Genomic DNA, 55,000 nt, shown 5'->3' with positions numbered 1-55,000 from the left:
TATAACCTTGCCATCGAGGGGAACTTTTTCTCCTGGTTTAACAATAATGATGTCACCTATGTTTACCTCTTCAGGAGATACTTTCCTGATCTCATCGCCAACTTTAAGATTTGCATAGTCAGGACGAATATCCATCAAAGCACTTATTGATTTTCTGGAGTGACCTACAGCTATATTCTGAAACAATTCACCTACCAGATAGAACAGCATAACTGCTACACCTTCTGGATACTCTCCAATGAAGAAAGCACCAATGGTAGCAATACTCATCAAAAAATGCTCACTGAATACCTGACCGCGGGCAATACCTTTTATTGCTCTTAAGACAACCTTTCCACCAACTATGATATAACTAATAATAAACAAGGTAAGCTCAAGCCAATTTTGGAAATTAAAGATGATTCCCACGGCAAATATTGCTCCACCGACCACAAGTCTTATGATTTCTTTTTTGTTGACACCTTCTTCTTCCTCTTCATTATTTTCTTTTACGTTGGCCTTAGATGTATTCTCCTCAAAAATGACCTTTACATCTGGCTCTATTTTCTTTACTATGCCTTCAATCTTCTCATTTAACTCAGAGCGGTTGACTTTCGGACTTATTTCCAGTGTTAGTTTCTTCGAAACAAAATCTACTGCAGCAAATTCAACTCCTTCTAGACCGCTTATTTCTTTTTCTATTTTAGCTGCACAATTCGCGCAGCCAAGTCCTTCAAGTATTACTATGCTTTTGTTCACCTTTTTATTGCTCTTGTTAACGGATTTTTCTTTCACTACCACATCCGGTTCGTGCTTGTGCACTATGGTTTTAACTTGCTGTAATATATTCTTATACTCTTGCTCTGATTCAATTTCTAAAGTCAATGTCTTGTTCATGAAGTTCATATAGGCTTTGACTCCATTTAATTTATTAACCTCTTCTTCAATTTTAGCTGCACAATTTGCGCAATCTAAACCTTCTAAAATTACTTCCTTCTTTAACATTACTGACCCTCCTTTACTTACTTTCTTCTGAAATATGAATTAATCCCTGGTCAAATATTTGCTTTACATGTTCATCTTCAAGAGAGTAGAATACAATCTTTCCTTCTCTTCTGCTCTTTACTAGTCCAGCCTGCTTTAAGACTCTTAGCTGATGTGAAATTGCTGATTGGGTCATATTTAATAAGAATGCAATATCGCAAACGCACATCTCTGATTCACCTAATGCCCAGAGTATCTTAATTCTTGTTGAATCTCCAAAAACTTTAAATAGTTCTGCTAGATCATATAGAGTTTCTTCTTGAGGCATTTTTTCTCGCACTTTATTTACAATTTCCTCATGTATTACATCACAGTCGCATCTTTCAATTGGTTGAATTTTTTTTGCCATATTTATATCACCTCCTTATCATTCAATTGAACACTTGAATAAGTTTTCATATATATTATAAACCTCAATTCTCCGTTTGTCAATAAAAACATATGAGTAATTGTTCAAGTGTGTTTATCTTTTAGCTTTACGGTCAAGACCGCCACCTCTAAGCGCAGCGTAGGTGGGTTTTAATCAGGTGGAGTAGACTCTCCATCTGATTCCCCGATGTTTCAGCTTGCTGAAACGAGTTCACGTCTGTCATTTCAGCTATTCGCTGCTTCTTCCTTCACGCTCTGCATTTTTAACCAGCGCATTTTGCTTCTGCTCCCGCAATCGGTAATCCAATTATGTCTCCTGTAGTTATTTATAATAGTATAAGTACTCTTCCCCTACTGGCGGCTATCTTAATACGAGCTTATAGGTTTACTTCTATTTCTAACCCTGACTTAAACTCTACCACTAGCCTGTCATTATATACAGTTGCCTTTTCAATTAGTTTTCTAACCAGTTTATCATCAAATTCCGTAATACCACCGGTTTGCATATTAAGGAAGTCCGTCATCTCAGCGATCCGATCCCGCTTATCTTGACGGAGAGCGTTTCTTGAAAGGGTTTCTTGCCTTAAGTCCCGTAAGCGGTAAATCTCATTGACAATATTATCATATGCTTCCTTTGAATTTGCCAATTGGATCAACTCGGCTTGAAGCTCTTCCAGCCTTTTATCAATATCTGCCGTACTCTCGTCCAAATCCTCGTTTAATACGGTTTCAATATTCTTTTTCAGTATGGCCAGGAAAGAGTTTTTCCCGCTGACGGCTATATTGATAGCTTCTACAATCTTCTCTTTGAGAGTATCTTCAAGTATAGTGGAAGCGGTACAAAACAAACCGGTGTTTTCCAATCTGCTGACGCATCTCCATACGATTGATTTCTTTCCTCGGTTATTCCAATGAACCCTTCGAAATATTTCATGACAGTTGCCGCAGAAAACCATCTGTGATAAAGGATGCTTGTTGCTGTAGTTTCTCTTCTTTCCGTTCTTACTTATATGCACACATCTTCTGCGGACAAGCTCTTCCTGAACCTGCATATAAATTTCACGCGGGATTATGGGCTCATGGCTGTTTTCTACATAGTATTGTGGAACTATACCGTTATTGGGTACCCTTTTCTTCGATAAAAAATCTACAGTATAGATTTTCTGCAGCAGCGCATCACCGATATATTTTTCATTCCTCAAAATCTTATTGATGGTGCTGGTATGCCATCTGTGATTACCTGCACCTGTCAGAATTCCGTCAGCCTCCAAACCCCTAGCTATCTGTAGCATACTAGAACCTTCAAGGTATTCTCTGTAAATGCGTTTAACGATCTCTGCTTCTTCAGGTACGATAACTAAATTGCCATCCTTATCCTTTGTATAGCCAAGAAACCGGTTGTGATTAATATGGATTTTTCCTTGCTGATATCGGTACTGAATACCCAGTTTTACATTCTGGCTTAACGATTGGCTTTCTTGCTGTGCCAAAGATGCCATAATTGTCAGCAGGATTTCCCCTTTGGAATCCAATGTGTTTATATTTTCCTTTTCAAAGTAAACCGGAATATTTTTTTCTTTAAGCTGCCTTATGTACTTTAGGCAGTCCAGCGTATTTCTTGCAAACCGGCTGATAGATTTCGTAATTATCATATCGATTTTGCCCTGCATGCATTCTTCTATCATCCGGTTAAATTCTTCACGCTTTTTCGTGTGTTATTGTCAATACCTTTTCCCCACTTTTGATAATATTTTTTCCCCACCTGTTTTCAAAAAAATTTAATTATCATTATCTAACTGATTTGACTCATTCTTGGAATCATCTGTTAAAGCTTTTATAGCCCCTTCCCGTTGTTTCATCCTATAACTTTCACCCTTGATAACTACAAAATGACAGTGATGTACAAATCTATCTAAAATTGCCGTTGCTAAGACTGGGTCATAAAATATCCTCGGCCACTCTTCAAATACCTTGTTTGTAGTTATTATTATTGATCCTCTCTCGTACCTCTTCGATATTATCTCATAAAAATCATCTACACTGCTTTGGTTAAATTTCCTTAAGCTTAGCTTATCTATTATCAACAGGTCCACATTAACATAGTTTTTTAACTTTTGTTGATACGAATGGGAGTTAAAATAAAATTGTGTCCACTGTATAATTAGTGTTGAAATAATCACCAAAGGGGGGCTCACGATTATGGAGAAAAATGAAATTTTTGAAACCGCTAAAAATATGGCTATCGAGCAAGTATTAAATATGTATTGCTCCAAAGATGATCCTACTCGCCCAGCTTTAAAACAGCTTTTGGAAAACTTGCTCGATTGCTTTATGTTATCAGAAAGAACTGTTTACCTTGCTAAAAACGAAAACGATAAAGGCAATGGTTTTTACGGCAGAAAACTTGCAACACCTGTTGGCAGCCTTGAAATTTCTGTTCCTCGCACACGCTCTGGTAACTTTCGACCTTCCATTCTCCCTGACCGCTACAAAAGGGTTGACAGCTCATACACTGACCTGCTCATGTCTTTAGTCGCCAATGGTTACTCAGAAAGTTCTCTTGTCCAAACTCTTAAAAGCATGAATCTGCCTTATTCTGAAGACGAAATCGAAAAAATCAAAAACGATCTTAAAAACGAGCTTCAACTTTTCAAACAAAGAGAACTTCCTGAAAGTGCTTTTGCTCTTATCATTGACGGTTACCATTGCGAAATTAAAGATAACTCAAAAGTTAAACAAGCTACTTGCTATGTCGTGCTTGGCATTGATTTAGAAGGCAAAAAAGATATCTTCGGTATCTACACTTTCTTCGGCAAAGAAAACAAAGCCGATTGGATGAGAGTCTTTGACGACTTAATTACAAGAGGTCTTAAAAAAGTCTTAATAGTTGTAAGCGATGATTTTCCAGGCATTATCGATGCTGTTAGACTCGCTTATCCCCTTGCCGACCATCAACTATGTTTTGTTCACCTTCAACGCAATGTCAGAAAACATATGGCAAAAGATGATGCTTCCGTTTTCAACAAAGAGCTTGATAAACTAAGAACTTCCTCTGCTGATTTTGACGAAGCTATTTCAAAGTTCAAACTTCTTTGTGAGCAATACTCCTCAAAATATCCTCGATTCATAAAAGGTATTTGCGAAAAAGCAGAGTTCTATCTTGCACATATGAGGTATCCTGAAGATTTAAGAAAGTACATTTATACTACTAATGCTGTAGAAAGCGTAAACAGTATGATTGAAAAGATAAGAATAAACTCCGGTGGTTATTTTCAATCTGTAGAAGTTTTAGAGATAAACATATATTTACAAAGAGAAAACTTGCGTCGGGGCAAGTGGAAAAACGGAGTACCTATTCTTAAAAAATGTAGTTACAATATATTACAGCTCTACAATATACGCTATGAAATGGAAACACAAAATTCTTGACAAGTCTCGGCAAATCGCTTATCCCTTTTTCACATATATTCTTCACAACCTTGTAGCTCAATCCTCCAAATTTTAAAGCCCTCTTACACGCATTGTCCACTGCCTCTGCTCCATATCTCTCTTTTAATGCTATTATCCCACTTATGCTTCTGTAGTCATACTTCTTAAATCCTTCTTGCTCGGTAAATTCTTCAAAAAACTTCAACGCCCACTCCCCAATTTCTGCCATTTGCTCCCTCTGTCTTGACATTATATCCTCAATTGTTATATTCTTAGACGAGGGATAGTGTTCTTTGTTGGTTACGTATTTGCCCTTCTCATTGTTTTTGACAATCTGATGAAGGGCTATTTCTTTACCCTCAAAGAACACCCTCAAAAAACTGCCAATCTCAACTACCTCTACTTCACCTCCTGCATACTCATATGGCACTGAATAATAGTTCCCTTTGTATATGAGATGACAGTTAGTAGTTACTTTATGAATTGAACTTTTTGATATGTGGTATTCCTCAATAGGAAGAGCTATTAACTTTTCTTTCTCTTCTAAGAGGAAAACTTCTTTGGGAACTTTCTTGGTTGTGCCATGTACTCTCACATTTGCTACATCATCAAGCCAGTTTTTTAAATGCTCCCTCGCCTCATCAATATCCTTAAATTCTTCCCCAGAAAAACAGTTTTGCTTAACATACTTAACTGTCGATTCTACCTTGCCTTTATCAGTCGGTGTGTATACCCTGCAAGGATGAGGTAAAAATCCATAGTGGCTTGCAAAACTTGCATAATCCTTTTGTATTTGCGCTTCATAAAAATCAACATTCAATACACCTGCTTTTAAATTGTCTATCTTCACAACTTCTACTACTCCACCAAAATACTTAAATGCGTTCTTATGACACTGTATAAATGTTTCAACTGTCTGGTCAAATACTATCTCTGCATACATATATCTTGAATAACTTAAAACCATTGTAAATACCCATGCTTTTTTGAATTTCCCATCAACTTTTATCTTACCTATATATCCAAAATCAACTTGAGCTTCTTCTGCAGGTAGCGTTGTTAAAACCATGTACACCTTTGAATTTGCTATCTTTTTTTATCTTTTGGACATATCTTCTTACATTCGAGTAGCTTCCTTCAAAACCAAATTCTGCTTGTAGAGCTTGATATATTTTCTTTGCTGAAAGTCCTTTGTTAACTTTTGCCTCAATGAATTGCCTGTAATTATCCAATACTGAATTTTTTGATTTTCTCTCAACTTCTCCTTTCTGTTCAATGTCTTGGATTACTTTTCTAACAGTTTTTCTATCCACGTTTAACAACCTTGCTATTTGACTTTTGTTGTATCCCTGTTTGAAAAGAGTGTAGATTGTTGTGTGCATTGCAACCCCCAACATTTTCTTGTTATCTTCTCCTCCTGTAGTTTTCCCATACTTTCCATTCTACACTACAGAAGGCTTCTTTTTAAGTAGCAGGTGGGGAATTTTTGATGTCATTTCTGATGATTTTATTTTATCATTAACAGATGGAATCTTTTCCGGCGTATAGCTTTTGCCTTATGTATATTGGCAGAGAACCGCTTGATATTGTATGAAGTCCAGACCATACAATATCAACCTCGTCAGCTCCAACCTACACGGCAGCACCCGCCATACGCTCAGCCTCTATTTAAGTTCGGCAGGTGTTGTCATGCCGAATTTTTCTTTTCGTTGTTCATAAAGAATGCTTCAATTTTTTCTCTTTGGGATATGCAGTGCAATGTTATTACCGCCCTTCTATTTGCCCGGTGATGTTGCATATTATAGAACTATCTATTGTAGAAGCCTTGAACCGGCTTTTGTTGATCCAAGGTGATTTGAATAAAATTAAAAGTACTATTAACTGTTCATTTTTCTCAAAATAAAAACCTCCGCCTGTGTGTCTCTATCAATTAAGACAAAACAAGGGAGGTTTTTGTGACAATTATCATCACTTAATCGTTACGATGTAATTTATGGAAACTCGAAGAAGCCATTCAATCTTTCAGATTCATTGGCTATTTAAAAGACGGTAGTCTACCTCTTTAGTAGCGCCGACATCTTTATAAACATTCACAAGTTCATTATCGGCATTGTACAGTTTCATGTCTTTAACATTCACAACGCCATTATAAATTAATATATACCCCTTATCGTTTTCTACCTTTTCTTCTATTGTATTGCCATCATCAAAATCAAAAACTATCCTGGCATAATTCGTTTCTTTCCTTGTATCGTTTTCAGGTATCCAAGTTGAGTCGTTAAGATTACAAAAGAAAATTGTGTCATTTCCAAGAACAAGCCTGTTTACTCCAAATCCCATGCTCATTGCTGCATCGCCTCCTGCTACGCCGTTTGCAATGAAATTTCTGCCTTCCTTTTCTTCAACGTAATAAATCGCAATACCCCCACTTTCACCTTGACGTAGCACTAAAACCAGGTAACCTTGCGCATATTTTTTTATTTTTAAAATCTCAGTATTTCCCTTAATTATGCTGTATGTATCAATTATTGCTTTTTTTAAGGCATCTTTAATTGTTTCATTTTCACTATCATTCACCTGTATAGGTTTGCTATTTAGTGATGAATGTTTTTTAGAATCATTTTCACTTATAGTGCTACAAGCTGAAGTACTTAAAAATACTATTATCAACAGAAAAAAAAGATATTTTTTCATTTGGGTTCTCCAATCAAAACAATTTTAATTATATAAAATCACATTAATAGTATTATTTAAAATAAAGGGGGTTGGAAATAGAACATGAGTCTTATTTCCAATGCCCTACCTTTTTAATTCCCATTATATACCATTAACGTAAGACTTAATTTAATTGTCTATTACCGAATCTTTAGTACATTTTGAAATTAGCTGCTAAATGATGCACTTGAAAACGTCATCCGTCTCATTTTACAAGAAGAGCCTCCAAAGGCATTGATAAGTTCAATAACAGGTCTATTTTTCACATCGCTTGAATGCTGACAAACTAACAAATTATCCCAAGTTACACCATTTTGACGGTTTATATGTTACATATACTGAATGGTGATAGTCACTTATATCATAGTCGTAAAATTGCAACACGTCTCCTAATAATACGCTGCTTGGACTTATATTATTATAATATGCATTATTATTTATACCTGTGGCATTTGGTCCGTAAGTCTTTGATGAATTTGTAGCAAAAGTCCATAAACTTCCAACATTTTCCCAAGGACCCGAACCTCCTCCTGTACCCCCAAACCATCCTGTAGTATACGTTCCATTAACCATTCTAACTTTATTAGAAATATTGGTTCTTGTTTGAGTATCATTTCCTGAAACATACCCTCCGTATGCGGCCCATATACATTGACTTACAAAATTTGTGCAATCCCAAGTGCCCGGACTCGTAAGTTCAGTATTATAAAAGTAACGATAGTCAATTCTATCAATTTTAAACCCCCAATCAGTAACAGAGGAATCTGTATTAAGTGTAACTTTTATGCTGGAACCCTGTTTCCAACTACTCCAAACACCACTATCGTAAGAACCTGTGAATTCATCTCCTGCATCAGTTGTCACATAATCCCAACCATCCTCTGTACTAATTCTTTAAAAAATGGACACGAATACTTACTGCACCTGTTTTACTTATTGTCCATGTATTAGTATAATTGTTGGTATATGGATGGGCGCTTTCTAAAGTGTATGAATCACCTACACTAGTTGAATCACCGCCTACAAATCTTGTAGCATATGCTACTCCATTAGAACTATTATAAGGATAGGTTGCAGTAATAATAACATCACTTGAAGGCTCTTTGCTAATTTTTTCTGTTTTGGCATCGGATATCTGAACTTTCATGGTCTGAAAATCATCTATTTTCTTTTGGTAAGCCTTGTTTACTGCTTCTTTAATCGAACTACCAGATATTAGTTGTTTAGCTTCATTTTTTATATTTTCCTTAAATTTATTAAACAGATCATAATCCGAATCAATTTTACTTATAGTCCATATTCCGTTTTTATTGTTCAAAACAAAATCAAAATTAATACCGTACATCCCCGATTCGACATCAACCCCTGTAAGCTGATAATTTACATCCAAGATTAATTTCACATCAGCTTGGTTATTTTTTATAGAAATTGATCTGTAGCAAGGATTCAATTTAAACCATTGATAGCTAATTCCGAATTCTTTATATAATTCTATTTGTTGTTTATTAAACATTTTGTATGTATATGTACTGTCATTATCTTCAGTTATATCATTGATGTTTCCTTCTTCTAGAGATACAAAGGACTGGAAAGATCTATTAAGGAATTGCTCTATCGTGCTTTTCACTGCTTTCTCTTCCTCATTTAAAGAACTGACAGGCTTTATAACTGCATTATTCTTTTCTGCTAAAGCAAAACCTGACAAGGAAAAGATTAAAGCTATTGAGACAAGAACCGAAATAATTTTTTTCATAAATTATTCTCCTCTCCGTTTTTGTTTTAATTTTTTCCAGTAAAACGATATCACTGTACTAATAAGTTACAGTTTTACTGTAAATCGTATCTGATTCATAGCCGCCATCACCAGATACATAGTAATATGTCTCAACCCTGTAAGTCCCACTGGATACCTGATATGTTTCCAGTATGGATGCTGACGAAGATGTTGAAGATTTAGACCAGCTTTTCACATCTGTCCATGATCCGTTAGAATAACGCTGCAAAGCAGATGTGAGATAAATGTTTTTTCCGGCCGGTGTTTTTTGCACATACCCATACACAGTGGCCGTTCCGCTTGCTGAAATAGTGAGCGAGGTGCTTGCCTGGTTGATGTAAACATACTGAATGGACACCACTGACTTCGGCGTTGCACTTGTTTCTCCTGCGGCCAATGCTGTCGATGTTAATACAGACAAAATAAGCAGGATACTTAATGCAAAAGATAAAAAACTCTTTTTGATCATTGAAAAACCTCCTTTGTTTTTTGTCTTCATAAAATAAGACAAATCAAAAGAGACTTTTGTGACAGAAAATAAAAAAATTTTTTAGAAAATTTTTCTGAACTTTATGGACTTAAGTCCGTGCCTGTAATTTCAACGCTTTCCGCAATCTTAAACACGATGTCTCTATCCAGTGTTGATGACACCGTATACATATACTTATCATCGTACCAGACCAGGTTTTGAACGCCCTGATTGGAATAATACTTGGCCGGTAAACCTTTGAACTCAAGTTCTTCCAGTTTTACACCTTCTGTATTTATGTTGATTGAAACGTTTTCAAGGCACTGTTGGCTGTAGGATATAAAATCATTTTCCTTTTCATATTCCAGCAGAACAAGGCCGTCGGTGTTTTTATTGACCAGTTTAAAGCCTTCCGGTATATAGGCTGGTTCATATATGGCAAATCCATCGGCCGCATCCTGAGATGACCGGCTTTCATTAAAGAATATATGAGTGAATTTTTCGTACACCTCGGTTATGAATTCAAATACCGCGGCACGCACAGCCGATACGCTCATTGCGGACGCAAACAGGATAATGATTGCAGCAACAAAAGCGACCGCACGCCTACGCAAAAAAGCCATTGCTCCAACCGGGCTTTTTGTTTTGCTTTGGCGTATAAGCTTTTTCATCTTTCGTTTAAACTCATTTGAGAACTCATACTCTATTTCATCGTCTGTAGACAGGGTTTCTATCTCATATATGTCCGCTTTAATGACGGCTTCTTTAAGCATGTCTTCCGTAAAACTAATTGACATCGGCGCTTTCCTCCCTTTCCAGAATCTCCTCGAGCCTGCGTTTTGCGCGCTCAAGCCGCTTCCTAACCGTCGCCTCAGATATATCCAGCATCTTTGCTATTTCTTCATTTGAAAACTCTTGAACATATTTCAGTGTCAGCACATCTTTATATATAACAGGCAGCTTCAATACCGCCCTTGCAAGATGATCCAAATCCTCCGCAACGCTTATTGGTTCGGTCGTTATACAGTATTCCACATCCTCAAGGGGAATTGTTGTATGCCTTTTTCTTTGGTTATATAAATTGATGGCGGTGTTTCTAACCATAGTAACAATGTAGCTCTTAGTTTTGTGACAGGAAATTTCTCCCACTTTATCGAAATTCTCAAGAATTTTCAAAAACGTCTGATGTACAGCGTCCTCGGCGAACCGTTCATCATTTAGGATGCGGTTGGCGACATAGAACATAAGCTTCCTGTATGTAACATAAAGCAATTCAAATTTATTTTTATCCTCTTCGCCGTCAAGCATCGCCAGATATATTGGAAGCATTTTGTCACCTCCCGCATTTTCATGCTCTGTTTTGTTTCCTCTCTCTTTGTGACTTAAGTCTGCCATCAATGGGTTTTTGGGCGTTTCTCGGTATTGCCCATACACGGCTGAAACGCACAGCGCCGTTTATTCTGTTTTCCGCACACAGCTTTTGTATGCGCCTGACGGAAATGCCCCACTTTTTTGAAGCTTCATTTACAGACATGTAATCAGTTACCATATATTCACCCAAACATACAATTATTAGCAATTCATATTATATAAGTCTAAACGAATAATATCAAGCCATAATGGATAAATTGGTTTACATTTTTTCTCTTTTCAAACCATTAAAATTTTTGACATGTTCCCTCGAACAATCAACCCCCGTCTTTTCCGTCTACACAACCCTGCCTACCAAAATCCGCCCCGAAAGGCTGTGGATGTGTTTCCACGAACAATCACAGAAACAAAAAAACAAGGCTTCCCGGTATCTCCGCCGCCCATAAGCACATTTTCGGCGGGTGGCAAAAGACCGGAAAACCCTGTATTCAAGCCGTTTTTCAGGCACTTATTTGTTTTTTACATTTGTCATCAATACCACGCACTCGACGTGAAATGTCTGTGGAAACATATCAACAGGCTGGACTTCTAAAATTTCATAGCCATTTGAAAAAAGAATACTGCTATCTCTTGCAAGTGTTGAAGGATTGCAGGATACATAAATTATGTTTGGAATTTTATGCTCTATAAGGCTTTCTAAGAGCTCTTTTTCACATCCACTTCGCGGTGGGTCAAGAATCACAGCCTGGGGTATAATTCCATTTTTCAACAGTTTTGGGATTTCAATCTCTGCACGGCCACATATAAATTCAATGTTCGAAATACCATTATTCTTGCTGCTTTTTTTAGCATCTTCAACTGCATCTTCAACAATTTCTATAGTGTAAACCTTTTTGCAAAACGGAGCTATGAACATGGAAATGGTACCTATTCCAGAGTATACATCAAACACAATTTCTGCATCAATATTCCTTAGATATTTTACAACCTGACTGTACAGCACCTCTGTTTGCATAGAATTTACCTGAAAAAATGATTTTGGAGAAATTTCAAATGTTAAATTCCCTATCCTGTCTTTTATTGTGCTACTACCCCAAATCAATATATCTTCATCACCCAGTATTACATTTGTCCTTTTAGGATTCAAGTTTAAATAAAGTGATTTAATTTTTGAAAAATTGTTTAAAATGTCTTTTTTTATGGTCTCTAAATTCTCAGGTACTTTTGTACAAACAAGAATGATCATCATCTCATCAAATGCAAATGAATTTCTGACAACAATGTGCCTCAAAACACCTTTATGCTTTTTTTCGTCATAAACCTCTATCTTGTGTTTTTGTATTAGATCTTTCATACCTTTTATCACATCATCGCAAAATTCATGCTGAATAAGACAGTAATCTATATCAACAATATCATGTGTCATCTTTCTATAAAATCCTATCTGGGGTTTTTTATAATCCCCTCCAACCGGTAGTGCAGTCTTGTTTCTGTATCTAAATGGGTTTTCCATTCCAATAACATCATTTATTCTGGGGCTGAGTTTCCCTATTCGCCTAAAAGCATCTTCAACAAGAAGCTTTTTTAGCTTCAGCTGATGCTGGTATTTTGCATGCATTAAATGGCAACCACCACATAAGTAGTAATAAGGACATTCTGGCTCTTTTCTATATGGGTTTTTTTCTAAAATTTCAACTAAGTTTGCTTTGGCATACTCTTTTTTGACCTCTTCGATTTTAATCTTTGCAACCTCATCAATAAGAACATTGTCAACAAACACTACAAATCCATCAATTCTTGCAATGCCCTGTGCCTGGTGATTAAGTGTGTCAATCTTGACAATATACTCTTGCGATTTTTTTACCACACCTTTTCCCCCTGATATTTCTTTGTTTGCTTTAATATTTTACACCATTTTTTAATAGCAAGAAAATAATAATTTCATAAAGTCTTAGAGAAAATATATATTGAAAATCCAAAAGCTACAGTTCATTCGACATTTAATCTAAAGGAGGTCTGAAAAAATTGTTCAACCCATTCGAAGAAAAGCCAAAGCAGATTGAAAATTTTCTCATGGACTGGAAAACAATATATCCCAAGTCATACTGCAAAAATGAAGTTGACCCTTATACAAAAACAAGAATAATCCTCATGAACGGAATTGAAGCTGAAGCCTCGATGTTTTCCCATCAGTTCCACCGTCACTGCACAGACAATGACGTAAGACGCGATTTAGCAATGATGAGAAGAATTGAGCAGATGCAACAAAAGCAAATCAACTGGTTAAAGCCAATTGATGAAACACCCCTTGAAACTACAATTGGATACGAACACGTTGCTGTAGACCTTACCGCTTGGCTTGCTCAAAACGAACCTGACCCTTATGTAAAACAAACACTTGATTTTATTCTGCTTGAGGATTTTGACCATCTTTACCGTTATGCAAATCTTCTTGACATGGATTCAAACATCCAAGCAAACAATTTGGTAAAAAACTATGTCGAAATCATCCCAGGTCGGCCGACAATTGCCCATCACAGACACCCTTATGATACTGTCAGTAGATATGTTGATTTCAAAAAAGCAGATATTAGAACAAAGCTAAACATCTTCATTATAACAGCCGGTGAGCAGCAGACAATGAATTTTTATAACAACATTGGTAACACTTATTATAACGACCTTGGCAGACAGCTCTACTTAGAAATAGCCTTGGTGGAAGAAGAACATGTAACCCAGTATGGTTCGTTGATTGACCCGAGACTCACATGGTTCGAAAGTCTTCTTTTGCACGAATACACAGAATGCTATCTGTATTACTCATTCTATGAATCTGAGGTTGACTCAAATGTAAAATCTATATGGGAGATGCACCTTGGTGCCGAAATTGCCCATCTTCACAAAGCTGCAGAACTTTTGCAAAAACATGAGAATAAATCTTGGTGCGAGGTCATCCCTGGCGGACAGTTCCCAAATCTTTTGCTGTTCCATGACACGCGTGAATATGTACGCAAAGTTCTTTCACAGATGGTTGAAATCACAGCTGACAAAGAGGATTTAAAAAATGTAAATGATCTACCAGAAAATCATACGTTTTTCTGGTTCCAGAATAAAGTGAACCATGATATAAATTCCGTTGCAAGCCATGTGGTGATTGATAAGCACAACACTTTAAAAGGCGAAGATTACAGAGTTGAATTGGCGCCACACCCAGTTGAAAGCTTGAGAAATAGAAAAGAAGATAATACTTCAATTGGCAGGTCAAAACAGAAAAAAGTTGTTAGTATATAAACAAAAAAGCTGTCTACCCTTGCGGTGGACAGCTTTTTGCAATATCCGAAATCTATCATCTACTTTGTTTGCATCTTTTCTTTCAAAAACGCTCCAAGTTTTCTATCTGTTCCAAGGATATGATTTTTGAGCCAGTCAACAACAAGTCTGTTTGTCTTTATAACTGCCGCAACTCCTGCTCCTTCTTTCTCTATCTCCTCTCGAAACTTTTTGTAGGTTTCAACAAAGTTGTCATGTTCATTTTTGTGAGCAGTATAGTGGGGGTATAAATACTCTTTCATGTACTTTTCTTCTGTGGAGAAATGAAATACTACATAATCACCTAAAAAATCTAAAACCTCTGGCAACACCTTCTTCCCTTCACCTTGAGAACAAGCATCTAAGAGCTTATTTATCCTTGCAAACAGCTCTTTGTGCTGGTTGTCTATTGACTCAACTCCTACAGAGTACTGGTCAAGCCATTCAATTTGCGGCATTTTTTCACTCCTTTCCACTTCAAATGATTTTTCAAAATAATTTATACCCTTTTGATTAGTACTCTTAACATATCTTCTTAATAATCTTTTTTTCCTTGCTTTGCTCAATATTTTGCACAATTATTATTAACTTTAAAAAAGCAAAAATAAAAACCCCTTTTCAAACCTTTTCAGGTTTAAAAAGGTGATTATCTGCGAGCACTTTTGGTGCCGAAGGCGGGAGTCGAACCCGCACGGCCTCAGCGGCCACCGGATTTTGAGTCCGGCGCGTCTGCCAGTTCCACCACTTCGGCACACTTTATATTTAAAATTTTAAGCAAGAATAGTATAACACAAATTTTTTGGGTTGTCAAATAGGTGCCTTTGTCTCATCAATTAAGTCTTTTAGCTTCTTTAAAACCTTCTTTTCAAGCCTTGAAATGTACATCTGCGATACCTTCATCTCTTCAGCAATCTCTCTTTGTGTCTTTTCCTCAAAAAAGCGCTTTTGAACAAATTCTCTTTCCAAAGGACTTAACTTGTCTATTGCTTTTTTTACTGCTTCAATATTCTCTATCTGAACAAGGTTTTCATCACTCTTTCCAAGAACATCTCCCAAGGTCATCTCTTCATCCTCGTACATTGTCTGGTCAAGTGACTGTGGAAGATAGTTGTTCGATGCTTCCATTACTTCTAAGACTTCTTCAGGTGTAATGCCTATATACTGAGCTATCTCTTCTATCTTTGGTGGCTGCTTTAGCTTTGCTGAAAGTATCTCAGTGGCAAGTTTTATTTTAGCTGATGTCTCATAAATCCTTCTCGGAAGCCTGATTAATGATGCTCTGTCTCTGAAATAGCGCTTAATTTCACCCATAATTGTAGGAGTTGCAAAACTTGTAAATTTATAACCTTTGTTGGGTTCAAACCTCTCAACTGCATTTATTAGCGCCATACATGCAACCTGATATAAATCATCATACTCTATTCCCCTGTTTATAAACTTTTTGGCAACAATTTCAGCTATATACAAATGCCTGTTGACAAGCTCATTTCTCAGGTTTATATCTTTTGTCTTTCGATACTCTTCGAAGAGTTTATCTATTTCAGCAACATCAAGATTTATAGTCTTTTTCTCATCAACCATCAAATCAGACCCCTTGACGATATTTTTTAAGTCTTACCCTATACTTGTCTTGTAATTTTTCAAACTCTACATCATCAATAAGTGTTTTTAGAATTACTTCTGCCAGTTCATTTTCGTTTATCTCATTTGTTGGCATATCTATATTAATCCCTAAGAAACTCCTGTCAACCTCAAATTTGATAGAAATTGAATCCGATATCTTTTCAATGTCAAATAGATTGAATACTTCTGAGATTGCCATTTTCAAATCCTCAATTGTTTCAAAATCAAATCCGCAGCGAGCTGCAATACCAGACAAAGTAAGCCTCACTACCATAATATATTCAGCCTTGGATGGAATTTTTAACATAATTTCGTGCATACTTTACAAAATCCTCCTCATTCGATTCTGAATACCTTATCAAGTCCTGTTATTGTAAATACCTTTTTCACATTGGGTCTCAGGTTTTTTAAAACTATGTTAGTACCCCTTTGTTTTGATTTTTTGAGTGCACCAACAAATACCCCAAGACCTGTTGAGTCAATGTAACTAACCTCGTTCATGTCAACAATAACATCTGAAGAGGATGTATCTATCAATGTGTAAAGCTTGTCCTTCAAAGTAGGTGATGAAAATATGTCAAGCTCTCCTTTAAGCTCAATCACAATGCCATTTTCAGAAACCTTCTCTTTCAAATCAAGGTTCATAACTAAAACCTCCGTAAACATTTTTGTATATCTTATTATATCATTTTAAACTCTACTTTTCCAACCAATATATTTTGTTTTCACTAACATAGATATAGTGCGGAACATAAACATCCTCTTGTTTTTTATAGACAATTTTTATCTTTGAAATATCTATATCTTTGATATTATATCTTTTCTTAAACTCTGCAGCAGCAGTTTGTATGTCATAAATCTCCATTTTTTGAAGGGGTGAAAACTTCTTAAGATAGATTTTTCCTTTTTTTACTTTTCCAAATCTATCAAACTCAATATAACCTTGAGAGTCATACAATTCATAGCCTTGGACATAGAATATTATATTTGCTCTGTATACATCGTTTTGGCTTGTCACAAAAATTTTATAATCTTCAAGGCCAAGTTTATCTAATATACTCTTAGCTTCTTTATAAACCTTCTCTTCTACGCTTTCTTGCACATCTGCCATAAGTTTAAAATCCTCTTTATTTAGAACTTCAAAATAGCAATAATCCTGGTAAACGCTTACGTAGACTGAATTTGGTACATTCTCTGCAAAAAAGCTTTTGTAAACCTCACCACCGATAATGTCACTGACGGCTATAATAATGTCATCTTCTTTCAAGTTCATATTCTCTTCTTTTAGAACATAGACTGAAGTAAATACACTTTTAACTGAATTAATATTTCCATTTTTCTTGTTTATTACAACTTTTTGTTCTGTCTTTTTGTTGCTTGTTCCTCCATTCGATGGCAAAGTCGGAATTGTGGCTGTGCTACTTTTAGATGTCTTGTTGTCATTTCTATTACTATAATTTTCTGCCATTTTGCTGTTTGCATGTGAATTTGCTTTAACTCTTGTGCTCTGATTTTCCAAACTCTTACTTTTTGACACCTGTTTGGTCTTCATATTCAGCTTAGATTTTGCGTTTATCTTATCAGTTGCAGACCTCTTTTCTTCCTGTTTTTGGGAAAGTTGCTTTTGGGTGCTTGCCTTTTTCTCAACTATCTTCTTACTACCCTCTTGCGAACTTACTGAAAGATTTTTCTCCTCTTGATTCTGGTTTGAAGTTTTGTCTTCTTGCAAAACTGCTTCACTTTTCGTACCTTCTTTTTGCTTCACTGATACACTGTACTGCTCTTGAATTTTGGACTCTTCGTTCAGGTCTAAGTTCAGTGCTTGTTCTATCTCATTTCTCATAAAAGAGCTGTTTGGAACTCTAAAATTTCCCATATTCAGCTTAAAACTTAGAAAAAGAATAATGCTTAGAACAAGGCATGCAGCAACAGCTGTTGAAACCTTGAGATAAAACCTACTTTTTTTTCTTTTGTCATACTCTTTAATAAGCATACTTTTAAGCTCTTCTTTAAACTCTTTTCTGTACTCTACTTTGAACGCCTCTTCAAACAAGTTATCAAGCTTTTCATCATTCACTTTCATGCACCTCTTTTAAAAGCATTTCCTTTAAAGAATGGATGGCCCTGAAAAGCAATGCTCTTATCGCAACATCTGATTTATTTTTCATCTTTGCTATCTCATTTAGTTTCATATTCGCACCATATCGTAAAATTACCACCTCTTGTTGGTCTTTTGTAAGTTTTGAGAGTGCCTTTTTTAAGGTGTCTTTTTCTATCTTATCAAAAACCTCATCTTCAGGAGTTTTTATACTTGAGTGGTTTGCTATTTTCTCTATGTCTACATATTCTTTTTTAGCTCTGTAGTAATCATTCACAACATTTTGAGCAATCTTGAATATCCATGCTGAAAAAGAATGGTTTTCTTTATACTCGAACTTGTCTAACGACTTTAAAACCTTCATAAAGGTCTCACTGGTCAAATCTTCTGTAAGTTGATGATTGAATGTTTTGTAGTATATGTAAGTGTATATCTTGTCAAAATAGATCTCATATAACTTTTCAAAATATCTCTTGTCTTTCTTTGCTCTTTCAACTAATTCTCTCTCATCCATTTTCTACAAGTGAACCTCTCTTTGTCACTTAGTTTTATCACACACCTAAAATTTTACTATAACTATTATAACGAAGAAAGTAGAATTTCGTTTCAATGTCAAAAAAGACTGAATATTCGTATAATAATAAAGACCTTTATAAAACCTCAAAGAAGCAATCTAAAAATGACCTTTTTTCAAATTTTGACTGCAGCTATTGCTCTTAACCTTGATGCACTTTTCTTCGGAATTGCATTTGGCACAAAAGGTATCAAAATTTTGTTTAAGTCCAAAATTGTTATATTTTGCATATCACTTTTAGTGTCAATGCTTTCATTTTTAATCGGAAGGCATTTTGGAAAATATCTTAGCATCCAGGTTTCAAACCATTTAGGATCAGCTTTTATGATTATGATTGGAATATTTTTGATTATAAGGACATTTTTTGAAAGAGATAGAGAAGATGTTTCCAAGACACTTGTTAATTTTTCATTAAAATCACTCGGACTTACTATTAAAATTATTAAAGAACCTCAAGCATCAGATATAGATCAATCTGGTTTTATTGAACCGGTTGAAGCACTGTTTGTATCGCTTGCTCTTTCTTTTGACAGTCTTTCAGCCTCATTTTCGCTTGGACTTAGTAACTTAGCAAATATATACGAAATACTCTTGATTCCAATTGTACAGTTTATTGCTATATCAGTTGGTAATGTATTAGCACACAGTCTAAAATACCTGAAAAAATTTGGGTTTGCAAACTACATTCCAGGAATCGTGCTGATTTCCCTTGGTGTTTACAATCTTCTCTTTTAAAAAATACAAAAAAGAGAGGCTAAAAGCAGCTTTTAAAACAGCAACTTAAATTAGCCTCTCTCTTGCCCACATGCCTATTCTTTTTTGGCTAACCTGTAGATTGCGTTTGCGTAAATCTTTGCACACATCAAAAGCCTTTCTATATTGATATACTCATCCTTTTGATGTGCAACCTCTTTATCTCCCGGCATGTTAGGTCCAAACGCAACCACATTTCTTGCCCACCTTGCATACGTACCACCACCGATTACAAGCGGCTCGCTATCGTCACCTGTAAACTCTTTATACACATCAAGCAATGTCTTAATCAAAAAGTGATCCCTTTCAAAGTAAAGTGGGGGCATGTCTGTAATTAGTTTGTAATCAATCTCGTATTCCTTAATTATATTTTTGATTTCTCTCTCAATATCTTCATATTTTGTATCAACTGGATATCGAATGTTAATTGTAAGGACAATTTTATCATCCACTTTTCTTACTATGCCAACGTTCAAAACAAGTTTTCCTGACTTTTGGTCCTCAAATCCAATGTTTAAATTCTTACCAAATACGTCATAGCCAATGTGTTTATTATAAAACTCAACAAATCTCTTAAGCTCATCCTCTTTTTGGTAAAGATCTTGCAAAAGGTCAAACATATATGATATTGCATTTTCGCCTTTGAAAGGAAGGCTTCCGTGTGCAGAGACACCTTTTGTCTTTATTACAGCTATGCCATTTTCCTCATAGACCGTTGCTTTTTCCTCTAATCCCTTTTTTGAAATAATATCTCTTGCCCTTTGAGTGTCAAAATCCCCCTTGAAAAGGCACCTGTCAGGCACCATATTGGGCCTTTCTCCACCTTCAATAAAGAAATTGCCATCAACCTTTTTAGAAAGCTCAAACACCAAAAAACCTTTCTCGCCTTGAATTACTGGGAAATCAGCATCTGGTGTAAACCCAACTGTAGGATATTTTGCCTTTTTAAAGTAATACTGTAAACACTTTGAGCCACTCTCTTCATTTGTGCCAAATACAAACCGCAGACTTCTGTCAAGTGAGATTTTTCCCTCTTCAGCAAGCTTTTTAACAACATACATGCCATAAAGTGCCGCAATTGTTGGTCCTTTGTCATCGATTGCGCCGCGACCATAGATTTTACCGTCTTTTATCACACCTTCATACGGCGGCACACTCCAGCCATCGCCTTCTGGCACAACATCCAAATGCCCAATTACGCACATATCTTCACTATGTTCTCCAAACCTTGCCTCGAGTGCGTATCCATCAAAATTTTTTGTCTCAAACCCAAGTTTTTGACAAAGGTCTTTGCAAAAAACTAAGGCATCATTTACACCTTTTCCAAATGGCATGCCATCTTGAGCAGTACTTTCTACACTTTTTATCTTGATCAGTGCAACTGTTGAAGCAATAATATCTTCCTTGAGATTTTCAATTTCCTCATTTATAAGTTTTCTAACATTTTCCATTCTCTACATCTCCTTTGTACTGAGGTAATTTAAAACTCCTTTTAATATAGAATAAGAAAGCCAATCTTGATACTCTTTTGTCTGTAAAAGAGAAAGTTCCATCTTGTTTGACATAAACCCACATTCAACCAGTATAGCAGGAATTTTTAAATTTCTGAGTATATACACGTCAATTGACTTTGGTAAGCGTTTGTTTATCATCCCGTTTGGCATGTATTTTAGCTCACTTTGGACAAAAGAAGCAACTTTTTTCCCTTCCTCATTAGAGTTTTCATAAAAAACTTGAGCACCAAAGTACTTGCCAACCGGAAAGCTATTTAGATGAATTGAGATAAAAATTTCTGGGTCATTCTTTAAAATAATTTGTTTCCTTTTTATCAAGTCATGTACTTTTCTGTCATCTTCGCTCAAGTCATCCTCAGTATATCTCGTAAGAATGGGTTTAAACCCAAACATCTCAAAGTACTCTTTTAACCTTATTGCTATCTCAAGATTTATAGTTGACTCTTTTATATTGCCAGACATAGCTCCAGGGTCAAAGCCACCATGTCCAGGGTCTATTACTATTAAGTGTTTCGTTTTCTCCCTCTGGTTATTATTAAACACACTTAAAGTTTCAATATTCTCTTCAATTCTCAAAAATACTAAAGTAGTACCTGTTATGATAAACAAGAGAATTACAAAAAGCTCTATTTTTTTCCTTTTTACTCTCAAGCTCTTTAAAACCCGCCTCAAACAGCTTTTCATAGTTAAATTTTATGCCTGAATATATTTGTTATTCTTTTTCTTTTGGTTTGTCTTCTTCCCTTTCTTCTTGCAAAAACTCTCTTATATTCTTTGCAAATAGCACAGGTGTGAGAGATATAAGAACAACCAATACAACACTTAAGTAAAATCCTTTAGAAAAAGGCTTTAAAATGTTCTCGCCAAGGTAGGCATATAGAAAACATGCAGGAACTGTGCCAATTAGCGTTGCAAGAATAAAATCTCTGTATCTTATTTTAGAAAGACCGCATATGTAGTTTATAACATCGTAAGGTAGGATTGGCACAAGCCGCAAAAGAAGTATTATCAAAAATCCTTTTTGTGCAATCTTTCCGCCTAAATTTGAGAATTTTGTGTTTTGGAGCTTTTTTTGGACATAGTCTTTGCCAAAGTACCTTGCAAATACAAACCCAACCGTTGATGATAGTAGCGTCCCTACAATTAAAATTAGCGCACCCAAAAATGTCCCGAACGAAAGACCTGCTGCAAGCATAAAGATTCCTGCCGGGATGAAGATTATAAACGACTTTATAGAGTACAAAATCAAAAACACCAAAGGCGCCCATACTCCAAAGTGAGATATATACTGCTTTATATACCTCGGACTTAAAGTATGCTCCCTTTCTGCATATATCAAAGCAAATATTGATACTGCAATCATCAGAATAAACACCCAAAGCTTTATTCTATCCTTAATTTTAATCTCATCTGCCATTTTTCTTTCTTTCCCCTTTTAACCTTGCTCAAATACCATGCACTCAACAAATAGCTCATTAAATTCAGGAAAGCTCGATAGCTCAATGTATCTTACCCTATTTTTAATCTCTTCAAACTCTTCTTCCAACTTGCTGCTCAAAAGTGCCAAGATAGCACCATTTCCGGCAGTGTTCCCGGCAGATCTTATTTTATCCTTTAGCCTCTGTGGAATCAATCCTATTCTGACAGCTGCCCATGGATTGATGTAATTCCCAAATCCACCTGCCAGAAATACATTCTCAATGTCATCTTCTGAAATACCCGATTGTTTTAGCATTGCCCTAATCCCTGCACAGATTGCAGCCTTTGCAAGCTGAATCTCTCGTATGTCCTTCTGTGTAATGTAAATAGAATCAGTTATGAAAAAGGCCATTTGACCATTTATCTGCTCGAAATTGTGCTTGTACCTTTCTTTAGCATCTTCACAAAACCTTCCTGTCTCATCTATGATACCTTCTTCGAGCATGTAAGCAACAGCCAAAACTATCCCAGACCCACAAATTCCTTTTGGCTGGCCATTTTCTATTGTTGTAAATTCAACCTTTCCATCTTTGATTTTGATACTATCAATTGCACCGCTTGACGCGTTCATTCCACATGCTATATTCACACCTTCAAAAGCTGGCCCTGCCGCAGCTGATGCCGCAATCATAAATTGCTTGTTTCCCAAAACCATCTCGCCATTTGTTCCAAGGTCTAAAAGAAGGCATATCTTCTCGCTCTTGTGCATCTTTGTTGATAGTATACCAGCAACTATGTCTGCACCAACATATGCTGATACACTATCAAGTACTTTTACAACAGCATTCTTGTTTATCTCAAGTTCCAAATCTTGCGCTCTTGCTTCTATTTTATCAGCAAAAACTGGAACAAAAGGCGAGGTTGCAATAGTTAGTGGGTCAATACCTAAAAGAAAATGTAGCATCGTAGGATTTCCAACAAAAACAGCTTTATAAATCTCATTTTTAGAAATTGAAAGCCTACCAGTCAAAATCTCTATTGCTTCATTAATACATTTAATAATCTCTTTTTGAAGGACAAACACTCCATCTTCCTTTGCCTTTGCAAAGTCGATTCTGGATATTACATCTGCACCAAATTTCTTTTGTGGATTTACAAATGAGTAAAAATCGAGAACTTTGCCCTTTAAAAGATCAACAAGATAGCACACCACTGTGGTTGTTCCAATGTCAACCGCCAAGCCAAATGCATCCGAAGTTTGTTTTATTTCTATAACTTCACCGTTGTACAAGACTGCAAAAAATTCTTTATCTTTGTAATTTGTAAGCTTTCTCAAGGCAGAATTCGAAATTTTTAAATCTCCTATTTCAAGTGAAAACTTTAGTCTTGAAAAATAGCTTCTCTGATCCTCTAATGTGGGCTTTTCTAAAACCACTTTCTTTATAATTATATCACTTTTTACTTCAAACTCATTCGTGTAAAGATCAGAAAGTATCTTTGCGCCTATCTTTGAATGAGGCAAAAAAACTTCAAGACTTTCAAAAACTTTAAGGTTACAACAAAGCCTTATTCCTTTTTGAAGTTCATCTGAAGTCAGAAGCCTCTTTTCCTCTTTGGTTATATTTTCTAAATAAGGCTTCCCGTCTTTTTTCACCGCTACCTTGCACTTTCCACAAATTCCTTTACCACCGCAAGGTGCTTCAACATACAACGAATTTTCAGCTAAAATATCCAAAAGCGATGAACCTTCTTTTGCATCTATTTGCAGTACTTCCTTACCAGTGTACACAGTAATTTTAGGCATTTTAAGCTTGTTCACTCCTCTTTTGCAAAAACAGATTCTCCCTTATTTTTTTGATTGCCCCTGTTTCAAAGATTGCCTTCAAAAACACAACCAAAAGAGGACCGATTATAAACCCCCAAGCACCAAAAATCTCAACACCTGCATAGATAGAAACAAGAGTTGTAAATGTTGAAATACCCACCTGGGATGCAACAATCTTAATTGATGCAAACTCTCGAAGAGCCAAGATTATGAGATATACAATTAAAAGTTTTATACCAAAACTTGTGTTGCCAGCGATGAAACTGCCTATTATCCATGGTAAAAGAATTATACCTGAACCAATTATTGGAATAATGCTCAAAAGTCCTAAAAGAAGGCTTATTACTAAAAAATAGGGTGCTTTTATTATAGAAAGACCAATAAGTCCTGACAAAAACATCAAAATTGCTAAGATTATCTGAGACTTTGCATAATCAACAACAGAGTCAATTACCCTAAAAGCGACGCTTGACATTTCTTTGTAAACTTGAGCTGAAAAGTTCTGAATAAGCCATGCCCGCATTTTGTGCCTATCTCGCATAAAGAAAAAGCTTGACAGCACAGAGAAAAACCAAATTGTAATTCCCTTTAAAGTTGCAGGTATGACATTTATAACCTTGAGACTCATTGTAGCTACCTGGTTTAGAATACTCGTAATCTCGTTTACACCTGACTGAATAAAACTCACAATTGGCCGTGGAAGATCGGTGTAAATGCTTTTTACGCTTGAAAATAAATGATTTAAAGTAGCATAAATCTTGTCATAGTCAATGTTTTGCAAGTTAGAAACAAGCCCTAAGCATTCGTTTACAAGTATATATATCCCCTCTGCCAGCATAAATGCTAATAATACATTCAAAATTACTAGTATCAATATGGCAGAAACTGTTCTGTTTATCCCTCTTTTTTCGAGGTATTTTAGAACTGGCTCAAATACTGTTGCGATAAAGAGCCCGATTAGCACAGGTATAAACGCCTTTAAAATAAACCTTATAAAAAGGTCAAATGCTTTTATTAAGTATGCACATGAAAATATAAACGCTGCAAACAGGACAATATAAATCATTGCAACTACAAACTTGTTTTTAGTAAGCTCCCTCATCTTTTAATAATACCCCTTTGTAAGTTTAAGTTTTGCAACTTTGCCATCAAAATATTTTTCAAAAACCATGGCAATTTCGCTATCACTACAAGCTGTAAAATCAAATCTTATGACATCTGCTGGTACCTCTTTGTCGTCAATATAAAGTGCTGCAGGGTTTAAAATTTCATTTTTCATAGTCTGCGTACTTACAAGCTCCAAAAGTTCTCCTTTCCTATCTTGCAGATATGAACCTTTTTCAAAAAACTTGAGCTTGTTTACCATAAGTGGAATCTTCCAGAATACCACAGTTTCAATCTCAAGATCATTTGGACTGTGTTCCCATATTCTTTCAATCTGCTGCTTTGAAAGTTCAACCGAAAGACAAAGTCTTTTTGCTCCAAGATTTCTTACCAAATCGGCTGCAAACGAATTTGTAACATTAAAGCTAAAGTCAAAACAAAGATCAAACTGGTCTTTTAAAAGCTCATATTGTCCAAGGTTTCTTATCAAAACCTTTTTAAATCCTTTCTCTCTCAGTGCCTTTAGATTTATCTTTTCAATGTCATTGTCATGGATAATCCTGTCAAAATATACAATATCATTGTCTGAAAATTTATGGTTAAAAATCAAGGTATATGGCACGTATATGTTAAAGTTTTCAATATTACGTGAGTGTAAAATTTCTTTTACTTTTTGGTACTGCGAAAATGAATCAATGACAAACGAGAATTTTTGGTGAGCTGTTTTCTTTTTGCTATTTTGATCTTTTTTTGAATGACATAGCATTTCAACTGGCTTTTGAACACTTCTTTTAAAAGAGCAAGTTATTGACCTTGACAGCTTCTCAATTAGTTCCTTTCGCAATAAATTCAAATCTGAAATCTTAACAAAAACATTATCATCAAGGTAAACCTTTAGCTCCCCCATATCGAATACTGTGTTGCCGAGCTTTGAAAAGCTATCCAAAACATTTTGGTATGTTGTTGGCTTTGATTTTGCCTCCTCTGGCACAGGCCCTGTTGCATGTGCTTCAAAAGACCCTGTCTTTGCAACAGCTTTTATATTTTCTCCTCTTTTTATTGTGACCTCAAAATCTACCTTCCTGAACTTTTTCTCCTTCTTTAAAATTTTGTCCACCTCATCTTCAAGTTGCTTACTTTTGACCAAGAAAACTTGACTATTTGAAGCATTTTTTAAAACCTTTTTTCTTGCAAAATCAATATCAACTTCAACTTTACCATCCTGGTACTTTGAAATATTGTTGTTTATCTCAAACAAAACTTCTTCAAACTTTTCGCTTCTAAACGCAATTACATCACCATTTGTTAGGTCATAAGATGTTTTTATAAAAAGTTTGTTATCTTTAAAATAAAAGCTGCCAATCAAAAGCCCTGTGTTGTTTGGCGCTGATTTAAAAATAAGATTATCATAAGAAGGATTATCTAAATACCCTTTGCTAAAATTTCCTCTGTTGAAAACAAGAAAGAGTTTGTTTCTGTCCTCTTGGTTTATCTCAATCTTCCCTGTCTGATAGTACATATCTATATACTTTCTATAAATTGAGGTCACTGTATACACATAATATTTGTCCTTTAGCCTTCCCTCTATTTTGAAAGAGTCCACGCCGGCTTCAATAAGATTTGGAATATAGTCCAAAAGGCATATGTCTCTTGGTGACAAAAGATAACCTCTATCTACAATCTTTTTGTCTTTATTAAGAAGCTTATAATAAAGCCTACACGGCTGGGCGCACTGTCCTCTGTTGCCGCTTCTTTTGAAAAGTATACTTGAAAAAAGACACTGCCCTGAATACGAAATACAAAGTGCCCCGTGGACAAAAACTTCAACTTCTATTTCAGCACCTTTTTTGATGTTTTTTATCTCATTTATATTCAGTTCTCTTGCCAAAACAACTCTTTTTACCCCAAGTCTTGATAGCACTTTTGCACCGAGTAAGTTGTGAATTGTCATCTGGGTACTTGCATGAATAGGAAGGTCTGCAAACTCTTTTTTGATTATAGAAAGCAAGCCTAAATCTTGTACAATAACAGCGTCAATTCCCTCTTTATAGGCAATCTCTAAAAGCTTTAGTGCCCTGTCTATTTCCTCATCATAGATCAATGTATTTACGGCAAGATAAATCTTTTTCCCTCTTTCATGGCAGTAATCTATGGCCCTGATTAGTTCATCTTCTGAGAAGTTTTTTGCATACGCCCTTGCTGAAAACTCTTTTGCACCAATATACACACCATCTGCACCAGCCTGAATTGCTGAGATGAGCTCTTCAAACCCACCTGCAGGTGATAAAAGCTCTACTTTTTTCATGGCAACCTATGTCATCCCTCTTTTTCTGGTATTTCAAAATATCTTAAAATATACTCATAAACCTGTTCGATTGATGCAATGTCTTTAAAAATACCTTGTCCTTTACCGTATGCCAAAAATGGAACCGAGTTGTATGTGTGAGTTTTGACAGATAAATCTTCAATATTACCATGGTCAGAAGTAACAATTATGCACACATCAGCAGGAAGGTTCTCAATTATGCTGACCAAAAATTCATCCAATGTCTTTACAAGTTCTATTGCCTTTTCCATATCGCAAGAGTGACCTACGAGGTCTGTCTTAAAGTGCTCAAATAGTACAAAATGGCTCTTTTTCAAAACATTTAAAAGATTTTCTGCTGCTTTTTTGGGTGAAAAAAGCGGAACATCATAGCCACTTTGTATTAAGATCTCATTTGTAATATCGCAGTACACACCCTCACCCTTCAAAAGGTGGTCTAAGGTTTTTAACCTGACTTCTGATGTCAAGGCCATATAGCTTGTGACAGACATCTTAAAGTCTTTGTCATTTAATAGCTTTTGCAAATATTCGTCTCTGTAAACATTTGCAAAGTCAACTTTAAAGCCATTTTGTTTTAGAGTTTTGAATATATTCTTCTTATCGATGATTCTCTTGAGGCTTGGTGTAATCTGACCGTTTATGTGAAAACCAACCTCTTTCGCAGCGTTTATCCCTGAGTAAATTGTAACCTGGCCTGTTGCACTCTGGGGAAGGCCTGGGGTTTGCAATGTAGCATCTAAAAATCTCACAATTCCCTTTTCTAAAAATATGTCATATGATTTAGGATGATAATAAAAAAAGGGGTTGTGTGCTTTATTCTCCCCTTTTCCAACACCGTCTAAGAATATAAAAAGCAGCTTCATTTTATCTATCACCATCAAACGTATTTATAAAATCGTCAAGCTCTTTTTTAGTCTTCTCAAGTTCAAGCTTTGTGTTCTCAAGCTCTTGATTAAGACTTAGAATAATTTCATTTAGCTTTTCAATCTGTTCTGTTTGCTCAGCTATTTTTTCTTCCGCCTCTTTTAGCTTTTCTTTGTATTCCTCAATTTCTTTTTGATATTTCTCAGTATCATTTGATTGAGCAGATAGCTTTTCTTCGCAAACTTGAAGATGTTTAAAATACTCATCTGTAATCAAAAATGCTGTGAGCATAGCAGAAAGCGATGTACTAAGGTGCGGTTCATTTGCCACAACCTCAGACATCTTTTTGTTTATAAAATTTGCAATTTTCATTATGTACTCTTCATCTTCGTCAGTTTTTAGTACATAGTTCATCCCCGCAATCTTTACTTCTATTCGCTTTAAGTTATCATCTCTTCTGATATTCTCATCCATTCCCCATACATCCTTAAAAGCTTTATAAGTGTTGTTATCTATATTATAGTTTTTTTTCATATTCATTGCAATTGAGATTTGGAGAGAATAGTATCAAATAGACTTGATATAGTTTTTTCTAAGGTCCATCTAATCAAATTAATAGTTTAAACTCTTTTTTTGCACTTTTATCTCAAATCGTCTTCAGGTATGTACATAAAATACACAAAATAGAAAGACAAATTTTGATAAACTTAGTGTAAAATATTTATAGGACTTGAGATGGAAAAAATGCTCCCTCCTCTTGGGAAAAATGAGAGAATGATATAAAATAATGAGTAAAAAAAAGAAGAAGAAAACTGAAAGGAAAAACAAACCAAAGGAGGGAGCAAAATGTTTGATAATATTATAGCAAAAATAGAGGAACTTTTAAATAGATTTGGAGAAGGGATAATGGAGATATTAAGAGGTGAGAAAGATATAGCGATGTATTCAATGGAATTGAAGGAGAAGATGGATGAGATAGGGAAGGAGATGATAAAAGAGGCATGCGGACTTGTAGATGAAATTGTAAGGGATGAAAAGAAGAGGAAGGCAAGGTATGAGGTTGTAAGGAAAGATAAGAGGAGCATAAAGACAATATTTGGAGATGTGGAATATATAAGGACGTACTACAAGAATAAAGAAGAGGGAGGGTATGTGTATTTAGCAGATGAAATTTTGGGGATAGAGAAATACCAAAGAATAGACAAAGCAGTCAAAGCAGCAATAGTTGAGAAGGTAGTGGAAATGTCATATGAAAAAGCAGCCAAAGAAGTATTAGGAGAAGAGAGAATTACAAGACAAAGTGTAATGAATATTTTGAGGAGGATAGAGGCAGCTCAGTTAGATAGAATCGAGCATAATAAAAAAGGAGTTGCAGGCAGTAAAAAAGTGGTAAAAGAACTTTATATAGAGGCAGATGAAGATCATATTTCGTTACGAGACTTGTCAAGAATTTTGTGTTTCCATTTCATAGCGTATATTGTAGAGCTGTAATATATTGTAACTACATTTTTTAAGAATAGGTACTCCGTTTTTCCACTTGCCCCGACGCAAGTTTTCTCTTTGTAAATATATGTTTATCTCTAAAACTTCTACAGATTGAAAATAACCACCGGAGTTTATTCTTATCTTTTCAATCATACTGTTTACGCTTTCTACAGCATTAGTAGTATAAATGTACTTTCTTAAATCTTCAGGATACCTCATATGTGCAAGATAGAACTCTGCTTTTTCGCAAATACCTTTTATGAATCGAGGATATTTTGAGGAGTATTGCTCACAAAGAAGTTTGAACTTTGAAATAGCTTCGTCAAAATCAGCAGAGGAAGTTCTTAGTTTATCAAGCTCTTTGTTGAAAACGGAAGCATCATCTTTTGCCATATGTTTTCTGACATTGCGTTGAAGGTGAACAAAACATAGTTGATGGTCGGCAAGGGGATAAGCGAGTCTAACAGCATCGATAATGCCTGGAAAATCATCGCTTACAACTATTAAGACTTTTTTAAGACCTCTTGTAATTAAGTCGTCAAAGACTCTCATCCAATCGGCTTTGTTTTCTTTGCCGAAGAAAGTGTAGATACCGAAGATATCTTTTTTGCCTTCTAAATCAATGCCAAGCACGACATAGCAAGTAGCTTGTTTAACTTTTGAGTTATCTTTAATTTCGCAATGGTAACCGTCAATGATAAGAGCAAAAGCACTTTCAGGAAGTTCTCTTTGTTTGAAAAGTTGAAGCTCGTTTTTAAGATCGCTTTTGATTTTTTCGATTTCGTCTTCAGAATAAGGCAGATTCATGCTTTTAAGAGTTTGGACAAGAGAACTTTCTGAGTAACCATTGGCGACTAAAGACATGAGCAGGTCAGTGTATGAGCTGTCAACCCTTTTGTAGCGGTCAGGGAGAATGGAAGGTCGAAAGTTACCAGAGCGTGTGCGAGGAACAGAAATTTCAAGGCTGCCAACAGGTGTTGCAAGTTTTCTGCCGTAAAAACCATTGCCTTTATCGTTTTCGTTTTTAGCAAGGTAAACAGTTCTTTCTGATAACATAAAGCAATCGAGCAAGTTTTCCAAAAGCTGTTTTAAAGCTGAGCGAGTAGGATCATCTTTGGAGCAATACATATTTAATACTTGCTCGATAGCCATATTTTTAGCGGTTTCAAAAATTTCATTTTTCTCCATAATCGTGAGCCCCCCTTTGGTGATTATTTCAACACTAATTATACAGTGGACACAATTTTATTTTAACTCCCTTCGTTACAAAACGGAGAATGGAAGATAGCGAAGCTTGCGTACATAAATGAGGGATATAAAGAAGAGGAAGGGGTTGTCAAAAAGAAGGAATTGAAAGGAGTGCATTATTTTAGCAGTATTAAAGAGAGACCAGAAGATTTTTGGTCAAAAGTAGGTGAATATATAGAGGAGCACTATGGAACGGAGAAGATAGAGAAGATATATTTGTTAGGGGATGGAGCGGCATGGATAAAGGAAGGGCTTGAATGGATAGTGGGTGCAGAATTTGTATTAGACAGGTTTCAACTAATGAGAGAGGTAATCAAAATAAGCGGTGGAGATAAGAATATATTTGCTGGGATAGTAGAAGCATTGAGGGATAAGGATAGAGAGAAGTTTGAGGGATTGGTAGCTAAAGCGATGGAAAAGGCTGGAGAGGACAAAAGAGCGTTGAAGAGGATAAGTGAAAGTAGGAGATATATAGCCAATCATTGGGATAATATAGTATTAGAGTTAGATAATAGGGTTATAAAAGGATGTAGTGCAGAAGGGCATGTAAGCCATGTATTAGCAGATAGGATGAGTTCAAGACCAAGGGGATGGAGCGAACAAGGAGCAGAAGTGATGGTAAGGTTATTGAGCTTGAAGTATAATGGTGTAAACTTGAAAGAAGCATATTTAAAAGAGATTTGTAGCAAGGGAGAGAAAGAAGAAAAAATATTGAAAGAAATTGTGAGAAAAAATGTTAAGAAGATAAAGAAACAGATTGAGGAGACGAGGAATAATGTGCCAATTTTAGCAAGAGGAAAAGTTGATTTGACGTTTAGAGTACTGAAAGGTCTAAGTACTGGAGATTTCTTAAATGCAGTCGTATTTTAATAAAAAATTTCCCTACAAACTCTTGACACTATCTTGATAAAAAAATATATTGACTTTTTTTTATTTTTCTATTAAAATAAGTCTATAATTTCTATTGAAATGGTTGTTAATGTTGTTAATTTTTCTTTCATATTAAAAATGAAGACTTATGAGAGTCTTTGAAAATATTACTGAGTCCAAATTTAGTTTGTTTGTTCAATAGTAATACTAATCCTTCTTATTATTTTATATTCTGCTATTTGTGATAAATTATGATATATTCCGTTTCTACATATATTTTTTTTATGTAATTCTACACTTTATCGTTAATATTTATAGCTCATGAAAAATAGATAGAAATAAAGGTAATATTAGGTTAATAGGTAATATTGACTATTAAAAATGGAAGTTATAACTATTACAGGGTGTATATACACAACTGAAATATATTGACAGAGTTATAAAATTCCTCAAAACAAGAGGTATACTTGTCGAATAGTTTCAGAGATAGCTAAGCAGTAAAGAATACCCTATTATCCTTGTAACTTTTATTCTCCAAGCTTATGTAGCAAGTGAAACTTTTCAAATCATCACTTCTAAAATAGAAATTATATTACATAACGGATTAATTTCTATTACGGAGAAGGGAGGATATAAATAAAAAGTGTGTGAGCTATATAATAAAGTGATATCAAGTCCTCTGGTAAGTGTTATAATTCCAACTTACAATAGAGAGAAGTTATTACCAAACGCTATTGAATCTGTAATAAATCAAACCTATGGTAATTGGGAATTATTAGTTGTTGATGATAGAAGCACAGATAATACCAGAAAAGTAGTTGAAGAATACATAAAAAGAGATAAAAGGATAAATTACATCATAAATGATAGAACTAAAGGGCCAGCAGGTGCAAGAAATTGTGGGATTTATAAATCGAAAGGTAAATATGTAGCGTTTTTAGATTCCGATGACGAATGGATCGAAACTCACTTAAGTGAGAGTATTGAAGTATTGGAAAATGAAAATATAAATGTCTGCTTTTCATTATGGTATGAAAGAAGATCAGGTAAATTAATCAAATGTGATGAAATTGGGCATCGGAAAAATAGGCTTGAAAAAGTGATTTTAGATTTAAATCTTATAGTAAAAGGTAAGTTGATATTTTTCGATGATAGATTTTATGAATATAACTTACTTCAGCAGGTTTATTGTTACCATATAAATACGATGGTTTTTAATAAAAATATTTTGGAAGTTACAGGCATATTTAATGAAAAATTATTTTGCAGTGAAGATATAGATTTTATTTATAGGGTATTATATAATTTCAATTTTTGTCTTATAAAAGATTACCATTTCATTTACAATCAAGGCAATGATAATCTATACTTCTTTTTAGATCGTTCAGCTGTTAATTTGGAAGAAATAATAAATAATAAAACAATTGTTGATAAACTAACAAGAGAGGGTAAATATAAAAATTACATGCGTAAAATAAGAAAAGAATTTATAAAAAAATCAAACAAAATTAAACACAAGAAAATATGCATTCAAGAACTTAACAAGTTAATAGAAAAGAAGTATTTTACGTTAGGCTATATAAACAGTCGAGTAAATAAGATAAGAGCGGTTCGCTATTATATTATATCATTATTCTATGAATTTAACTTTGAAAAAATAAAATTTATATTAAAAACTATTTTTATGCACCGTTTTTGTAAAATAAAAATTGACCCTTCAAGATTTGACTTAACTTAATTAAAGAACTAAATTAAAAAGTTTTCAAGGGGGTATAACTTAATGAAAAAAGTATTCTTACAATTCGGTTCTGGGTTAGGTCCCATGTCTCGATCCCTTCCAATAGCAGAAGGGTTACAAAGAGAAGGATATATCGTAAAGTATTTTGGATTTGAAAATGCAAAACCATATATGAATAAAATGGGAATTGAAGAGTTATCAGAAAATTTTAATATTAGGGATATTAAAAAAGGAGTGCAAACTCCTAATTGGTATTGTGCAGAACAATTTTGGGAAATAATAGGATATGGTAATATAGAATGGGTAGAAAAAAAAGTTGAAGAATTAATAGAATATTTAAGAGATTTTTCTCCTGATTTTATAATATCAGACCTTGGTATATTAAGTTGTATTGCTGCAAGAATAATGGATATACCTTTGATAGCCATAACTCAAAGTTGTTATCATCCTAATATTGCTTTTGGAAGAATAAGATGGTGGGAAGAAGAGCAAAATTTAAAATTTACATTAACTGAAAAATTAAATAACTATTTTAAGAAAAAAGGTGTTTCACAATTAAATTCTTTTGAAGAAATTTTTACTGGTAGATTAACCATAATTCCTAGTTTTCCTGAATTTGATCCAATAAATAATCCTTCAGAATTTAACACATATTATGTTGGTCCCATATTATGGGATCCATTAGAAATGGCTAAAGAAGAGTATATAAAATTGTTTAACAGAGATAAATATAAGCCTACAATTTTTTGTTATACAGCAAGATTTTATGACAATGTTGGTGAAAGTGGAATTATTATTTTTAAAACATTACTTTCAGCATTAAAAGAATTTGATGCTAACATTATTTTTTCTACAGGGAGTGATTCGGACAGGAAAATAGCAAAAGAGATTTTAAACTCTTACGGAATTGATGAAGAGAAATTTAGCATTATTGATTGGGTTCCAATGGGAATTGCTTATGGAAACTCTGATGTTGTTATCCATCATGGAGGGCATGGAAGTTGTTTAGGTCAATTTTTGTATGAGGTACCCTCATTAATTATACCAACTCATACTGAACGAGAGTATAATGCAAGAATTTGCACCAATATGGGAGTTTCTAAATTTATAAAAAGAGAAGACATTGAAAAAGCAGATATATTAGCTGAAATTGCTGAGATTCTAAGTAACTCAAGTTTTAAAGAAAGATTGCACTTTTGGCATGCTAAACTAAATGAATATAATTTTACAGGCGTAAATAAAGTTTTAGAATTGATTCAAAAATTATAAAAAGGTGAATGATAAATGATGATAGAAGTACTACAAGAAGGTTTAAACATTGATGTTTTTAACATATCTAATTTATACGAAAGTATAAATTATATTAACAAAATTTTTGATATTAGTCTAAAGTATGAAAAAGATGATATTTTTTCTATTCCATTTTTAGAAAGATTGGTTTTAATTGAAAAACTTAGCAGTTTTTCTAAGGTAACACCAATATATAACTCAAAAATTCTAATACTTTATATTTAAAAGATGAAGGAAATTATGGGTTTAGCGTAAAGATGAGATCTGTATTAGGTTTGTTTATAAGTGGTGTTATAGCAGGACAAATAAAGTATAATACGACTATAGTAGAATCCTCTTCTGGAAATACGGCAATAGCAGAAGCATTTATTGTAAATAAGTTATTAAAAAGGTATAACATAAAATTTAAAGCAATAATTGATTCAAGAATTGTTAATAGCGATGAAAAATGTAAAGGAAAAAGAATTATGAGATTGGCAGATGATGTTGAAATTATTCCAATAAGTAAAGAAGACCCATCAGCAGTTAATGATAGACTCAAAAGAGTAAATGAACTTAAGAAGCTAAATAATTATTATGTACCAGATCAATATGATAACCCTTACGCAATATTTGGAACTTACTTTTATTTAGCACGTGAAATTGATGAACAATTAAGAAGAATGGGAATCAGTTGGATAAATTTAGATTACATAGTAAACAGTATAAGTACAGGTGCACATTCAATAGGAATAGGTCTCTTCGCTAAACAAAAGAATACGAATGTGAGAATTATAGGGGTTGAACAGTTGGGTTCAGGAATATTATGTGACCCTTTTTGTTTAGATAGTGATGGTAGAATACCCATACCTTATTTAGTAGGTGGAGCAGGACATAGATTTCCAACTTATAATGTTGTAAGGTCATTGAAATTAAAAGATTTTTGGTTTAAATGTGCCAAAGTTAGTGATAGAATATCTTTTCAAAAGTGTTTTGAGTATAAAGAGAAATATAATTTATGTATTGGACCCTCTACCGGTATGTTAATTGCAGTTGTAGAAGCTATAGCAGAATCTGAAAAAAATAAAAATTTTCTTGTGATTTCTCCTGATAGTTTTGAAGATTATCCCTCATTAAATACATGGTACAAAATTAAAGCTCTGGAGGAAAAGGTAATAAGTGAAAGGCTTAATGGATTTGATTATAGGAAACATTTGGCTCAAAATGTATATTTTATGGATGTATACAATTATGCTGAAGGAATAAGAAAATATAGAACCTATATGAGGGGGATATTGAAATAAAAATGTATAAATTTGACTTTTTTACTGCAGGACAAGGAGGAGTTGATTCAAAAATCTTAAAAGCACTTGTTCAACCAATATTTCCCTCTGTCCATGAAAATTTTTTAGAGCTTATTAACACCCTTAAATCTAATTTGAAAATTCTTTTTTTTGCTGATGAAGATACTAAAGTTGTGCCTATTGCAGGCACAGGAACAGCATCTATGGAAATAATTATATTAAATGCAATTGAAGAAAATGAGAAAGTAATGGTTGGTGTTAATGGTTTTTTTGGTGAGCGTATATGTGAGATAGTAAGGAGAAATAGGGCAATTCCTATACCCATAAAAAAGGAATGGGGAGAAATAATAACTGTCAATGATATTGAAAAAGTCTATAAAGAAACTAATGCTAAAATACTCTATTTGGTGCATGGAGAAACTTCTACAGGAGTGTTACAACCTTTGGAGGAAATAGGAGAATTTTGCAAAGATAATAATATTCTTTTTTTAGTTGACGGTGCTACGACAATAGGAGGAGTACCATTTTACATGGCTAAGTGGAATGTTAATGGAGTGTTTACAGTATCTCAGAAATGTTTAGGGGGAATACCTGGAATTTCTATTATAGCTATAGATGAACAATATCAAAAGAAGATGAAAAATTTAAATAGTAATTTCAAAAGCTTTTATTTAGATTTAAATTTGATTCTAAATGATTGGTACCCTCCTCGAATATATCATCATACTCAACCTTATTCATTACTTTCTTCTTTGAATAAGTGTATTGAAATCATAAAAAGCGAAGGAATAGAAAATAGATGGAAAAGACATATAAACAATATGAAGGTTTTAGTTAAGGGATTAGAAATTTTAGGATTAGATCTTTTTGTAAAATCTGAAATGTATAGATTACCGACATTAGTAACATTTACCTTAAATGGCCTAAATATTGATGATTTTGTCTGTTTCATGAAAAATAAGTTTAGTATATATATAAGTAAAGGTTTAGGAAAATACTCTCATAACATGGTAAGATTGGGTTTGATGGCCGAGAACTCATATAAAAATAAAGTCATTTATATACTATTCTGTATTTATATTTATTTAAAAGCGAGAGGAATAAAAGTTGATGAAAACACATTTTTCGAGTTCATTAAAAATTCTATTGAAACTTGATAAATACAAAGTATACTAAAATAACCGCATCTAATAATTTTAATAGTGGAGAGGTAGGATTTAAATGTGAATAAAAAACTAAATACTTTTTCACTAGCATGGCCAATATTTATTGAAATGTTCTTAAAATATTTAGTAGGTTATATAGGAGTATTTATACTTAGCAAGTATTCCGATGCTGCTGTAGCTGCTGTTGGAGTATGTAATCAATTAAATTATTTATTGATAATTTTATATAGTGTAGTAAATTCTGGAACTTCTATTATAATTATTCAATATCTTGGAGCGGGCAAAAAAGACTACGTAGAAGATATAATTTGGATATCTCTATTTGTAAATTTTATTTTTGGTGTTATATGTAGTATAGGTCTTGTCATCTTTTGCCCTTATATACTGAGTTTAATGGGTCTTAAAGGAGAGATACTTATATATGGTATACAGTACTTGTGCATAACAGGTAGTATGTCGTTTATTCAATCTGTTAGTACAACTGCCTCTTCTATAATAAGGGCTTTTAAGTATACAAATATTTCTATGTACGTTATGGTAATAGTAAATATTTTAAATATAATAGGTTCATATATATCTATTTTTAGACCCTTTGGTATTCCTCAATTTGGTGTTAGAGGTATAGCAGTATCCGCTGTTTCCAGTCAATTTATAGGATTAATTATTCTATTATCTATTCTTAGACATAAAATAGAACTAAAATCTGTAACTAAGCTATGTAGATCGAATTTATCTAAAATAATATCAGAAATTTACAGATTGGGAATTCCTTCAGCTGGTGAAGTGTTGGTTGCTCATTTATCACAGTTGACCATTACATCAATTATTTCTCTTTTAGGATCCAATGAATTAATAACAAGAACCTATGTTTTTAACTTATTACTGTTTATCATGATGTTTTCAAATTCTATTGGTCAAGCAACTCAAATATTAGTCGGACATTTTGTAGGTGCTAAAGATACAGAACGTGCTTATAAGATAGGTATAAATAATTTGAAGTATGCCATACTTCTTTCGGGAAGCAGTTCTATTGTATTTGCTGTTTTGGGAAAGAATCTGCTTAATATATTTACCCATAATCAAGCAGTTATACAAATAGGCAGAAATCTACTTACAATTTCAATAATACTTGAAATTGGAAGAAGTCTTAATTTAGTTGTAATTAATGCTTTAAAAGGCTCTGGGGATGTAAAATTTCCCGTATTTATTGGAATCTTCACAATGTGGGGATTTGGAGTATTATTTTCATATATTTTAGGAATATACTTTAAATTAGGCTTATATGGTGTTTGGATAGCATTTTGTATGGATGAATGGATAAGAGGAATTATTATGTTGATGCGTTGGAAATCTAAGAAATGGATATATAAAATAGTTTTAACAAGTAGTAACGATAGTAATATTAGTTATTAAATATAATAGTTGTTATTTTACAAAATAAATTTATGTAAAGTTGGATAATATGCTATTTGAGCATATAGCAGAAGAGGTTTCGAGTTTGCTAAAAAAATTTATAATTTTAACCTCATATAGAAAAATTATTTAGAAAAACAAAGACAAGATCCTTTTAAGACAAAATATGAATTAACCAAAAACTAAATAAAAGCAGAAGGCAGTCCCTTTATGAGGTTATTTAAAGACATAGGACAAGAAGGTAAAAATTTTTATTTTTGATGAAAAATATATCCTATTGCAAAGTGAAAGAAATGGTAACTCAGAAAAATATGACATTGCGCTTTCTGAAATTCAAACGGAATGTGATAACCACGACCTATCGAAATCAAAATTAAAACAAGAAAAAGCAATTTATCCTTTAAGAAACTTGTTAAAAGATTTAATAAGAACAAAATCTTAAATTAGACAGTCAAATAATAGACTGTGCCGATGTTAAAGCTGTTTTGCCTGAAGTGTATTGGGGATGGTATGAAAATGATAATTACTAAATTTGAATTGAAAGTTACATAATATTAGACTTCGGAAAAGCAAAAGTAAAGATTTATTTAATATTTAAAAGTAGAATGTGAGAGTGAAAGGAAGGCTAAAATTGAAATCTTGTTCTTTGGTGAAATAAAAAACATTCTTACTATTGAAATATTTACCCTCTGGGGGTAAAATCAAATTATTAAAATCTTCAAAAGGAGATTGAAACCTTATGTATATTGCTGATCCAAACAGATACAATAATATGCTCTACATTCGCTGTGGAAAAAGTGGCTTAAAACTTCCTGCTATCTCACTTGGTTTTTGGCACAATTTTGGAGACAGTGACCCATTTGACAACATGCGAAGAATTGTTCAAAGAGCTTTTGATCTTGGAATAACATACTTTGACCTTGCAAACAACTACGGACCACCACCAGGTGCTGCTGAGGAAAATTTTGGCAGAATATTTAAGCTTGATTTAAAACCTTACAGAGATGAAATAATTGTTGCAACCAAAGCAGGCTACAAGATGTGGGATGGTCCATACGGAGATTGGGGCTCAAAAAAGTACCTTCTTGCAAGCTTAGACCAAAGCCTTAAACGAATGAACCTTGACTATGTCGATATTTTCTATTCGCACAGACCAGACCCAGAAACACCAATTGAAGAGACAATGGAAGCTTTGTATCAGGCAGTGCACAGCGGAAAAGCTTTGTACGCTGGTATATCAAATTACAATTCCGAACAAACTAAAATAGCATATTCAGCTGCAAAACAAATGGGGCTAAGGCTAATAGTAAATCAAGTTCGATACAATATGTTTGCAAGAGATGTTGAAAATGGTCTTTTTGATACATTAAATGAGCTTGGTATGGGAGCTGTGATATATTCTCCTCTTGCCCAGGGGCTTCTGACAGATCGTTATTTGGATGGAATCCCTGAAGACTCAAGAGTAAGAAAATCAGGAGTATTCTTAAAAGAAAGTGATATAACACCTGAGAGAATTGAAAAAGTTAAAAAGTTATCTGAGATTGCAAAAAGGCGTGGTCAGACAGTTTCACAGCTTGCACTTTCGTGGATTTTGCGAAACAAAGTTGTAGCATCAGTCATTGTTGGTGCAAGCAAGGTATCTCAGATTGAAGATAATGTGGGTTGTATAAATAATCTTGAGTTTTCAGAAGAAGAATTGAAAGAAATTGAGGAAATTTTGAAATAATCATTATTTTTCTTTTAAAAGGAAATGGGCTGCTTTTCTTCAATTGGAATAGGCAGCCCCTGATTTTTTAGTTTATACTATGCGCTTCTTAAATAATCAATTTTCTGTTACTATATCGATATAAAATTTCAAATTATTTCATCAAACACTCCACTAATTGTTTTGCCTTCTTTAAATAAGCTATAACTCTTTAAATCTTTTATTACAAATTCGTATTCAATGTCAAAAGGTTTTATTTTTACTTTCCATGTACCAAACACTTTACCTTTGATTGTATTTATAAAATTATACCTCATAACACTCCAAAAATATCTATAGGGTTGTTCTTGGTTTGTAGGTTTTATATCAATGTTTATTGTAAATACAAGTTTTTCCTCGGGATTATACCATTCCATTGACACTTGGATTTCCTTTTTAATATTCTTAGCTTGACACCACACAATTATAAATTCATCTAATTCACTAAACACTTTTTTTACATTCACTGGTTGATAATTCTCGTCTAAGCCATTACAAGAACAAATCGTAACAATTTCAATCTTGCTTCCCTTCCTTCCTTAGTTTTCTGTTACTTATTCTCTTTGATACGAATTTGTAAACATAATAACCCAGCAACCCAAAAGCAGCTACTGACCAAAGCCATTCAATTTTTAAGGCTTTTAGTGCTACATTTATTAAACCTCCTAAAACAGGTATAACAATGAACCCTGCTAAAATAGTTATGAAAATAATGAATACTATGTATACCCGAAAAAGAATATCCTTTACTTTGAATCTTTTACTCATGACATTTTTTCCTTCCCTATTTATATCTATATTTAATACGCTCCTCCACCAATAAGTTTGTGCAATCCATGCTCTACTTTTGTTATGGCATTATCAATTGCTTTACCCACTTTGGTATTATCAAACCACCTTTCTACACTCGCTATTTTGTTAGTAACACTCGCAATCACACTTACTGTGCCTTTCCCGAAAAAATATCCTTCACCCATACCTTTCAATACTCCACTTACTGTTTTACTTGCAACCTTTCTCTCAAGCATTGTAAAACCACTTGTGGCAGCTCTGTAAGCTTTTACTCCGCCACCTATTCCACCTGCTGCAATTGATACTATGTTTGTCAACGTATTTTCACGCAAATCATTGGCAATAGAACTCACAATGTGATGAGCTACTTTTTGAATACTATTCATATTAACCCCTCATCCTCCTTTTAAAGTGTAAATGTATAAAATTTTCTGTAATAAGTTTAAAAAAAAAAAAAAAACAAAATGTCAATACTAATTTACTGTTATAAAAATGGACTATCCAGAATGGATAGTCCATAAAAAAGTTTTTTTAAAACATCTTATACATTTCCTTCTTTGTCCCGAAGAATTAGGCAAAACTCAGTAGCCTCATCTAAAACTGTGTGCCCGCAAACATGACAGATATACATTTAATCTCTACATCCTTTCCTTCTTTTGCGCTATCCTGAGCCATTTTGAAAAACTGTGCATGAATCTTTTCTGCCTCAATTGCAAAGTGAAAACTTCTTTCAGCATCTTTTTCGTTTTGATATTTTGCGGCGTTTAAATATACATTATACATTTGATTTACCTCAAAAAGCTCACCATCAATCGCTCCTTGAAGATTCTGGACTGTTGTGCCAACCCCAAATATTGCATCTGACGCAACCATATGCCCACCTTTGACATCACCAAGAACCCTAAAATGGTTGTTAGCATGAACTTGTTCAGCATAAGAAATTGCTCTAAAGAGCCTTGCAATATTTGGAAAACCTTCTTTTTCAGCAATGTCACCCCAAAGCAAATACCTCATGTGAGCCATGCTCTCTCCACCATATGCAGATCTCAAAAATCCTATTGTCATCTCATTTTTTACGCTCATAAATCAGGTCCTCTTTTAAAATAAATTTCATTTCTTTTTTACCCATCAAAATCTTCTTTAAACATAATTTTGCGAAAATATTTCGGCAACATTCCCAAAACATATTTAAAAAGTAACTTCCAGCCATTGACTGTAAAATTATATTAAGGTATGATTACATAAAAAAGATTTTGCTGCGAAAGGAGAATTCAGCTTGAGAAAGCTTCCCAAAAAGCAAGCTATATTTTTGCCAGATGAGTGGAATATAATAGAAGAGGGATTTTACCCTGAAAAGAATTTTATGCTTGAGACCATATTTACAGTTGCAAATGGATATTTAGGCCTGAGAGGGAACTTGGATGAAGATTTTCCTGACAAAACCCAGAGCTTTAAAGCAACATATATAAACGGCTTTTATGAAGAGTATGATATAACTTATCCAGAGGGTGGATATGGATTTGCAAAGCGTGGCGAGGCAATGGTAAATGTGGCTGATGTAAAGACATTTGAAATAACAATTGATGGTGAAAAATTTAATCTATTCAGTGGAAAAATTGACAAACATGTGAGAAAACTTGATATGAGAAAAGGAACGTTTATGCGCAAGATAATCTGGGAATCTAACAGCGGCAAGAAAATTTATATCATATTTGAGCGGCTTGCATGTTTTAAAAGGCAGCATTTGGGAGCAATTAATATTAGAATAAAACCTCTCAATTTTTCTGGCAGAATAAAGATTGTAAGTAAAATAGATGGAAACTCTTCAAATCTGATTGAAACAGAAGATGTGAGGGTTGGTTCTGGAATAGAAAAATTTCCTTTTGAAACAATTAAGGCTTACTGTGATAAACTTAATGGTTTTTTGATGCAGAAAACTAAAAAGAGTAGACTCTCGTATGGCTGCATGGTAGATCATGTTTTGAGCATCAAAGAATTTTTCTGCAAATCTTTTGCCGACAAAGAGAAAAATCTTGTCATATTTGAAATTGAATTTGATGTTAAACAAGATATGGAATATAGCATGACAAAATATTTTTCATATTTCACACAAAGAGATGTTGAAGAAGATTTGATTGAAGAGCTCTGTGCTGCTGAAATACTTGAGACAAAAAAGATTGGGTTTGAAAACCTTTTGAAAGAACAAAGAGAATTTTTGGAAACCTTTTGGGAAAACGCTGATGTTGTAGTAAAAGGAGATTCCAACATTCAGCAAGCTATAAGATTTAGTCTATTTTCGCTACTTCAATCAACAGGTAGAAACGGTATTTCAAACATTGCTGCAAAAGGCTTAACTGGAGAAGGCTACGGTGGACATTATTTTTGGGATTCTGAAATTTATATAATGCCGTTTTTTATTTACACGCATCCAGAAATTGCAAGAATGCTTTTAATACACCGCTACAATCTATTAGATGCAGCAAGACAAAGAGCAGAAGAACTTCATCATCGTGGTGCCCTTTATCCATGGCGAACAATTGCTGGTAAAGAGTGTTCAGCTTACTTTCCAGCCGGAACTGCGCAATATCATATAAACGCTGATATTGTCTATGCCATTAAAAAGTACTTTGAAGCAACAGATGACCTTGACTTTATTAAAAACTATGGTGCAGAGATTGTATTTGAATCAGCAAGATTCTATGCAGACTTAGGGCACTTCAGTGAAGAAAAGGATGGGAAGTTTTGCATCTTTTGTGTAACAGGCCCTGATGAATATACAGCGCTTGTTGACAACAATGCTTATACAAACTACATGGTTCAAATGAATTTGGAATTTGCGGCAAGGTTATATAATCTACTGAAAGAAACAGATAAAGAAGCCTGTGAAAGACTTTGTAACAAGCTCAAACTGTCAGATGAAGAAATTGAACTCTGGAAAAAAATAGCTGATAACATGTACCTGCCGTACAATGCTAAGCTCAAGATAATTCCCCAGGATGATTCATTTATCTATAAAAAGAAACTTGATCTGTCTAAAATACCAGAAGATCAGTTTCCTTTACTGCTGCACTGGCATTATTTGGATATTTACAGGTATCAGATTTGCAAACAGCCAGATGTATTGCTACTCATATACCTTTTGAGAGAGAAGTTCAGTTATGAAGATTTGAAAAATAATTATGAATACTATGAACCAATAACCACACATGATTCTTCTCTCTCACCTGCCATCTTTAGTATACTGGCTGTAGAGCTAAATCTTCTGGAAAAAGCCTATGAATACTTTAGATACACTGCAAGAATGGATCTTGATGATTTGAATGACAATACAAAAGACGGAATTCATGCAGCTTGTATGGGCGGAGCTTGGCAAGCTTTGGTATTTGGTTTTGGTGGCATGAGAACAGGAAATGGTCTACTTTCGTTTTCTCCAAGGCTTCCCAAAGACATTGATTATATTTCATTTAAGGTCAAATACAAAGGATGTACTATAAAAGTAGAAATAACCAAAAATAAGGCAATTTATACACTCTTGGCTGGTGAAGCTATCCTACTTTCTCATTATTCCCAAACTTTTGAGCTTAAAAGTGGGCAAGCAAAGGAATTTGTAATTGAGACATAGGAATTAAAAAATTGCCTTTACAAACAACTTAAGGCTGTTTGGGGCATACTCAAAAAAAACCCATACAGCCTTAATGTTTTTAGAAACCAAAATACAACACACAGTTAGCGCAGCCTTGCAGTTGACTCTCTTTTGACAAGCTCTGGTTCTAAAACAATATGATTTATGGGCTGTTTCGAAATTAGATTCAAAAGCAAATAGAAAGCTGACTTTCCCATCTCGGATTTATTCTGCCTTATTGTTGTAAGTGTAGGTGTTATATACCTTGCAATAGAAATATCATCAAATCCAACAATGGATACTTTTGCAGGCACATCAACTCCAAGGTCCTTAAACCTCTTTATAAGCCCTATTGCCATCATATCAGATGCAGCAAAAACTGCAGTGACACCTTTTTCTAAAAAGTAATCCGCTGCTTTATATCCACTTTCTTCCGTAAAATCACCTTCGACAATGAGTTCATTGTCTATGCTAATCCCATTTTTGCTCAAGGCCAAAATATAGCCATTCAGTCTTTCCTGGCTTACATATGCTTTCTTATGTCCATTTAAAAATCCTATCCTTCTGTGTCCAAGATGGATAAGGTGTTCTGTTGCAATTTGTGCACCTTTGAGATTATTAGTAGTCACATACCCAATATTTGAGTTTTTAATAGGAATATCAAGCAGAACAACTGGATAGGTACTTTTTTGTATTTCATTTAGATATTCATCATCAGTTTTTAGTCCCATTACAAAAGCACCCTCAAGTTGCTTTTCTTGCATAACTGTGTCAAAGTGAACTTTCTTTTGCTCTTCTGAAGTAGTCGACAAGAGCACGACCTCATAACCATTGTCCATAGCAGCTTTCCTAAAACTTGTAAGTATCTCATAATAAAACACTCCATATATTCCTTCTCTTTCTAAATCCTCTATGAAAAGTCCTACTCGCTTTGTCTTGCTTGTCACAAGCCCTTTTGCAAAGATATTTGGAACATAGTTTAATTTTTTCGCCATTTCAATAACTTTGTCTCTAGTCTCTGGACTTATATCTGAATAGTTATTAAGTGCTCTTGATACAGTACTTGGTGAAATACCCAAAGCCTTTGCAATATCTTTTATTGTCACATTTTTGCTCTTTCTCATTATTTTTCTCCCTCTGTTTTTGAAATGTTTTACTAAAACTTTAAAATAAATTATACACTGTTCTTCTCGATAAATTCAATATCTTTGTTACTCTTTTAACCCTGACGTTACAATACCTTTTACGAAATATTTCTGAAAAAGCACAAAAACTATTATAGTGGGCAAAGATAGCAAAATTGCGCCAGCCAAAACTTGGTTCCAAAATTGATAATATTGACCATAGAAAGAGTTAAGCCCAACAGGCAAGGTATAGAGCTCTTCTGAAGATGCTATAATACTTGGCCACATAAAGCTGTTCCAATTACCAACAAAAATAAATATTGCTTGAGTAGCCAAGGCAGGCAGGGAAAGTGGCAAAAATATTTTAAAGAATATCCCAAAACGAGACAGTCCATCAATAAGTGCTGCTTCTTCTAAGTCTTTTGGTATTGTCAAGAAATACTGTCTCATAAAGAATATATAAAATGCACTGACAAGCCACGGGATAATTAATCCTTTGTATGAATCAATCCACCCAAGTCTATTTAATATAAGGTAAATCGGTATTAAAAGAACCTGACCTGGTATCATCATTGTGCCGATTATCACGTAAAACACAACCTTTTTAAAAGGAAAATCAAGTCTTGCAAGAGCATATGCTGCCATTGAGTTAAACAAGATATTTCCGGTTGTTACAGCTACTGCCACAACAAAACTGTTAAAAAGCCATCTTAAAAATGGAAATTCATGTGTGATATATCTGTATGAATCAAAAGTAAGCTTGCTAAAATCAATAGAAAATTTTGTAACATCTTCAACAGGCTTTAATGATGTGATGACTGCGATAAGGTAAGGAATTAGAGTTACCAATGCCCAGAGTATGCATATGGAATAGAAAACTATTTTTACTCCAATCCCATACGTATTTCTTCTACCCCACATTTTCTTCAGCTCCTCTATTTTTTAATATGACATCTCTTCACCAAAGAATTTCCTTTGAATTAACGTTAGAATAAAAATAATTCCAAACACAATAAACGCCATTGCTGATGCAACGCCCATGTTAAACTCTTTGAAAGCTGTTCTATAAATCATAACAACCATTGTCATTGCTTTCCCCATCGGTCCTCCATCAGAACCACCAATTATGTAAGAGAGGTCAAACATCTGCAGTGTGCTTATAAAAGATACAACTGTGTTGAAAAATATCATAGGCTTTAAAAGTGGTATTGTGATTTTAATTAGCTTTGTAAACTCTCCAGCACCTTCAACCTCAGCAGCTTCGTAAAGCTGGTCAGGAATTGTAGAAAGTCCTGATAAAAATGTAACCATGTAAAAACCGACAGAACCCCACACAGCTACACTGACAATTGCAGGCATTACAAATGAAGGCTCATTGAACCAGTTTCGTGGTGTTATACCTATATGGCTTAAAATCTGATTCACTAAACCATCTGTCTTGTACAAAAACAAAAATATTATTGATACAGCAACAGGGGAGGTAACCGTTGGAAGATAGTAGGTGGTTCTGAAAAAGTCTTTGAACTTTACCTTGTCATTTACTATCACAGCTAAAATTAAAGCGATAATTAGCTGGGTTGGAACCACCAAAATTGAATAGTAAAAAGTGTTCACAATCGAGTCTAAAAACATCTTATTTGTCAAGGCTTCTTTGTAATTTAAAAGTCCAACAAATTTGGGCGGTATATCTCCCAAAAACGAAAATTCCTGAAAGCTTATTATAAACGCTTTTGCCAAGGGATAAGCGAAAAACATGAAAAATGATATAATGTATGGCAGAAGCATCACAAATGCAGTGAAATACTCTTGAACTTTTGTTTTATTTTTCATTTTTTATTCACATCCCCCTATAACTTACAATCATATCTTTATAAAGTAAGGCAGGGACTAAAGCCTGCCTTACCATGTGTCACTCTTTAAAGCTTTTTTATTTCATAATTTGCTTTACTCTCTCTTCTATGTTCTTTTTTAGGTCATACTTTTTACCAATAACGTAATCTTCAAATGCTTTGTTGAATACATCCACAACTTTTGTACCATCCAGACCATAGAAGTAAACTTGTGCATACTTTGCACCATCAACAAGTGCTTTTCTCTCTGGATAAGTTTTAGCAAAGTTCACACCTGCGCTTTTTAATGAAGGAAGTGCCAAACCTGCTTCAACAACAAACTTCTGTCCGCCCTCACCAGTCAAAAATCTTATAAGCTTGAACGCCTCCGGCTTGTGCTTTGAATTTTTGCTCATCACATACGCAACAGTAAATGCCATTGTTGACTTGCCAGCAGGTCCTGCAGGTAGCTCTGCAATACCATATGAGTCTTTTGGAATTTTTCTTTCGTTCAAAAATGGAATCATCCAGCCACCTTCAATTGTCATAGCAGCTTTTTTGTCTGCAAACGCATCTCCTACCCAGCCAGCACCTAAGTCCTTTGGAGTTTTACAAATTCCTTCTTTGAAAAGGTCAAGTGCAAATTTAAAGCCTTCCAGAGCTTTCGGGTCAGTAAAAACTGGCTTTGTGCCATCAAATACCTTACCACCGTTTTGATATGCAAAAGGTTGAATTCTTGCAAGCTCAAGATTCATTGTAAGACCTACAACCTTGCCTGTTGTAAGTTTCTTAGCATAATCCTTTAGCTCCTGCCATGTCCTTGGTGGACGAGTTAAACCTGCTTGTTTGAACATCTCTTTGTTGTAGAACAAGACCAATGTATTGTAGTCTTTTGGAAGACCATATACTTTACCCTTGTAGATAAATGGCTGTAAAAGTGATGATTCATATCCAATTGTCTTTACATTGTATTTTTTCATCCAATAATCAAGCGGTTCTAAAACACCCTTTGCAATATACTGCCATGCTGGCATTGAATCCATGTAAAAGATATCAGGCTCTGTCTTCGATGCCATAAGCAGTTGCATCTTCTGGTTATAGTCACCGACAATTTCAGTAATTCTCACATCAACATTTGGATATAACTTTTTGAATGCTGCAATTTGGTTTTGGACAATCTTCTTCTCAGCAGGGGAAGACGCCCACGCACCAAGCTTTAATGTAATTTTTGATGTAGCATAAGCGCTCTTTTGTGAAACCACAAGCCCAACACTAAAGGAGACAACAAATACTAAAATAAGTAAACCTGCTAACAACCTTTTCATAAAATCAAACCTCCTTTGAAATTGCTTAAATATTTTCGGAAATGTTTTCGACAATTTTATTATACAACAAGTTATTATTTTTGTCTATACTTATCTTAAAAAATTTTTGTTTTTTGTTTATATATTATAAACTATTTTGCTACAGTTCCAAGACAGCTTTAACCTTCATCGAAACTTTTTTCGAAAAAAATCCCCTGTGAAAAGCACTCATCTTTGCTTTTCACAAGGAAAGCTGCTTATATGATAGCTTCTTGTCCCTTAATTTTTAGCTTTACATTTCCTTTTTCAACCCTTTTTTTGACCTCGACATTATCCTTTGTAATTTTAAAGTCCAAAAGGTTTCCTTTCCACCAAATGCTGAACTTCAAGCTTTCCCATTTTTCAGGAAGCCATGGATTGACACTCAGAACGTCATCTTTTTCTATGCTTATGCCACCAAACCCAAATACTAAAGCTTGCCATGTACCACCAAGTGAGGCAGCATGAATACCTAAATGAGTATTCCCTTGGTTGTCTTCAAGATCTGTCAAAGCTGTTCGCATAAAGTTGATATATGCTCTGTTTGTCTCACCAACTCTGACACCCATCAAAGCATATATGCTTGGACTCAAAGACGATTTGTGCATAGTTCTCTTCTCATAGTAGTCGTAATTTATTTTCTTTGTTTGATCATCAAATTCTTCACCGAACAGGTAAAGAAGCATTACAACATCTGCCTGTTTTATTAGCTGGTAGTTATTCAGCTTGTCAAGTTCTACGCCCTCTGGCCAGACTGGCATATTGTTCTGGTCGTATTCTTTTATAACAAAATCTTTTAGGTTGAAATACCCTTCAAACTGTTCAATTAGTTTCTTGTCGGAATGGTATGGTATATAAATCTTTGAAGCTATCTCTTGCCATACAAAAGGTTCTTCATCAGATAGGTTTATCTTTTTGGATAACTTCTCAAAATACTTTGGATATTTTTCTCTAAGCAGATTGCAGAGTTCTGATGCTTTGAGTAAATTCCACTTAGCAAGATAGTTTGTGTATGCGTTGTTATTGCAGTGTTCGTGGAATTCATCAGGGCCTATAACATCGTTTATTTCATACCTACCTTTTTCCTTGTTGTATTTACAGATTGACGCCCAAAACCTTGCTGTCTCAATTATAATCTCTGAACCGTAATTTAAAAGGAAATCTATATCATCAGTTGCGCGCACATAATTCATAACTGCATATGCAATATCAGCAGAGATGTGATATTCTATATCACCAGTCCATATCCTCACTGGATTTCCGAGGTAGTCATATCCCCACTTTGGTGTTTCTTCTTCGCCTGTATCTGCACTCTCCCATGGAAATTGAGCACCTTTGTAGCCATTTTTTCTTGCATTTTCTCTTGCTGCATCAAGCAGGTTGTATCTGTACATAAGCATCGCTTTAGCTGCTGCAGGGTTTGTGTAGATATAAAACGGAAGCATAAATATTTCAGTATCCCAAAAAACATGTCCTTTGTAACCTTCACCATGAAGTCCCTTTGCACCAAGGCTTACATGTTCATCTTCTGGATTTGCCATGCTAATCAGATGAAAGATATTGAACTTTACACTTTTGTTGGCAACTTCATCTCCAACTATATCAATATTGGCAACATCCCAAAGTCTTTTATACTCTTCTATATGCTCAGAAAATAACTTTTGAACGCCCTTCTCTCTAAATTCTTTTAATTTATTCTTTGAGCTTTCAAAAATGTTATTTGTTTTCTCCCTTGAAGAAACCAATACGCTTAGCTTTTCAATTTCATATCTATTTCCTTCTTTTGCTTCAACCTCAAGATTTTCTGTAATAATGCCTCCTAAATCCTTCGTAAACCTATTAAAAGAACATCCCTGACCATCTAATAAAACTTCCGTAGAGCTTGCTATCCCAACTTTATATTTTCTGTCCTTTGTTGTAACGCCAAGATATATGCCAGTTGCGAAGTCTTCTTTTTCATCTATATCATAATGCTTTACCCTATCGTTTGGTACATCCTTAGAATTCATAGTAGTTGCGTCAATGAAACTTTCAACATTTAAAACTGCTGAATAATTTTCACACACAACATCGTACTTTTGAACAATTAGATTCTTATTATTCATACTTACAAAGCGAAATCCTTCTATCGTGGTAATTCTCCCTTTGACATCTTTTAGTCTTAATTTTCTATACAAAATACCCTGTTTTAAGTCCAAAACTCTTTTAAATTCAAGTATCTCACATTTCAAGGGGTTCAAAAACTCCCTATTGATATATATCCTAAGACCAATTGGATTTGGAAGGTTAACAAGCTCTGTGACTTGTGCAGTTGATTTATCAAAAACACCAGCAATGTAAGTTCCAGGAGTTTCTTCACAAAAAACTTCCTCGTTAATTCCTCTTATCCCTATGTAGCCATTTGTAAGTGCAAAACATGTTTCAAATTTGCCAGAAGCTTCTAATTTATCCTGCTCAATTAGCCATTCACGTTCTGATAATTTCATGTACAAAAACCTCCTAAACTATTTTAAAAACCTTTTCGTAAAGATTTTCAAGAAGTTCTATTGTAACCCTGTCCAATCTGTCAACTATAAAGTGAGCGTTTTTCAGTCTTTCAAACTGACCATCTCTGCAAACCCCAATTGTAAGCATTCCAGCAGAAATCCCTGCCTTGATACCGTCTATTGCATCTTCAAAAACAACACATTCTCTTGGATTTACATTCAGCTTTTGTGCAGCGGTCAAAAATACCTCAGGGTCAGGTTTGCCCTTTTTGAAATCATAGCCTGTTACAATTGTATCAAACATCTTATCAATACCAAGTTTTGTTAGGATTTTGCTTGTATTTTTGCTTGACGATGCAACAGCAAGTTTTACTGAGTTTTGCTTAAAATACTGCAAAATCCAAATTGCATCCTCAAACGCTTCTAAACTGTCAGTTTCGACAAGCTCTAAAAAATATCTCTGCTTTTCCTCTGCCATAGAAATAAGCTGGTCTTCAGGAAGATTTCCAACAATACTTTTTATTCCATCCATCCTCGGCTTCCCATCTACTTTTTGTTTGTAATCTTCATATTCAAATTTGTATCCATGATTATTGAACATTTTTTTCCATGCTTTGAAATGAAGCCTTACAGTGTCAGTCAAAACCCCGTCCATGTCGAAAATTGCTGCTTTAATCTTCCCCATAAAATAGCAGGCCCCTTTACTAAAATAGTTTTATACAACTATTATAAAATTTTTTCGAATTGTTTTCAATATCGTTTTCGGTTATTTTCGAAGAATACTTTCGTATTTCCTAATTGAAAGAAGAAATTCAGATAAGTTTGGTTCTATTAAATAAAACGAAGTGTCAGCGCTGAAAATAAGCCAGAATGAGTAGCTTTAGTTAGAAAGGACTGCAGATATCGTTGAAAAAAGCAAAAAGGAGCCATCTTGTATATAACCAATTTGTTAAATTTTTAACGATTAAGAGTGAAACAAAAAATCCGGCAGCCACCTACTTTCCCGTGCCGTCTCCAGCACAGTATCATCGGCGTTGCGAGGCTTAACTTCCGTGTTCGGAATGGGAACGGGTGTTACCCTCGCTCTTTCGCCACCGGATTTGTTTCCTTCTCTATTCTCATCATTCTCTTGCTTTTCAGCAGCCTCGCAAGTGAATAGGGTAAGACCGGTGTCAATCGGTCAAGCTCCTCGGGTCATTAGTACCGCCTTGCTCAACGCCTCACAGCGCTTACACATGCGGCCTATCTACCTGGTAGTCTACCAGGACCCTTACCACCTCTTCGGTGTGGGGTATCTCATCTTGGGGTGGGCTTCACGCTTAGATGCTTTCAGCGTTTATCCCATCCGGACTTGGCTTCCCAGCCGTGCCCCTGGCGGAACAACTGGTAAACCAGCGGTCCGTCCAACCCGGTCCTCTCGTACTAGGGTCAGCTCCCCTCAAATACCCTGCGCCCGCGGCGGATAAGGACCGAACTGTCTCACGACGTTCTGAACCCAGCTCACGTACCGCTTTAATGGGCGAACAGCCCAACCCTTGGGACCTACTTCAGCCCCAGGATGCGATGAGCCGACATCGAGGTGCCAAACCTCCCCGTCGATGTGGACTCTCGGGGGAGATCAGCCTGTTATCCCCGGGGTAACTTTTATCCGTTGAGCGACGGCTCTCCCACTTGATACCGCCGGATCACTAAGCCCGACTTTCGTCCCTGCTCGACCTGTCGGTCTCACAGTCAAGCCACCTTACCGCCTTTGCACTCCTACCGCACGATTTCCATCCGTGCTGAGGTGACCTTTGGGCGCCTCCGTTACCCTTTAGGAGGCGACCGCCCCAGTCAAACTGCCCACCTGGCAGTGTCCCATCACTCGGTTCAGAGTGTCTGGTTAGTGCCCCAGTGCACCCAGAGTGGTATCCCACCGCCGGCTCCAGGGAAGCTGGCGCCTCCCCTTCTCTGCCTCCCACCTATCCTGTACAGAGCACACCAGAACACAGTGCCAGGCTGCAGTAAAGCTCCACGGGGTCTTTCTGTCCAACCGCGGGTAACCAGCGTCTTCACTGGTACCACAATTTCGCCGGGCACACCGCCAAGACAGCGCCCAAGTCGTTACGCCATTCGTGCGGGTCGGAACTTACCCGACAAGGAATTTCGCTACCTTAGGACCGTTATAGTTACGGCCGCCGTTCACTGGGGCTTCGGTTCGGAGCTTTCCACCCCTCCCCTTAACCTTCCAGCACCGGGCAGGCGTCAGCCCCTATACCTCGCCTTTCGGCTTCGCAGAGACCTGTGTTTTTGATAAACAGTCGCTTGGGCCTATTCCCTGCGACCCTGAGCTCTTCACCCAGGGCACCCCTTCTCCCAAAGTTACGGGGTCAGTTTGCCGAGTTCCTTAGCGGTGCTTCACCCGTCCGTCTGTGGATACTCTCCTCGCCCACCTGTGTCGGTTTCCAGTACGGGCACCTGCCTTCGCCTACGCGACGCTTTTCTTGGCAGTGTGAAGCGCGGCACTTCGCCTACTATAACTTCGGCTCCCCATCACGGCTCACGGTTGTATGGGCGTGCGGATTTGCCTACACACCCCCGCTCGCCGCTTGGCCGGGGTCAACCAACACCCCGGTTGCCTGCTCCTCCTGCGTCCCGCCCCGTAGGTTAACCTCCGGCAGGTGGCTCAGGAATATCAACCTGATACCCATCAGCTACGCCTTCCGGCCTCGCCTTAGGCCCCGGCTAACTCTGGGCGGATTCGCCTTCCCCAGAAAACCTTGGGCTTCCGACGGGCAGGCTTCCCACCTGCCTCGCGCTACTTATTCCGGCATTCTCACTTCTGCCTCGTCCACCCTGGCTTTCGCCTTGGGCTTCTCCCTGCCGCAGAACGCTCCCCTACCGCTTAAAGCCGATTACCTCGGCTTTAAACCCGATCTTCGGTGTGTGGCTTGAAGCCCCGAGTATTTTCGGCGCCCAGCCGCTCGACCAGTGAGCTGTTACGCACTCTTTAAAGGAATGGCTGCTTC

General features: G+C 35.2%; 45 protein-coding genes, 1 tRNA gene, 2 rRNA genes and 6 pseudogenes (2 of these 54 running past the window's edge). 13 read left to right on the top strand and 41 right to left on the bottom strand.

Annotation, left to right across the window (positions count from 1 at the left end; genetic code table 11):
• The 4 genes and pseudogenes from PGC14_RS00945 to PGC14_RS00925 form a co-directional block, all read right to left on the bottom strand.
• Nucleotides 1-984, bottom strand: partial view of a heavy metal translocating P-type ATPase gene (locus PGC14_RS00945; RefSeq protein WP_271629284.1) — the 5' end (the start) only. It extends 1,389 nt beyond the left edge of the window; 984 of the gene's 2,373 nt are visible here — the first part of the coding sequence; its start codon is at nt 982-984; its stop codon lies beyond the left edge, outside the window.
• A 13-nt stretch (nt 985-997) separates the two neighbouring features.
• On the bottom strand, nt 998-1,372 hold the full coding sequence (locus PGC14_RS00940; RefSeq protein WP_011916063.1) for an ArsR/SmtB family transcription factor: 375 nt from the start codon (nt 1,370-1,372) through the stop codon (nt 998-1,000).
• 397 nt (nt 1,373-1,769) lie between these two features.
• Nucleotides 1,770-3,107, bottom strand: a pseudogene (locus PGC14_RS13430) (recombinase family protein); the annotation flags it as partial.
• Nucleotides 3,108-3,170: 63 nt separating this feature from the next.
• Nucleotides 3,171-3,521: pseudogene (locus PGC14_RS00925) on the bottom strand (ATP-binding protein); the annotation flags it as partial.
• 70 nt (nt 3,522-3,591) lie between these two features.
• On the opposite strand from PGC14_RS00925, the gene PGC14_RS00920 reads away from it, so the two are divergent.
• Nucleotides 3,592-4,821 carry an IS256-like element ISCsa2 family transposase gene (locus tag PGC14_RS00920; RefSeq protein ID WP_011915673.1) on the top strand — a complete coding sequence of 410 codons (1,230 nt, stop codon included), beginning with the start codon at nt 3,592-3,594 and terminating at the stop codon, nt 4,819-4,821.
• Here the strand turns inward: PGC14_RS00920 and istA are convergent.
• The 9 genes and pseudogenes from istA to rlmD all read right to left on the bottom strand — a co-directional run bounded on the left by istA (nt 4,751) and on the right by rlmD (nt 13,017).
• Nucleotides 4,751-6,203 (bottom strand): annotated as a pseudogene (gene istA, locus PGC14_RS00915) (IS21 family transposase). The gene PGC14_RS00920 and the pseudogene istA overlap by 71 nt on opposite strands.
• Before the next feature lie 646 nt (nt 6,204-6,849).
• Complete coding sequence (locus PGC14_RS00910; RefSeq protein WP_011916059.1) at nt 6,850-7,515, bottom strand: hypothetical protein; 666 nt, start codon at nt 7,513-7,515, stop codon at nt 6,850-6,852.
• Nucleotides 7,516-7,830: 315 nt separating this feature from the next.
• A complete protein-coding gene (locus PGC14_RS00905) occupies nt 7,831-8,400 on the bottom strand; it encodes an amidase domain-containing protein (RefSeq protein WP_271629283.1) in 570 nt (189 codons plus the stop codon).
• A gap of 22 nt (nt 8,401-8,422) precedes the next feature.
• On the bottom strand, nt 8,423-9,289 hold the full coding sequence (locus PGC14_RS00900; protein WP_011916057.1) for a hypothetical protein: 867 nt from the start codon (nt 9,287-9,289) through the stop codon (nt 8,423-8,425).
• A gap of 58 nt (nt 9,290-9,347) precedes the next feature.
• A complete protein-coding gene (locus PGC14_RS00895) occupies nt 9,348-9,779 on the bottom strand; it encodes a hypothetical protein (RefSeq protein WP_271629282.1) in 432 nt (143 codons plus the stop codon).
• A 101-nt stretch (nt 9,780-9,880) separates the two neighbouring features.
• Nucleotides 9,881-10,576 (bottom strand): DUF4367 domain-containing protein, encoded by a 696-nt coding sequence (locus tag PGC14_RS00890; protein ID WP_011916056.1) that lies wholly within the window; start codon nt 10,574-10,576, stop codon nt 9,881-9,883.
• Nucleotides 10,566-11,108, bottom strand: coding sequence for an RNA polymerase sigma factor (locus PGC14_RS00885; protein ID WP_011916055.1), 543 nt, complete (start codon nt 11,106-11,108; stop codon nt 10,566-10,568). The genes PGC14_RS00890 and PGC14_RS00885 overlap by 11 nt, the downstream gene beginning before the upstream one ends.
• Before the next feature lie 19 nt (nt 11,109-11,127).
• Entirely contained in the window at nt 11,128-11,328 is a 201-nt protein-coding gene (locus PGC14_RS00880) for a DNA-binding protein (protein ID WP_039767872.1), read from the bottom strand.
• Nucleotides 11,329-11,658: 330 nt separating this feature from the next.
• Nucleotides 11,659-13,017, bottom strand: a complete 1,359-nt coding sequence (gene rlmD / locus PGC14_RS00875) for a 23S rRNA (uracil(1939)-C(5))-methyltransferase RlmD (RefSeq protein WP_271629281.1) — start codon at nt 13,015-13,017, stop codon at nt 11,659-11,661.
• Between the two features lie 158 nt (nt 13,018-13,175).
• Between rlmD and PGC14_RS00870 the strand changes: the two genes are divergently transcribed.
• Nucleotides 13,176-14,441, top strand: coding sequence for a hypothetical protein (locus PGC14_RS00870; protein WP_271629280.1), 1,266 nt, complete (start codon nt 13,176-13,178; stop codon nt 14,439-14,441).
• A gap of 59 nt (nt 14,442-14,500) precedes the next feature.
• Here the strand turns inward: PGC14_RS00870 and PGC14_RS00865 are convergent, their stop codons facing one another.
• From PGC14_RS00865 to PGC14_RS00835, 7 genes are all read right to left on the bottom strand, one after another.
• The gene (locus PGC14_RS00865; RefSeq protein WP_039764694.1) at nt 14,501-14,917 is read right to left on the bottom strand and encodes a bacteriohemerythrin; all 417 of its coding nucleotides are present in this window, start codon (nt 14,915-14,917) and stop codon (nt 14,501-14,503) included.
• A gap of 205 nt (nt 14,918-15,122) precedes the next feature.
• Nucleotides 15,123-15,210 (bottom strand) — tRNA-Leu (locus tag PGC14_RS00860).
• Nucleotides 15,211-15,266: 56 nt separating this feature from the next.
• Nucleotides 15,267-16,040, bottom strand: a complete 774-nt coding sequence (locus PGC14_RS00855; RefSeq protein ID WP_271629279.1) for a SigB/SigF/SigG family RNA polymerase sigma factor — start codon at nt 16,038-16,040, stop codon at nt 15,267-15,269.
• A gap of 4 nt (nt 16,041-16,044) precedes the next feature.
• Entirely contained in the window at nt 16,045-16,401 is a 357-nt protein-coding gene (locus PGC14_RS00850) for an anti-sigma regulatory factor (protein ID WP_011916050.1), read from the bottom strand.
• Between the two features lie 17 nt (nt 16,402-16,418).
• Complete coding sequence (locus tag PGC14_RS00845) at nt 16,419-16,727, bottom strand: STAS domain-containing protein (protein ID WP_011916049.1); 309 nt, start codon at nt 16,725-16,727, stop codon at nt 16,419-16,421.
• Nucleotides 16,728-16,779: 52 nt separating this feature from the next.
• The gene (locus tag PGC14_RS00840; protein ID WP_271629278.1) at nt 16,780-18,159 is read right to left on the bottom strand and encodes a hypothetical protein; all 1,380 of its coding nucleotides are present in this window, start codon (nt 18,157-18,159) and stop codon (nt 16,780-16,782) included.
• Entirely contained in the window at nt 18,152-18,694 is a 543-nt protein-coding gene (locus tag PGC14_RS00835) for a sigma-70 family RNA polymerase sigma factor (RefSeq protein WP_011916047.1), read from the bottom strand. The genes PGC14_RS00840 and PGC14_RS00835 overlap by 8 nt, the downstream gene beginning before the upstream one ends.
• Nucleotides 18,695-18,703: 9 nt before the next feature.
• On the opposite strand from PGC14_RS00835, the gene PGC14_RS00830 reads away from it, so the two are divergent.
• The gene (locus tag PGC14_RS00830; RefSeq protein WP_271629277.1) at nt 18,704-19,489 is read left to right on the top strand and encodes a manganese efflux pump; all 786 of its coding nucleotides are present in this window, start codon (nt 18,704-18,706) and stop codon (nt 19,487-19,489) included.
• Between the two features lie 74 nt (nt 19,490-19,563).
• On the opposite strand, the gene pepV is transcribed toward PGC14_RS00830, so the two are convergent.
• The 8 genes from pepV to PGC14_RS00790 all read right to left on the bottom strand — a co-directional run bounded on the left by pepV (nt 19,564) and on the right by PGC14_RS00790 (nt 29,033).
• The gene (pepV, locus tag PGC14_RS00825; RefSeq protein WP_271629276.1) at nt 19,564-20,958 is read right to left on the bottom strand and encodes a dipeptidase PepV; all 1,395 of its coding nucleotides are present in this window, start codon (nt 20,956-20,958) and stop codon (nt 19,564-19,566) included.
• 3 nt (nt 20,959-20,961) lie between these two features.
• On the bottom strand, nt 20,962-21,672 hold the full coding sequence (locus PGC14_RS00820) for an N-acetylmuramoyl-L-alanine amidase (RefSeq protein ID WP_039764676.1): 711 nt from the start codon (nt 21,670-21,672) through the stop codon (nt 20,962-20,964).
• Between the two features lie 61 nt (nt 21,673-21,733).
• Nucleotides 21,734-22,438 (bottom strand): TVP38/TMEM64 family protein, encoded by a 705-nt coding sequence (locus PGC14_RS00815; RefSeq protein ID WP_039764675.1) that lies wholly within the window; start codon nt 22,436-22,438, stop codon nt 21,734-21,736.
• Nucleotides 22,439-22,456: 18 nt separating this feature from the next.
• Nucleotides 22,457-24,244, bottom strand: coding sequence for an ASKHA domain-containing protein (locus tag PGC14_RS00810; RefSeq protein WP_039764674.1), 1,788 nt, complete (start codon nt 24,242-24,244; stop codon nt 22,457-22,459).
• A gap of 1 nt (nt 24,245) precedes the next feature.
• Nucleotides 24,246-25,367 (bottom strand): sporulation integral membrane protein YtvI, encoded by a 1,122-nt coding sequence (ytvI, locus tag PGC14_RS00805; protein ID WP_039764673.1) that lies wholly within the window; start codon nt 25,365-25,367, stop codon nt 24,246-24,248.
• A 3-nt stretch (nt 25,368-25,370) separates the two neighbouring features.
• Nucleotides 25,371-27,674, bottom strand: a complete 2,304-nt coding sequence (locus PGC14_RS00800) for a U32 family peptidase (protein ID WP_271629275.1) — start codon at nt 27,672-27,674, stop codon at nt 25,371-25,373.
• An 11-nt stretch (nt 27,675-27,685) separates the two neighbouring features.
• Nucleotides 27,686-28,573, bottom strand: a complete 888-nt coding sequence (locus PGC14_RS00795) for an alkaline phosphatase family protein (protein WP_039764669.1) — start codon at nt 28,571-28,573, stop codon at nt 27,686-27,688.
• Nucleotides 28,560-29,033, bottom strand: coding sequence for a cell division protein ZapA (locus PGC14_RS00790; protein WP_039764666.1), 474 nt, complete (start codon nt 29,031-29,033; stop codon nt 28,560-28,562). Before PGC14_RS00790 ends, PGC14_RS00795 begins: the two co-directional genes overlap by 14 nt.
• Nucleotides 29,034-29,405: 372 nt before the next feature.
• Here PGC14_RS00790 and PGC14_RS00785 point away from each other — a divergent pair.
• Nucleotides 29,406-29,996 (top strand): annotated as a pseudogene (locus tag PGC14_RS00785) (UPF0236 family transposase-like protein); the annotation flags it as partial.
• Between the two features lie 6 nt (nt 29,997-30,002).
• Here the strand turns inward: PGC14_RS00785 and PGC14_RS00780 are convergent.
• The gene (locus PGC14_RS00780) at nt 30,003-31,232 is read right to left on the bottom strand and encodes an IS256-like element ISCsa2 family transposase (RefSeq protein ID WP_271629274.1); all 1,230 of its coding nucleotides are present in this window, start codon (nt 31,230-31,232) and stop codon (nt 30,003-30,005) included.
• Nucleotides 31,233-31,304: 72 nt separating this feature from the next.
• On the opposite strand from PGC14_RS00780, the pseudogene PGC14_RS00775 reads away from it, so the two are divergent.
• From PGC14_RS00775 to PGC14_RS00740, 8 genes and pseudogenes are all read left to right on the top strand, one after another.
• Nucleotides 31,305-32,162 (top strand): annotated as a pseudogene (locus PGC14_RS00775) (ISLre2 family transposase); the annotation flags it as partial.
• A 643-nt stretch (nt 32,163-32,805) separates the two neighbouring features.
• The gene (locus PGC14_RS00770; RefSeq protein WP_271629273.1) at nt 32,806-33,900 is read left to right on the top strand and encodes a glycosyltransferase family 2 protein; all 1,095 of its coding nucleotides are present in this window, start codon (nt 32,806-32,808) and stop codon (nt 33,898-33,900) included.
• 42 nt (nt 33,901-33,942) lie between these two features.
• The gene (locus PGC14_RS00765; protein ID WP_271629272.1) at nt 33,943-35,169 is read left to right on the top strand and encodes a glycosyltransferase; all 1,227 of its coding nucleotides are present in this window, start codon (nt 33,943-33,945) and stop codon (nt 35,167-35,169) included.
• Nucleotides 35,170-35,187: 18 nt separating this feature from the next.
• Nucleotides 35,188-35,415: a hypothetical protein gene (locus PGC14_RS00760; RefSeq protein ID WP_271629271.1), complete on the top strand. Its 228-nt coding sequence runs from the start codon at nt 35,188-35,190 to the stop codon at nt 35,413-35,415.
• 32 nt (nt 35,416-35,447) lie between these two features.
• Complete coding sequence (locus PGC14_RS00755) at nt 35,448-36,473, top strand: pyridoxal-phosphate dependent enzyme (protein WP_271629270.1); 1,026 nt, start codon at nt 35,448-35,450, stop codon at nt 36,471-36,473.
• A 2-nt stretch (nt 36,474-36,475) separates the two neighbouring features.
• Nucleotides 36,476-37,630: a pyridoxal-phosphate-dependent aminotransferase family protein gene (locus tag PGC14_RS00750; protein WP_271629269.1), complete on the top strand. Its 1,155-nt coding sequence runs from the start codon at nt 36,476-36,478 to the stop codon at nt 37,628-37,630.
• A 66-nt stretch (nt 37,631-37,696) separates the two neighbouring features.
• Nucleotides 37,697-39,052: an MATE family efflux transporter gene (locus PGC14_RS00745; RefSeq protein WP_271629268.1), complete on the top strand. Its 1,356-nt coding sequence runs from the start codon at nt 37,697-37,699 to the stop codon at nt 39,050-39,052.
• Nucleotides 39,053-39,791: 739 nt separating this feature from the next.
• Nucleotides 39,792-40,778 carry an aldo/keto reductase gene (locus PGC14_RS00740; protein WP_271629267.1) on the top strand — a complete coding sequence of 329 codons (987 nt, stop codon included), beginning with the start codon at nt 39,792-39,794 and terminating at the stop codon, nt 40,776-40,778.
• Between the two features lie 128 nt (nt 40,779-40,906).
• Here PGC14_RS00740 and PGC14_RS00735 read toward each other — a convergent pair whose 3' ends face one another.
• The 4 genes and pseudogenes from PGC14_RS00735 to PGC14_RS00720 form a co-directional block, all read right to left on the bottom strand.
• Entirely contained in the window at nt 40,907-41,263 is a 357-nt protein-coding gene (locus PGC14_RS00735; RefSeq protein WP_237738198.1) for a hypothetical protein, read from the bottom strand.
• 49 nt (nt 41,264-41,312) lie between these two features.
• Nucleotides 41,313-41,564 (bottom strand): hypothetical protein, encoded by a 252-nt coding sequence (locus tag PGC14_RS00730; RefSeq protein ID WP_039765172.1) that lies wholly within the window; start codon nt 41,562-41,564, stop codon nt 41,313-41,315.
• A gap of 32 nt (nt 41,565-41,596) precedes the next feature.
• Entirely contained in the window at nt 41,597-41,974 is a 378-nt protein-coding gene (locus PGC14_RS00725; RefSeq protein ID WP_039765170.1) for a hypothetical protein, read from the bottom strand.
• Between the two features lie 145 nt (nt 41,975-42,119).
• Nucleotides 42,120-42,671, bottom strand: a pseudogene (locus PGC14_RS00720) (rubrerythrin family protein).
• A gap of 193 nt (nt 42,672-42,864) precedes the next feature.
• Here PGC14_RS00720 and PGC14_RS00715 point away from each other — a divergent pair.
• Nucleotides 42,865-45,210 carry a glycoside hydrolase family 65 protein gene (locus tag PGC14_RS00715; RefSeq protein ID WP_271629266.1) on the top strand — a complete coding sequence of 782 codons (2,346 nt, stop codon included), beginning with the start codon at nt 42,865-42,867 and terminating at the stop codon, nt 45,208-45,210.
• Between the two features lie 104 nt (nt 45,211-45,314).
• Here the strand turns inward: PGC14_RS00715 and PGC14_RS00710 are convergent, their stop codons facing one another.
• The 8 genes from PGC14_RS00710 to PGC14_RS00675 form a co-directional block, all read right to left on the bottom strand.
• Nucleotides 45,315-46,334 carry a LacI family DNA-binding transcriptional regulator gene (locus PGC14_RS00710; RefSeq protein WP_271629265.1) on the bottom strand — a complete coding sequence of 340 codons (1,020 nt, stop codon included), beginning with the start codon at nt 46,332-46,334 and terminating at the stop codon, nt 45,315-45,317.
• 87 nt (nt 46,335-46,421) lie between these two features.
• On the bottom strand, nt 46,422-47,255 hold the full coding sequence (locus PGC14_RS00705) for a carbohydrate ABC transporter permease (protein WP_271629264.1): 834 nt from the start codon (nt 47,253-47,255) through the stop codon (nt 46,422-46,424).
• A gap of 21 nt (nt 47,256-47,276) precedes the next feature.
• A complete protein-coding gene (locus PGC14_RS00700) occupies nt 47,277-48,164 on the bottom strand; it encodes a carbohydrate ABC transporter permease (RefSeq protein ID WP_271629263.1) in 888 nt (295 codons plus the stop codon).
• Nucleotides 48,165-48,261: 97 nt separating this feature from the next.
• Nucleotides 48,262-49,488: an ABC transporter substrate-binding protein gene (locus PGC14_RS00695; protein WP_271629262.1), complete on the bottom strand. Its 1,227-nt coding sequence runs from the start codon at nt 49,486-49,488 to the stop codon at nt 48,262-48,264.
• 236 nt (nt 49,489-49,724) lie between these two features.
• Entirely contained in the window at nt 49,725-51,992 is a 2,268-nt protein-coding gene (locus PGC14_RS00690) for a glycoside hydrolase family 65 protein (RefSeq protein WP_271629261.1), read from the bottom strand.
• 13 nt (nt 51,993-52,005) lie between these two features.
• Nucleotides 52,006-52,677 (bottom strand): HAD family hydrolase, encoded by a 672-nt coding sequence (locus PGC14_RS00685; RefSeq protein ID WP_039763649.1) that lies wholly within the window; start codon nt 52,675-52,677, stop codon nt 52,006-52,008.
• Nucleotides 52,678-52,974: 297 nt separating this feature from the next.
• Nucleotides 52,975-53,091: ribosomal RNA gene (gene rrf, locus PGC14_RS00680) — 5S ribosomal RNA — on the bottom strand.
• A 77-nt stretch (nt 53,092-53,168) separates the two neighbouring features.
• Nucleotides 53,169-55,000, bottom strand: a 23S ribosomal RNA gene (locus tag PGC14_RS00675); it runs 1,130 nt beyond the window's last position.

It is taken from the genome of Caldicellulosiruptor sp. DIB 104C (genome assembly GCF_028198085.1).
GTDB classification, from domain to species: Bacteria; Bacillota; Thermoanaerobacteria; order Caldicellulosiruptorales; family Caldicellulosiruptoraceae; genus Caldicellulosiruptor; species Caldicellulosiruptor saccharolyticus.
Note: the sequence above shows the minus strand (reverse complement) of the source record. Positions and strands in the feature narration are given on the sequence as shown.

Bases quoted from the DNA above. Each gene is read 5' to 3' on its own strand.
- PGC14_RS00895 (WP_271629282.1), bottom strand. From the start codon at position 9,779: ATGATCAAAAAGAGTTTTTTATCTTTTGCATTAAGTATCCTGCTTATT.
- PGC14_RS00790 (WP_039764666.1), bottom strand. From the start codon at position 29,033: ATGGATGAGAATATCAGAAGAGATGATAACTTAAAGCGAATAGAAGTA.
- PGC14_RS00730 (WP_039765172.1), bottom strand. From the start codon at position 41,564: ATGAGTAAAAGATTCAAAGTAAAGGATATTCTTTTTCGGGTATACATA.
- PGC14_RS00940 (WP_011916063.1), bottom strand. From the start codon at position 1,372: ATGGCAAAAAAAATTCAACCAATTGAAAGATGCGACTGTGATGTAATA.
- PGC14_RS00920 (WP_011915673.1), top strand. From the start codon at position 3,592: ATGGAGAAAAATGAAATTTTTGAAACCGCTAAAAATATGGCTATCGAG.
- PGC14_RS00725 (WP_039765170.1), bottom strand. From the start codon at position 41,974: ATGAATAGTATTCAAAAAGTAGCTCATCACATTGTGAGTTCTATTGCC.
- PGC14_RS00855 (WP_271629279.1), bottom strand. From the start codon at position 16,040: ATGGTTGATGAGAAAAAGACTATAAATCTTGATGTTGCTGAAATAGAT.
- PGC14_RS00690 (WP_271629261.1), bottom strand. From the start codon at position 51,992: ATGAAATTATCAGAACGTGAATGGCTAATTGAGCAGGATAAATTAGAA.
- PGC14_RS00800 (WP_271629275.1), bottom strand. From the start codon at position 27,674: ATGAAAAAAGTAGAGCTTTTATCACCTGCAGGTGGGTTTGAAGAGCTC.
- PGC14_RS00865 (WP_039764694.1), bottom strand. From the start codon at position 14,917: ATGCCGCAAATTGAATGGCTTGACCAGTACTCTGTAGGAGTTGAGTCA.
- PGC14_RS00705 (WP_271629264.1), bottom strand. From the start codon at position 47,255: ATGTGGGGTAGAAGAAATACGTATGGGATTGGAGTAAAAATAGTTTTC.
- PGC14_RS00700 (WP_271629263.1), bottom strand. From the start codon at position 48,164: ATGAAAAATAAAACAAAAGTTCAAGAGTATTTCACTGCATTTGTGATG.
- PGC14_RS00760 (WP_271629271.1), top strand. From the start codon at position 35,188: ATGATAGAAGTACTACAAGAAGGTTTAAACATTGATGTTTTTAACATA.
- PGC14_RS00835 (WP_011916047.1), bottom strand. From the start codon at position 18,694: ATGGATGAGAGAGAATTAGTTGAAAGAGCAAAGAAAGACAAGAGATAT.
- PGC14_RS00900 (WP_011916057.1), bottom strand. From the start codon at position 9,289: ATGAAAAAAATTATTTCGGTTCTTGTCTCAATAGCTTTAATCTTTTCC.
- PGC14_RS00765 (WP_271629272.1), top strand. From the start codon at position 33,943: ATGAAAAAAGTATTCTTACAATTCGGTTCTGGGTTAGGTCCCATGTCT.
- PGC14_RS00695 (WP_271629262.1), bottom strand. From the start codon at position 49,488: ATGAAAAGGTTGTTAGCAGGTTTACTTATTTTAGTATTTGTTGTCTCC.
- PGC14_RS00710 (WP_271629265.1), bottom strand. From the start codon at position 46,334: ATGAGAAAGAGCAAAAATGTGACAATAAAAGATATTGCAAAGGCTTTG.
- PGC14_RS00750 (WP_271629269.1), top strand. From the start codon at position 36,476: ATGTATAAATTTGACTTTTTTACTGCAGGACAAGGAGGAGTTGATTCA.
- PGC14_RS00755 (WP_271629270.1), top strand. From the start codon at position 35,448: ATGAGATCTGTATTAGGTTTGTTTATAAGTGGTGTTATAGCAGGACAA.
- PGC14_RS00780 (WP_271629274.1), bottom strand. From the start codon at position 31,232: ATGGAGAAAAATGAAATTTTTGAAACCGCTAAAAATATGGCTATCGAG.
- PGC14_RS00685 (WP_039763649.1), bottom strand. From the start codon at position 52,677: ATGGGGAAGATTAAAGCAGCAATTTTCGACATGGACGGGGTTTTGACT.
- PGC14_RS00845 (WP_011916049.1), bottom strand. From the start codon at position 16,727: ATGAACCTTGATTTGAAAGAGAAGGTTTCTGAAAATGGCATTGTGATT.
- ytvI (WP_039764673.1), bottom strand. From the start codon at position 25,367: ATGAGGGAGCTTACTAAAAACAAGTTTGTAGTTGCAATGATTTATATT.
- PGC14_RS00740 (WP_271629267.1), top strand. From the start codon at position 39,792: ATGTATATTGCTGATCCAAACAGATACAATAATATGCTCTACATTCGC.
- PGC14_RS00795 (WP_039764669.1), bottom strand. From the start codon at position 28,573: ATGGTGATAGATAAAATGAAGCTGCTTTTTATATTCTTAGACGGTGTT.
- PGC14_RS00810 (WP_039764674.1), bottom strand. From the start codon at position 24,244: ATGCCTAAAATTACTGTGTACACTGGTAAGGAAGTACTGCAAATAGAT.
- PGC14_RS00880 (WP_039767872.1), bottom strand. From the start codon at position 11,328: ATGGTAACTGATTACATGTCTGTAAATGAAGCTTCAAAAAAGTGGGGC.
- PGC14_RS00885 (WP_011916055.1), bottom strand. From the start codon at position 11,108: ATGCTTCCAATATATCTGGCGATGCTTGACGGCGAAGAGGATAAAAAT.
- PGC14_RS00910 (WP_011916059.1), bottom strand. From the start codon at position 7,515: ATGAAAAAATATCTTTTTTTTCTGTTGATAATAGTATTTTTAAGTACT.
- PGC14_RS00815 (WP_039764675.1), bottom strand. From the start codon at position 22,438: ATGGCAGATGAGATTAAAATTAAGGATAGAATAAAGCTTTGGGTGTTT.
- PGC14_RS00850 (WP_011916050.1), bottom strand. From the start codon at position 16,401: ATGCACGAAATTATGTTAAAAATTCCATCCAAGGCTGAATATATTATG.
- PGC14_RS00890 (WP_011916056.1), bottom strand. From the start codon at position 10,576: ATGTCAATTAGTTTTACGGAAGACATGCTTAAAGAAGCCGTCATTAAA.
- pepV (WP_271629276.1), bottom strand. From the start codon at position 20,958: ATGGAAAATGTTAGAAAACTTATAAATGAGGAAATTGAAAATCTCAAG.